This window comes from Paenibacillus germinis, assembly GCF_013141785.1.
Classification (GTDB): domain Bacteria; phylum Bacillota; class Bacilli; order Paenibacillales; family NBRC-103111; genus Paenibacillus_E; species Paenibacillus_E phytorum.
This window is the reverse complement of sequence record NZ_WHOC01000149.1, coordinates 57,672-115,342: the sequence shown is the minus strand read 5'-3', so window position 1 is coordinate 115,342 and position 57,671 is coordinate 57,672. Positions and strand designations below refer to the sequence as shown.

General features: G+C 44.0%; 64 protein-coding genes, 1 riboswitch and 1 other annotated feature (2 of these 66 cut by a window edge). Of the genes, 58 read left to right on the top strand and 6 right to left on the bottom strand.

Going from position 1 to position 57,671, the window contains the following annotated elements; all coding sequences use genetic code 11:
• From GC102_RS27905 to GC102_RS27885, 5 genes are all read left to right on the top strand, one after another.
• Nucleotides 1–327, top strand: partial view of a D-alanyl-D-alanine carboxypeptidase family protein gene (locus tag GC102_RS27905; RefSeq protein WP_171692410.1) — the 3' end only. Its footprint begins 849 nt before the window's first position; only the last 327 of its 1,176 coding nucleotides appear in the window; its start codon lies off the left edge, out of view; its stop codon occupies nucleotides 325–327.
• Nucleotides 328–488: 161 nt separating this feature from the next.
• A complete protein-coding gene (spoIIAA, locus tag GC102_RS27900; protein WP_047674049.1) occupies nucleotides 489–842 on the top strand; it encodes an anti-sigma F factor antagonist in 354 nt (117 codons plus the stop codon).
• The gene (spoIIAB, locus tag GC102_RS27895) at nucleotides 839–1,285 is read left to right on the top strand and encodes an anti-sigma F factor (protein ID WP_171643436.1); all 447 of its coding nucleotides are present in this window, start codon (nucleotides 839–841) and stop codon (nucleotides 1,283–1,285) included. The genes spoIIAA and spoIIAB overlap by 4 nt, the downstream gene beginning before the upstream one ends.
• Before the next feature lie 11 nt (nucleotides 1,286–1,296).
• Nucleotides 1,297–2,052 (top strand): RNA polymerase sporulation sigma factor SigF, encoded by a 756-nt coding sequence (sigF, locus tag GC102_RS27890; protein ID WP_171692409.1) that lies wholly within the window; start codon nucleotides 1,297–1,299, stop codon nucleotides 2,050–2,052.
• A 160-nt stretch (nucleotides 2,053–2,212) separates the two neighbouring features.
• On the top strand, nucleotides 2,213–3,643 hold the full coding sequence (locus GC102_RS27885) for a SulP family inorganic anion transporter (RefSeq protein WP_171692542.1): 1,431 nt from the start codon (nucleotides 2,213–2,215) through the stop codon (nucleotides 3,641–3,643).
• 80 nt (nucleotides 3,644–3,723) lie between these two features.
• Here the strand turns inward: GC102_RS27885 and GC102_RS27880 are convergent, their stop codons facing one another.
• Nucleotides 3,724–3,933, bottom strand: coding sequence for a DUF378 domain-containing protein (locus tag GC102_RS27880; RefSeq protein ID WP_171692408.1), 210 nt, complete (start codon nucleotides 3,931–3,933; stop codon nucleotides 3,724–3,726).
• Between the two features lie 178 nt (nucleotides 3,934–4,111).
• On the opposite strand from GC102_RS27880, the gene GC102_RS27875 reads away from it, so the two are divergent.
• The 4 genes from GC102_RS27875 (at nucleotide 4,112) to lysA (ending at nucleotide 8,359) form a co-directional block, all read left to right on the top strand.
• Complete coding sequence (locus GC102_RS27875) at nucleotides 4,112–4,744, top strand: stage V sporulation protein AA (RefSeq protein WP_171692407.1); 633 nt, start codon at nucleotides 4,112–4,114, stop codon at nucleotides 4,742–4,744.
• Complete coding sequence (locus tag GC102_RS27870; RefSeq protein ID WP_312883390.1) at nucleotides 4,741–5,163, top strand: stage V sporulation protein AB; 423 nt, start codon at nucleotides 4,741–4,743, stop codon at nucleotides 5,161–5,163. The genes GC102_RS27875 and GC102_RS27870 overlap by 4 nt, the downstream gene beginning before the upstream one ends.
• 23 nt (nucleotides 5,164–5,186) lie before the next feature.
• Nucleotides 5,187–6,866: a spore germination protein gene (locus tag GC102_RS27865; RefSeq protein WP_376769413.1), complete on the top strand. Its 1,680-nt coding sequence runs from the start codon at nucleotides 5,187–5,189 to the stop codon at nucleotides 6,864–6,866.
• Nucleotides 6,867–7,027: 161 nt separating this feature from the next.
• Nucleotides 7,028–8,359, top strand: coding sequence for a diaminopimelate decarboxylase (gene lysA, locus GC102_RS27860; protein ID WP_171692405.1), 1,332 nt, complete (start codon nucleotides 7,028–7,030; stop codon nucleotides 8,357–8,359).
• Between the two features lie 80 nt (nucleotides 8,360–8,439).
• Here the strand turns inward: lysA and GC102_RS27855 are convergent, their stop codons facing one another.
• Nucleotides 8,440–9,342, bottom strand: coding sequence for a LysR family transcriptional regulator (locus GC102_RS27855; RefSeq protein WP_171692540.1), 903 nt, complete (start codon nucleotides 9,340–9,342; stop codon nucleotides 8,440–8,442).
• 144 nt (nucleotides 9,343–9,486) lie between these two features.
• Here GC102_RS27855 and GC102_RS27850 point away from each other — a divergent pair, with 144 nt between their 5' ends.
• The 11 genes from GC102_RS27850 to ytfJ all read left to right on the top strand — a co-directional run bounded on the left by GC102_RS27850 (nucleotide 9,487) and on the right by ytfJ (nucleotide 18,638).
• Nucleotides 9,487–10,431: an NADP-dependent oxidoreductase gene (locus GC102_RS27850; RefSeq protein WP_171692404.1), complete on the top strand. Its 945-nt coding sequence runs from the start codon at nucleotides 9,487–9,489 to the stop codon at nucleotides 10,429–10,431.
• 55 nt (nucleotides 10,432–10,486) lie between these two features.
• Entirely contained in the window at nucleotides 10,487–10,918 is a 432-nt protein-coding gene (locus GC102_RS27845) for a peptidylprolyl isomerase (RefSeq protein ID WP_171643430.1), read from the top strand.
• Between the two features lie 203 nt (nucleotides 10,919–11,121).
• Nucleotides 11,122–11,304: riboswitch (FMN riboswitch) on the top strand.
• Nucleotides 11,305–11,539: 235 nt separating this feature from the next.
• Nucleotides 11,540–12,649 carry a bifunctional diaminohydroxyphosphoribosylaminopyrimidine deaminase/5-amino-6-(5-phosphoribosylamino)uracil reductase RibD gene (ribD, locus tag GC102_RS27840; protein ID WP_312883389.1) on the top strand — a complete coding sequence of 370 codons (1,110 nt, stop codon included), beginning with the start codon at nucleotides 11,540–11,542 and terminating at the stop codon, nucleotides 12,647–12,649.
• A gap of 16 nt (nucleotides 12,650–12,665) precedes the next feature.
• Complete coding sequence (gene ribE, locus GC102_RS27835) at nucleotides 12,666–13,337, top strand: riboflavin synthase (RefSeq protein WP_171692403.1); 672 nt, start codon at nucleotides 12,666–12,668, stop codon at nucleotides 13,335–13,337.
• 47 nt (nucleotides 13,338–13,384) lie between these two features.
• Nucleotides 13,385–14,611, top strand: coding sequence for a bifunctional 3,4-dihydroxy-2-butanone-4-phosphate synthase/GTP cyclohydrolase II (locus GC102_RS27830; RefSeq protein ID WP_216628184.1), 1,227 nt, complete (start codon nucleotides 13,385–13,387; stop codon nucleotides 14,609–14,611).
• Nucleotides 14,612–14,661: 50 nt separating this feature from the next.
• Complete coding sequence (gene ribH / locus GC102_RS27825; RefSeq protein ID WP_029192962.1) at nucleotides 14,662–15,132, top strand: 6,7-dimethyl-8-ribityllumazine synthase; 471 nt, start codon at nucleotides 14,662–14,664, stop codon at nucleotides 15,130–15,132.
• Nucleotides 15,132–15,773: a site-2 protease family protein gene (locus tag GC102_RS27820; RefSeq protein WP_171692402.1), complete on the top strand. Its 642-nt coding sequence runs from the start codon at nucleotides 15,132–15,134 to the stop codon at nucleotides 15,771–15,773. The genes ribH and GC102_RS27820 overlap by 1 nt, the downstream gene beginning before the upstream one ends.
• 16 nt (nucleotides 15,774–15,789) lie before the next feature.
• Complete coding sequence (locus GC102_RS27815) at nucleotides 15,790–16,581, top strand: segregation and condensation protein A (protein WP_171692401.1); 792 nt, start codon at nucleotides 15,790–15,792, stop codon at nucleotides 16,579–16,581.
• Nucleotides 16,565–17,167 (top strand): SMC-Scp complex subunit ScpB, encoded by a 603-nt coding sequence (scpB, locus tag GC102_RS27810; RefSeq protein WP_171692537.1) that lies wholly within the window; start codon nucleotides 16,565–16,567, stop codon nucleotides 17,165–17,167. The genes GC102_RS27815 and scpB overlap by 17 nt, the downstream gene beginning before the upstream one ends.
• A 145-nt stretch (nucleotides 17,168–17,312) precedes the next feature.
• Nucleotides 17,313–18,023 (top strand): DUF2953 domain-containing protein, encoded by a 711-nt coding sequence (locus tag GC102_RS27805; protein ID WP_171692400.1) that lies wholly within the window; start codon nucleotides 17,313–17,315, stop codon nucleotides 18,021–18,023.
• A 117-nt stretch (nucleotides 18,024–18,140) separates the two neighbouring features.
• The gene (gene ytfJ / locus GC102_RS27800; protein WP_171692399.1) at nucleotides 18,141–18,638 is read left to right on the top strand and encodes a GerW family sporulation protein; all 498 of its coding nucleotides are present in this window, start codon (nucleotides 18,141–18,143) and stop codon (nucleotides 18,636–18,638) included.
• Between the two features lie 318 nt (nucleotides 18,639–18,956).
• On the opposite strand, the gene GC102_RS27795 is transcribed toward ytfJ, so the two are convergent.
• Nucleotides 18,957–20,252, bottom strand: coding sequence for an ArsB/NhaD family transporter (locus GC102_RS27795; RefSeq protein ID WP_171692398.1), 1,296 nt, complete (start codon nucleotides 20,250–20,252; stop codon nucleotides 18,957–18,959).
• A gap of 271 nt (nucleotides 20,253–20,523) precedes the next feature.
• Between GC102_RS27795 and GC102_RS27790 the strand changes: the two genes are divergently transcribed.
• From GC102_RS27790 to GC102_RS27750, 9 genes are all read left to right on the top strand, one after another.
• Nucleotides 20,524–21,717 (top strand): D-alanyl-D-alanine carboxypeptidase family protein, encoded by a 1,194-nt coding sequence (locus tag GC102_RS27790; RefSeq protein ID WP_171692397.1) that lies wholly within the window; start codon nucleotides 20,524–20,526, stop codon nucleotides 21,715–21,717.
• A gap of 79 nt (nucleotides 21,718–21,796) precedes the next feature.
• Complete coding sequence (locus GC102_RS27785; protein ID WP_171643421.1) at nucleotides 21,797–22,396, top strand: nucleoside recognition domain-containing protein; 600 nt, start codon at nucleotides 21,797–21,799, stop codon at nucleotides 22,394–22,396.
• A 6-nt stretch (nucleotides 22,397–22,402) separates the two neighbouring features.
• Entirely contained in the window at nucleotides 22,403–22,936 is a 534-nt protein-coding gene (locus GC102_RS27780; RefSeq protein ID WP_171643420.1) for a spore maturation protein, read from the top strand.
• A gap of 106 nt (nucleotides 22,937–23,042) precedes the next feature.
• A complete protein-coding gene (locus tag GC102_RS27775; protein ID WP_171643419.1) occupies nucleotides 23,043–23,789 on the top strand; it encodes a pseudouridine synthase in 747 nt (248 codons plus the stop codon).
• Between the two features lie 84 nt (nucleotides 23,790–23,873).
• The gene (locus GC102_RS27770; RefSeq protein ID WP_171643418.1) at nucleotides 23,874–24,407 is read left to right on the top strand and encodes a redoxin domain-containing protein; all 534 of its coding nucleotides are present in this window, start codon (nucleotides 23,874–23,876) and stop codon (nucleotides 24,405–24,407) included.
• Nucleotides 24,408–24,442: 35 nt separating this feature from the next.
• Nucleotides 24,443–26,104 carry a cytochrome c biogenesis protein ResB gene (gene resB, locus GC102_RS27765; protein WP_171692396.1) on the top strand — a complete coding sequence of 554 codons (1,662 nt, stop codon included), beginning with the start codon at nucleotides 24,443–24,445 and terminating at the stop codon, nucleotides 26,102–26,104.
• Nucleotides 26,101–27,357 (top strand): cytochrome c biogenesis protein CcsA, encoded by a 1,257-nt coding sequence (gene ccsA / locus GC102_RS27760; RefSeq protein ID WP_312883388.1) that lies wholly within the window; start codon nucleotides 26,101–26,103, stop codon nucleotides 27,355–27,357. The genes resB and ccsA overlap by 4 nt, the downstream gene beginning before the upstream one ends.
• Nucleotides 27,358–27,394: 37 nt before the next feature.
• Nucleotides 27,395–28,108 carry a response regulator transcription factor gene (locus tag GC102_RS27755; RefSeq protein ID WP_171643416.1) on the top strand — a complete coding sequence of 238 codons (714 nt, stop codon included), beginning with the start codon at nucleotides 27,395–27,397 and terminating at the stop codon, nucleotides 28,106–28,108.
• Between the two features lies 1 nt (nucleotide 28,109).
• Entirely contained in the window at nucleotides 28,110–29,996 is a 1,887-nt protein-coding gene (locus GC102_RS27750; RefSeq protein WP_171692395.1) for an ATP-binding protein, read from the top strand.
• A 134-nt stretch (nucleotides 29,997–30,130) separates the two neighbouring features.
• Here the strand turns inward: GC102_RS27750 and serA are convergent, their stop codons facing one another.
• Nucleotides 30,131–31,711: a phosphoglycerate dehydrogenase gene (serA, locus tag GC102_RS27745; protein ID WP_171692394.1), complete on the bottom strand. Its 1,581-nt coding sequence runs from the start codon at nucleotides 31,709–31,711 to the stop codon at nucleotides 30,131–30,133.
• Nucleotides 31,712–31,785: 74 nt separating this feature from the next.
• Nucleotides 31,786–32,017 (bottom strand) — a binding site (T-box leader).
• A 283-nt stretch (nucleotides 32,018–32,300) separates the two neighbouring features.
• Between serA and GC102_RS27740 the strand changes: the two genes are divergently transcribed.
• Entirely contained in the window at nucleotides 32,301–32,582 is a 282-nt protein-coding gene (locus GC102_RS27740; RefSeq protein WP_216628183.1) for a rhodanese-like domain-containing protein, read from the top strand.
• Nucleotides 32,583–32,620: 38 nt separating this feature from the next.
• Here GC102_RS27740 and GC102_RS27735 read toward each other — a convergent pair whose 3' ends face one another.
• Nucleotides 32,621–33,541 carry a hypothetical protein gene (locus tag GC102_RS27735; RefSeq protein WP_171692393.1) on the bottom strand — a complete coding sequence of 307 codons (921 nt, stop codon included), beginning with the start codon at nucleotides 33,539–33,541 and terminating at the stop codon, nucleotides 32,621–32,623.
• A 91-nt stretch (nucleotides 33,542–33,632) separates the two neighbouring features.
• Here GC102_RS27735 and GC102_RS27730 point away from each other — a divergent pair, with 91 nt between their 5' ends.
• Both GC102_RS27730 and GC102_RS27725 read left to right on the top strand, forming a co-directional pair.
• Complete coding sequence (locus GC102_RS27730) at nucleotides 33,633–34,241, top strand: CPBP family intramembrane glutamic endopeptidase (protein WP_171692392.1); 609 nt, start codon at nucleotides 33,633–33,635, stop codon at nucleotides 34,239–34,241.
• Nucleotides 34,242–34,673: 432 nt separating this feature from the next.
• Nucleotides 34,674–36,329: a stalk domain-containing protein gene (locus GC102_RS27725; RefSeq protein WP_171692391.1), complete on the top strand. Its 1,656-nt coding sequence runs from the start codon at nucleotides 34,674–34,676 to the stop codon at nucleotides 36,327–36,329.
• A gap of 54 nt (nucleotides 36,330–36,383) precedes the next feature.
• Here GC102_RS27725 and GC102_RS27720 read toward each other — a convergent pair whose 3' ends face one another.
• Nucleotides 36,384–37,229, bottom strand: coding sequence for a polysaccharide deacetylase family protein (locus GC102_RS27720; RefSeq protein ID WP_171692390.1), 846 nt, complete (start codon nucleotides 37,227–37,229; stop codon nucleotides 36,384–36,386).
• A 166-nt stretch (nucleotides 37,230–37,395) separates the two neighbouring features.
• Between GC102_RS27720 and GC102_RS27715 the strand changes: the two genes are divergently transcribed.
• The 26 genes from GC102_RS27715 to hbs all read left to right on the top strand — a co-directional run.
• On the top strand, nucleotides 37,396–37,707 hold the full coding sequence (locus GC102_RS27715; protein ID WP_171692389.1) for a hypothetical protein: 312 nt from the start codon (nucleotides 37,396–37,398) through the stop codon (nucleotides 37,705–37,707).
• A 247-nt stretch (nucleotides 37,708–37,954) separates the two neighbouring features.
• Entirely contained in the window at nucleotides 37,955–38,560 is a 606-nt protein-coding gene (locus GC102_RS27710) for a genetic competence negative regulator (protein WP_029192986.1), read from the top strand.
• Between the two features lie 132 nt (nucleotides 38,561–38,692).
• The gene (locus tag GC102_RS27705; protein WP_171692388.1) at nucleotides 38,693–40,195 is read left to right on the top strand and encodes a DnaB-like helicase C-terminal domain-containing protein; all 1,503 of its coding nucleotides are present in this window, start codon (nucleotides 38,693–38,695) and stop codon (nucleotides 40,193–40,195) included.
• A gap of 97 nt (nucleotides 40,196–40,292) precedes the next feature.
• Nucleotides 40,293–40,988 (top strand): glutamic-type intramembrane protease PrsW, encoded by a 696-nt coding sequence (gene prsW / locus GC102_RS27700; RefSeq protein WP_171692387.1) that lies wholly within the window; start codon nucleotides 40,293–40,295, stop codon nucleotides 40,986–40,988.
• A gap of 69 nt (nucleotides 40,989–41,057) precedes the next feature.
• The gene (locus tag GC102_RS27695) at nucleotides 41,058–41,213 is read left to right on the top strand and encodes a hypothetical protein (RefSeq protein ID WP_162257309.1); all 156 of its coding nucleotides are present in this window, start codon (nucleotides 41,058–41,060) and stop codon (nucleotides 41,211–41,213) included.
• Between the two features lie 109 nt (nucleotides 41,214–41,322).
• The gene (gene ypeB, locus GC102_RS27690; RefSeq protein ID WP_171692386.1) at nucleotides 41,323–42,702 is read left to right on the top strand and encodes a germination protein YpeB; all 1,380 of its coding nucleotides are present in this window, start codon (nucleotides 41,323–41,325) and stop codon (nucleotides 42,700–42,702) included.
• 94 nt (nucleotides 42,703–42,796) lie between these two features.
• Entirely contained in the window at nucleotides 42,797–43,459 is a 663-nt protein-coding gene (locus tag GC102_RS27685) for a flagellar brake protein (protein WP_312883387.1), read from the top strand.
• Nucleotides 43,460–43,528: 69 nt separating this feature from the next.
• Entirely contained in the window at nucleotides 43,529–43,753 is a 225-nt protein-coding gene (locus GC102_RS27680; RefSeq protein WP_171692384.1) for a hypothetical protein, read from the top strand.
• Between the two features lie 139 nt (nucleotides 43,754–43,892).
• Nucleotides 43,893–44,576 (top strand): (d)CMP kinase, encoded by a 684-nt coding sequence (gene cmk / locus GC102_RS27675; RefSeq protein ID WP_171643404.1) that lies wholly within the window; start codon nucleotides 43,893–43,895, stop codon nucleotides 44,574–44,576.
• A 1-nt stretch (nucleotide 44,577) separates the two neighbouring features.
• Nucleotides 44,578–45,159, top strand: coding sequence for a lysophospholipid acyltransferase family protein (locus tag GC102_RS27670; RefSeq protein ID WP_171692383.1), 582 nt, complete (start codon nucleotides 44,578–44,580; stop codon nucleotides 45,157–45,159).
• A gap of 151 nt (nucleotides 45,160–45,310) precedes the next feature.
• The gene (gene rpsA, locus GC102_RS27665; RefSeq protein ID WP_171692382.1) at nucleotides 45,311–46,624 is read left to right on the top strand and encodes a 30S ribosomal protein S1; all 1,314 of its coding nucleotides are present in this window, start codon (nucleotides 45,311–45,313) and stop codon (nucleotides 46,622–46,624) included.
• Nucleotides 46,625–46,653: 29 nt separating this feature from the next.
• Nucleotides 46,654–47,712 carry a type 2 isopentenyl-diphosphate Delta-isomerase gene (gene fni / locus GC102_RS27660; RefSeq protein ID WP_171692381.1) on the top strand — a complete coding sequence of 353 codons (1,059 nt, stop codon included), beginning with the start codon at nucleotides 46,654–46,656 and terminating at the stop codon, nucleotides 47,710–47,712.
• Between the two features lie 129 nt (nucleotides 47,713–47,841).
• A complete protein-coding gene (locus GC102_RS27655) occupies nucleotides 47,842–48,468 on the top strand; it encodes a YphA family membrane protein (RefSeq protein WP_171692380.1) in 627 nt (208 codons plus the stop codon).
• A complete protein-coding gene (locus GC102_RS27650; protein ID WP_171692379.1) occupies nucleotides 48,468–49,373 on the top strand; it encodes a YIEGIA family protein in 906 nt (301 codons plus the stop codon). Before GC102_RS27655 ends, GC102_RS27650 begins: the two co-directional genes overlap by 1 nt.
• A gap of 6 nt (nucleotides 49,374–49,379) precedes the next feature.
• The gene (locus tag GC102_RS27645) at nucleotides 49,380–49,559 is read left to right on the top strand and encodes a capping complex subunit for YIEGIA (protein ID WP_171643398.1); all 180 of its coding nucleotides are present in this window, start codon (nucleotides 49,380–49,382) and stop codon (nucleotides 49,557–49,559) included.
• A 131-nt stretch (nucleotides 49,560–49,690) separates the two neighbouring features.
• Complete coding sequence (gene der, locus GC102_RS27640) at nucleotides 49,691–51,016, top strand: ribosome biogenesis GTPase Der (RefSeq protein ID WP_171692378.1); 1,326 nt, start codon at nucleotides 49,691–49,693, stop codon at nucleotides 51,014–51,016.
• 13 nt (nucleotides 51,017–51,029) lie between these two features.
• Complete coding sequence (gene plsY, locus GC102_RS27635) at nucleotides 51,030–51,632, top strand: glycerol-3-phosphate 1-O-acyltransferase PlsY (RefSeq protein WP_171643396.1); 603 nt, start codon at nucleotides 51,030–51,032, stop codon at nucleotides 51,630–51,632.
• An 86-nt stretch (nucleotides 51,633–51,718) separates the two neighbouring features.
• On the top strand, nucleotides 51,719–52,762 hold the full coding sequence (locus GC102_RS27630) for an NAD(P)H-dependent glycerol-3-phosphate dehydrogenase (RefSeq protein ID WP_171692377.1): 1,044 nt from the start codon (nucleotides 51,719–51,721) through the stop codon (nucleotides 52,760–52,762).
• Nucleotides 52,763–52,839: 77 nt separating this feature from the next.
• Entirely contained in the window at nucleotides 52,840–53,121 is a 282-nt protein-coding gene (locus GC102_RS27625; protein WP_171692376.1) for a stage VI sporulation protein F, read from the top strand.
• 103 nt (nucleotides 53,122–53,224) lie between these two features.
• Entirely contained in the window at nucleotides 53,225–53,404 is a 180-nt protein-coding gene (locus tag GC102_RS27620; RefSeq protein WP_171692375.1) for a DUF2768 family protein, read from the top strand.
• Between the two features lie 21 nt (nucleotides 53,405–53,425).
• Entirely contained in the window at nucleotides 53,426–53,719 is a 294-nt protein-coding gene (locus tag GC102_RS27615) for a 2Fe-2S iron-sulfur cluster-binding protein (RefSeq protein ID WP_171692374.1), read from the top strand.
• 27 nt (nucleotides 53,720–53,746) lie between these two features.
• Complete coding sequence (locus GC102_RS27610; protein WP_171692373.1) at nucleotides 53,747–54,334, top strand: nucleotidyltransferase family protein; 588 nt, start codon at nucleotides 53,747–53,749, stop codon at nucleotides 54,332–54,334.
• A gap of 31 nt (nucleotides 54,335–54,365) precedes the next feature.
• Nucleotides 54,366–54,716 (top strand): 2Fe-2S iron-sulfur cluster-binding protein, encoded by a 351-nt coding sequence (locus GC102_RS27605; RefSeq protein WP_171692372.1) that lies wholly within the window; start codon nucleotides 54,366–54,368, stop codon nucleotides 54,714–54,716.
• Nucleotides 54,717–54,739: 23 nt separating this feature from the next.
• Nucleotides 54,740–55,489, top strand: coding sequence for a YphF family lipoprotein (locus GC102_RS27600; protein ID WP_312883386.1), 750 nt, complete (start codon nucleotides 54,740–54,742; stop codon nucleotides 55,487–55,489).
• 305 nt (nucleotides 55,490–55,794) lie between these two features.
• Nucleotides 55,795–57,273, top strand: a complete 1,479-nt coding sequence (spoIVA, locus tag GC102_RS27595; protein WP_056614411.1) for a stage IV sporulation protein A — start codon at nucleotides 55,795–55,797, stop codon at nucleotides 57,271–57,273.
• A gap of 245 nt (nucleotides 57,274–57,518) precedes the next feature.
• A protein-coding gene (gene hbs / locus GC102_RS27590; RefSeq protein ID WP_029193008.1) for a non-specific DNA-binding protein Hbs crosses the window boundary here: on the top strand, nucleotides 57,519–57,671 show its 5' portion. 120 nt of this gene lie beyond the right edge of the window; 153 of the gene's 273 nt are visible here — the first part of the coding sequence; it begins with the start codon at nucleotides 57,519–57,521; its stop codon lies beyond the right edge, outside the window.

Sequence of the window (57,671 nt, the reverse complement as noted above, 5' to 3'; positions counted from 1 at the left end):
AACTATCCTTTGTTTAAGTCAGGCGACAGTCTTGGAAATTTTACGATTAATAAAGGCCAGGTTTCGACAGTGCCGTTAGTTGCGAAGCAAAATTATAGTATTTTAATGAAAAAGGGCACCGTGACTGGGGAGATTCGACATGAACTGAAACTCGATCCAAACATAAAAGCACCGATTTCAATGGGGCAACCTATCGGAAGAATTGTTGTTTACAATGGCGATAGTTTGCTTGCTGAATACCCACTTGAGTCTCCCGTTTCTGTAGATAAAGCGTCCTGGTGGAAGCTATTTAAGCGAACCACATCGAATCTATTCCATACGGATTAATGGTGAGAATTCGCGAATAAGCGCAGTTTTCTTCTAGTTTTAGCAGTTTTCTTCTAGTTTTGTCGGGGTGCAGGAGATTCCATCTCAGCTGTAGAAACTTAAGTTTCATGACGGGATCTTTGAGTAAGCTCAAAGTCTCTCAGCTGAGAGGAGTGAACATGTTGAGCCTGCAAATTGAATTCGAGCAAGGCCGAAGAGCGCTGATTGTTAGATTGAAAGGCGAGTTGGATCATCACACAGCCGATGTTGTGAAGGCGAGGATGGAGGAAGCGATTGCCAAAGAGCATACGCGCCATTTAATCCTTAGTTTGAAGGATCTTTCCTTCATGGACAGCTCAGGTCTTGGCGTCATTCTCGGCCGCTATAAGCAGATTACGAGTAAAGGCGGCAAAATGGTCGTTTGTGACGTTGCTCCTGCTGTCTACCGCTTGTTCGAGCTTTCTGGAATGTTCAAGATTGTATCGATACAGGACAACGAACGCAATGCAATGTCCAGTTTGGAGGTTGCATTATGAGTGAACATAACTTTATGACACTTGAGTTTGCCAGTCGCTCGGAGAATGAAGCTTTTGCTCGTGTAGCCGTTGCTGCTTTCGTCTCTCAATTGGATCCTACGCTGAATGAATTGACCGATATCAAGACGGTTGTTTCTGAAGCGGTAACGAATTCGATTATTCATGGTTATAACAATAGAACGGATGGCGTTATCACTATTTCGACGCAAATTGATGACGATGTGGTTCGGATTACGATCGAAGACAAGGGTTCAGGTATTGCTGATTTAGAACAGGCGAAACAGCCACTATATACATCCAAACCAGAGTTGGAACGTTCTGGCATGGGTTTCACGATTATGGAAAATTTCATGGACGAAGTAGAAGTTGTGACGGCCGTCGGAATCGGAACCAAAATAAACATGTTGAAGCGAATTGAATCTAAAAAAGCTTTATACAATTAGGGGTTTGATCTATGGATGTCGATCTGAAACATGCTTCTCATAGTTATTTAGACGATTCGGAAGTCAAACGGTTAATCGCCCTCAGCCAATCCGGAGATGGACTCGCTAGAGAAACACTTGTCAGCTGCAATATCCGATTGGTTTGGTCTGTGGTTCAACGTTTCTTGAACCGGGGATACGAAGCCGAAGACTTGTTCCAGATCGGTTGTATCGGACTGCTGAAGTCCGTAGACAAATTCGATCTATCTTATGATGTGAAGTTTTCAACCTATGCGGTACCGATGATTATCGGTGAAATTCAACGTTTTCTTCGCGATGACGGAACACTTAAAGTAAGCCGGTCGCTCAAAGAATTGGCGAATAAGATTCGCAAGACGAAGGACGAACTGTCGAAGCGGCTTGGCCGATTGCCTACAATCAAAGAGGTCGCAGAGGACCTTATGATAACGGCGGAGGAAGTGGTTTTCGCGCAAGAGGCGAATAAACCTCTCTCTTCCATCCACGAGACTGTCTTTGAGAACGACGGTGACCCTATTACGCTAATGGATCAAATCTCGGATGAGTCTGGCGAAAAATGGTTCGAGAAGCTTGCTCTTAATGAAGCCATTGGGACGCTTTCGGAGCGTGAACGACTCATTGTTTATCTCCGCTATTTCCGGGATCAAACGCAATCCGAGGTAGCAAGTAGGTTAGGTATTTCCCAAGTGCAAGTGTCACGATTGGAAAAGAAAATTTTGCAATCGATTAAAGATCAGATTGCTCAATAACAGGTTTTGAGATAGATAACCGTTTCTCCTAGGAGGAACGGTTATTTGTCTATGTAGAGACATAGGCTCGATTTGTGTATAATAAAAACTGCAAATAACGGTCCCGACTTTTCTGAGAGTGAAAAGTCAAAAAAATTAACATAGGAGTGTGTAGTTTTTGATTTATAGCAAATGGAAGGATTCATGGTTTTTTAATATTCGAAAGGATATTTTGTCCGGTATAACGGTTGCCTTAGCTTTAATTCCCGAAGCCATTGCGTTCTCCATTTTAGCAGGTGTAGATCCTATGGTCGGCTTGTATGCTTCTTTCATTATTGCCATAGTCATATCATTCACAGGTGGTCGGATGGGGATGATTTCAGCGGCTACAGGTGCAATGGCCTCTCTAATGGGTCCTTTAGTTGCGAAATATGGGATTGAATATTTGTTTGCGGCCAGCATTTTAACTGGTGTTATTCAATATGTGATGGGTATTTTGAAATTTGGCAAATTCATTACGTTTATTCCGAACTCTGTCATTGTTGGGTTTGTTAATGCACTCGCTATTATTATTTTCATGGCTCAACTGACTAATTTCAACGGGGCAAGCTGGCAGATGTATGCCATGGTAGCTTGTACTTTGGCTATTATTTATTTACTGCCTTTGATCACGAAAGCCATACCTTCTGCGTTGGTTGCCATTATCGTGATGACGATTCTGTCTATGAACTTACACTTAGATTTACGAACAGTTGGTGATATGGGTGAAATTACACAAACCTTGCCGTTCTTCCATATTCCTGACTTAACGCTATCTCTTCAAGCCATTGGATATATATTTCCTATTTCCTTGGCACTAGCCGTTGTTGGTATGACCGAATCCCTGATGACAGCTACGATTGTAGATGAGATGACCGAAACGAAAAGTGATAAAAATAAAGAGGTGAGAGGGCAAGGCATAGCAAATATTGTGTCTGGCTTTTTCGGTGGGATGGCAGGTTGTGCCATGATTGGTCAAACCGTTATAAACGTGAAATCGGGTGGTCGATCCCGACTATCTACCTTTGTTTCGGGGGTTTTCCTGCTGTTCTTAATCATGGTATTAGGCAATGTGGTCAAGCAAATTCCGATGGCCGCGCTAGTAGGTGTAATGTTTATGGTATCCATAGGGACATTTGATTGGCAGTCGCTTAGAACCTTAGTTAAAATTCCGCGAAGCGATGCACTAGTCATGATCCTTACAGTAGCCATCGTTGTAGCAACTTCCAATTTAGCGATTGGCGTTTTATCAGGCGTTACATTAAGTGCAGTGATATTTGGCTGGAGATCAGCCAAGATTAAGGCGCATATTTCCAATGATAAGAATGGCTCCAAAATATATCGCATTTCTGGTCAACTGTTTTTTGGAACCAGGGCACATTTTATTGATTTATTCGATTATCGGAACGACCCGGATACGATTACAATTGATTTTAGCTCATCACATGTTTGGGATCATTCCGCTGTGACAGCTATAACTAAAACCATTTCGAAATATGAGCAACTGAATAAAAAAGTCATTTGTATAGGTTTAAACGAGGAAAGTAAATTAATGGTTGAACAAGTCAGATAGTCTGCACTGCATAAAAAAGAGCCGCTGATTACCCTAATTCTTCACTGGGTAGTTTGCGGCTTTTTCGATCACGAACATGTTTATCGGGCAGAGTGTCTAACGTCTGAATAAAATCTCACGCAGTAAATTCCGCATAAGCCCACTACCGTATAAATAATGCGGCTTAGACCGGAAGATTCACGATGAGAATCTCCTCCCAATAAAGCAGAAACTAAATCCCACTCGAAAAGCCCAACCAAGAGCCAATTCAGCGCACCAATAATGACTAGTGTTAACGCGAATTTTGCCATGTTATCACCTTCTTTATATGGAATAAGTTATCGTTATTCATTCTTACTATGCCTTATCGAAGATCACTTTATTCCTGGAGAATTTACCATCTTATCAGGTGTTTATGGGAAGGAAAGATTTTGCATACTACTCCTATACATGGATGATTCACCGTAAAGCACTGAGGGGAGTGAAACCATGGTCCAGGATGGAAAACCATATCTATACATCCGGCTTCGTCGAAAAGCTAGCGTTCGCAAAGAGAATGTTGTGTGTTTACGTCATATCGCTCAGATTTTCGTGGAGCCTGAATATGAGCAAGCGCTGAACGAGTTGATCATTCATCATCCTCAACAAGAGGATGGCAATCGTGTACTCATTGACATGATGCTGATCGTTCGTAAAGTGAAAGATCTCTATCCACAGCTGCAAATTGAGCATTTCGGAGAACCTCATGTGCTTCTCGAAATTATTTCCGATCCAAGAAAGCCAAGTCCAATACTTATCGGTTTGGTTTGGTTGCTCTTGTTTATCGGTTCGGGACTGGCCATCATGAATTTTCATGCGGATGTATCCATGTTGGAAGTTCACCAACGCATTTATGAATTGATGACAGGGAAAAAGGTGGAGCATCCGCTCATTTTGCAAATTCCTTATTCCCTAGGGATTGGTGTTGGAATGGTCATTTTTTTCAACCATCTATTCAAGAAGAAATTCAATGAAGAACCAAGCCCGCTGGAAGTGGAAATGTTCATGTACCAGGAAAATATAAACCATTATGTGATAACAGAAGAATATATCAAAATTCATGAGGAAGGAGACCGGGCGTGATTACCCTATTTGGGGGAGCCATCTTGGCAGCTTTTATCGGGCTAGCTGGTGGAATCGCTGTTGGCAGCGGCATGGTCGCTTTTCTCGTGGTGCTAGATATTATTCCAAGACTTGCCCAGATCACACGTTCGTTTTCAAAAATACATGCTTATGAAGCGGCAGTTGTGATGGGGTCACTCTTATTTACATGGGTTGATTTCAGCGATGTTAAATTGCACCTCTTTCCGATGGGAACAGCAGTGGTAGGTATATTTGCCGGTTGTTTTGTTGGCATGCTAGCGGCTGCGCTAACGGAAATCATTAACGTGCTGCCCATCCTCGCCAAGCGTGTTGGAATGGGATCTTATATGATTTTGCTTCTAATGGCGATGATTTTCGGTAAAGTATTTGGATCCTTGTTTGAATGGTTGTTTTATTAACGTCTGTTGAAGGAGGCGCGCAAGTGAAGTTTATTGTGAAAAAGGGAAGCGGGAGCGATCAGAATGACTCGAACGAACCAAACGAACCAAACGAATCAAACGAATTAAACGAACCAAACGAATCAAACGAATCGAACAAATCACAGGAACAGAATGAGAAACTGGCCATAGATGAGGAAGGGAATCTATCTGCTTACAATCCAATAACGGACATGACGCCTGAGGAAAAGGCACTCAAAATTCAGGAAGATATTCCAAGGAGCATTCGAGAAGTTCGAAGGGTGCTGGAGGAACGAGTAGGACTCGATCGAAGCTTCGATCTCATCCTCAGAGAAATGGTATTCGGATCCAAGCGCGTAGGCATCTTCTATTGCAATGGATTTGCCAAAGATACGGTGTTAACCGATATCATTACACGTCTCACTTATGCGGACGAAGAATCCGTCTCACATCATACATTGGAAGCATTCATTGAGAAATTAATTCCGCACATTCAAGTGAAGACCTACAAGAAAATGTCTGAAATCGTAGGACAAGTATTGATGGGTGGAACGGCGTTTTTCATTGAAGGGGAGACAGCAGGCATTACGATCGATGCCAAAAGTTTTCCCATTCGCTCGATCGCTGAACCTGACTTGGAGCGGGTTGTCCGAGGTTCTCGAGATGGTTTCGTCGAAACCCTTTTATTGAATGTGACTCTGGTAAGACGAAGAATTCGTGATGAGAGATTTAAGCTGGAAATCATGCAAATCGGCAAACGAACCAAGACGGATATCTGTGTGGCTTATATCAATGACATAGCTGATGCCGACTTGGTTCAAGCTGTGAAAGATAAAATAATGAGTGTTGAAATCGATGGCCTGCCTCTCGCTGAAAAACAGCTGGAAGAAGCGATTGTTAATAAGGGGTGGAACCCTTATCCGATGGTTCGGTATTCGGAACGGCCAGATGTTGTCTCCGCTCACTTACTTGAAGGACATGTGTGTGTGTTCGTGGACACCTCACCGAGCGTCATGATTCTGCCGACAACGTTTTTCCACCATGTGCAGCATGCTGAGGAATATCGACAAACGCCATTCATCGGTACTTATTTAAGGTGGGTGCGCTTTGCAGGCATTATGGCTTCGATTTTCCTGCTTCCACTTTGGTTTATGATGGTTATGGATCCTTCTTTAAAGCCGCCTGGATTAGAATTCCTCGGTCCGCAGAAGGAAGGAACCTTGCCACTATTGGTTCAGTTCTTGTTAGCTGATATAGGGATTGATCTCATGCGAATGGCAGCCGTTCATACTCCTACACCTCTCGCTACCGCAATGGGTTTGGTGGCAGCAATTTTAGTTGGAGATATCGCGGTAAAGACAGGACTCTTTATCAATGAGGTTATCCTGTATTTGGCACTTGCTTCCATTGGGATGTTCGCGACACCAAGCTATGAGCTGGGTCTAGCGAATCGAATCGTAAGGCTTGCTCTCTTAATCATTGTGGCGATCTTCCATGTATCCGGTTTTGTCGTAGGTTCCACGTTATGGTTGATTCTGCTGGCCACAAGGAAATCTTTTAATGCACCCTATATGTGGCCGTTAATTCCATTTAATGCCAAAAGCTTCTTTGCCATCCTGGTTCGTCGTCCGGTGTTAGCTGGCAAAACACGGCTAAGTATTACAAAGCCGATCGACGGCACGCGTCAACCAAAATCCAAATAACAGAAAAAAGGGCAGGGAATCCTCCTGTCCTTTTTTGATTTTATGTCGTAGCGTGTATTGTCAAATGCGCTTGCCATATGGTACTTTTAATAGTAATGTACATTAACCTCTTTGGCGGCATATAGCAAGAAGATGGTTCAGGGAGAGGGGAAAATAAAGCTATGTATTTACATGGTACTAGTAAAATAAACGACCAAGGCCACCTCGAAATCGGCGGTGTCGATGCAACGAAATTGGTTGCAGAATACGGCACTCCTTTATATGTATTTGACGAAGCGTTGGTACGTGGACGCTGCCGTGAATTCGTAGAAGCTTTCAAGGCATCCGGTCTGAAATTCCAAGTGGCTTATGCAAGTAAAGCATTCTGCGTAATGGCCATGTGCCGAATTGTAGATGAAGAGGGAATGTCACTTGACGTTGTTTCCGATGGTGAGCTTTATACGGCGCTGCAAGCAGGCTTCCCAGCGGACCGAATTCATTTCCATGGCAACAACAAAACAATCTCTGAATTGGAAATGGCGATCGATGCCAAAATCGGCTGTTTCGTCGTAGATAACTTTATCGAACTTCAAATGTTGAATGCAATTGCCGGAGAGAAGCGCCAAAAGGTGAAAATCTTACTGCGTATTACGCCTGGCGTTGAGGCACATACGCATGAATATATTTCTACAGGCCAGACGGATTCCAAATTCGGTTTCGACATGGGCAATGGATCAGCATTCCGCGCTGTTCAAGAAGCTTCGCAATTAAGCAACGTGGAGCTATTGGGCGTTCATTCCCATATTGGTTCCCAAATTTTTGAAGTAGAAGGCTTCCGCATGGCAGCTGAGAAAGTGGCTGGCTTTGCCGTTCAAGTTCGTAAAGAAATAGGCGTTACGTTCAAGGTCATTAACCTTGGCGGCGGTTTCGGAATTCGTTACGTGAGCGAAGACAGCCCACTTCCGGTTGCCGTATACGTTAAAGCTATTACAGATGCGATTAAAGACAATTTCGGCAGCAATGATTTTCCAATGCCTGAAATCTGGGTTGAACCAGGCCGCAGCATCGTTGGTGACGCGGGAACTACGCTGTACACAGTAGGTACAACAAAGGAAATTCCAGGGGTACGTAAATACGTAGCCGTAGATGGCGGCATGACTGACAACCCACGCCCAGCTTTATATGAGGCTGTGTATGAGGCGATGTTGGCTAACCGCGCTACAGAACAACCGACAGAGGTTGTATCTATTGCAGGGAAATGCTGTGAGAGCGGCGATATGCTGATTTGGGATCTGAACCTGCCAAAAGTAAGTTCAGGAGACGTTCTCGCTGTATCTTGTACAGGTGCCTACAATTATGCAATGGCAAGCAATTATAACCGTATCCGCCGTCCTGGCGTTGTCTTCGTGAAAGATGGTCAAAGTGATCTCGTCGTGAAACGAGAAACGTTCGATAACATCGTTGGTAATGACATCATTCCTGCAAGAATGAAACAAATGAGTGAGACCGTTTAAATTGGTTTAAATAAAAAATAGGAAACCTCAGCTTTCACGGGGTTTCCTTCTTTGCGTTTTTTTCCTCTTGAAATGGAATGTCAGTTCGAGTTTCGAGGCTTTTTGTCTGGAAAATAAGTGGTGACATAGTCGCGGAACAATTGAGCCGCTTTGGAGAGGTACCGATGCTGCAGCCAAGCAAGCTGAAAAGTACGTTCACAAATAGGCTCATGAATACGAAGCAAATGGGGTGAGTTTTCTTTCCCCTTTGAAGAGGAGGTCACCAAAGAAACTCCCATTCCTGCCTGCACGAGGCTGCTAATCGCGGAATAGTCATTCACATCACAGATGATTTTAGGTGAAAATCCCGCCTGATGGCACAACGAATCTGTTTTCTGCCTAAAGCGATGTTCTTCCTTTAAGACGATGAATGCATCATTAGCTGCTTCTTGTAAGTGAATACTTTCACGCCCAATAAGTCGGTGGCCTGGTGGAACAGCTAACCACAATTGTTCCGTCAAAAAAGGAATACTTGTAATCCCCTTGCTTTCGGAGTCGGAAGGTAAGCAGAACGTGATGGCGAGATCGACTTCACCGTTTAGCAGCAGATGCATCTTGGACTCTTCAGAGGCAGCTTGAGTAAGTTTAAAATTGATGGACGGGTGTGAAGAAGCAAAGGAGCCGAAGAGATCCGAAAATCGGCTTATCGTCGTCGTCGCGATGTAAACCTGCCCATGCTCAAGTCCAGCCATATCGGCAACTTCGCGCTTACCTTCCTCCAGCTCACGAAGAGACGAATTTACTTTGACTAAAAAGGCTTTGCCATATTGGTTAAGCTTGATTTGCCGACCTTGCCGATCAAACAAAGGCACCCCAACATCGGCCTCCAAACGAGCTATGGTTTTACTAAGCGCTGGCTGAGCAATTTGGAGGATCTCCGCTGCTTTCGTCATGTGCTCTAACTTTGCAACCATTTGAAAATAATGAAGCTGCAGCATCTCCATCACATATCGCCCCCCTAATCCATATACTTAAAGATATGAATAGATAACTAAAGATATATTATTTTTTATATAATTTTCATTTTACAATGAGGAGAAGAAGGAAGTAAATAAGAGCGTTCATGACCAGAGAGGGGATAAATAAGGATGAAAACGTCAAAGATGCAAGCCATACGCGTACATCAATACGGAGGAGTCGAAGAATTGCAATTGGAGTCAATCGAATGTCCAAGACCGGGTGACAACGAGGTACTGATTAAGGTGCATGCAGCAGGCGTATTACCCATTGATTGGAAGCAGCGGCAGGGGATTTTCAAACATCTGCGACCCATGCAGTTCCCGTATATACCGGGGTCGGCGATAGCCGGAATTATTGAGGATGTGGGGAAGTATGTTACGAAGTTTCAAATAGGGCAAGAAGTGTTTGGGCGCAGCTCGACTGGTGCGTATGCAGAATACATCACGACAGACATCGAACGGTTAGCTATCAAACCACCAGAGCTTAGCTTTGCGGAAGCAGCTTCCATTTCTGGAGGGGCAACGACAGCTTGGCAAGCTTTATTTGTCAATGGTAATATCCAGAAGGGTCAACGAGTGTTGATTCATGGTGCTGCAGGGGGCGTTGGTTCATTCGCTGTACAACTGGCTGTTTGGCAAGGGGCTCAGGTTATAGGGACTTGCAGCGCAGCGAATGTGGAAATGGTTAAGGCATTAGGAGCTTCAGAAGTTATTGACTATACGTCGTGTAGGTTCGAAGACATTGTGAAGGAAGTGGATATGGTATTGGATACGGTTGGCGGTGACACGCTAGAACGTTCTTATGCCGTTGTAAAAAGAGGCGGCGTACTTTTGTCATTCGCAGGACAAATATCACCCGAAAAAGCTCGTGAGCTAGGCATTCGAGCTGAATTCTCCAATACCTTGCTATCTGCAGATGCGATGCAGGAAATCGCACAGGTTATGGCCGATGGCCATGTGAAAGCAATCATTAGCCATTCTTATCCACTTCACGCAGCGCGGGATGCGCATATTCAGAGTCAAACAGGACATGGTCGGGGTAGAATTGTGTTAGAAATACAGCGCAGTTTGTGAAATGGAAGTTTTCATAGTAGAATAAGATATTATTTCCTAAAGGAGTGGACCACAAATGGCCAAACAAGCAAAAATTAAACTAGCAGGTGGCGGCGAAGTTGTTATCGATCTTTTCGAAAACGATGCACCGAATACCGTTGCTAACTTTGAAAAATTAGCAAACTCCGGTTTCTACAACGGACTTGTTTTTCATCGTGTTATTCCAGGATTCGTAGCACAAGGTGGTTGTCCTACAGGAACAGGAACTGGTGGCCCTGGTTACCAAATCAACTGTGAAATCAACCCGAACAAACATGAGCGCGGCTCCTTGGCTATGGCTCATGCAGGCAGAAATACGGGTGGAAGCCAATTTTATATTGCTTACCAACCGCAACCTCACTTGGATGGTGGGCACACTGTTTTCGGTAAAGTGTCCAAAGGTATGGAGTTAGTTGATGCTTTCAAAGGAAAAGATTTGATGGAGAAAGTTGAAGTTGTAGAAGTATAATTTGGCATAATCGAAAAGAAGCCTGTTGATTAATTTCAATAGGTTTCTTTTTCAATCTAATTCCGAGTGAATTCATAGAAAAAGTAAGGAATTAATGTGAAAAGGAAAAAAGCACTTGCTTTTTGTAAGTGTGAGTGATAAATTTTTCATTACCAAAGTAATTTTTAGCTAGTTCTTAGTTGTAAGTTACTTTTATATGTATGCAAAACCTTCGGGGCGTGGTGAAATTCCACACCGGCGGTGATTCGATAGCATGTACCCGTTATATGATTTCGATAAGTCCGTGACCCGTTTTGAAGCTAGCGGTACCTGACACACAGCTTCGCTACGGCTGATCCGGTGCAATTCCGGAACCGACAGTATAGTCTGGATGGGAGAAGGAAAACGCGAACATTTGATTTCGCTATGCATGCTTGTACATTTTTTCACGTAAACAAAAATTCGGCAGGTCTGTTTTTTGAAGCAGATACGTCGTTGTTGTTTGATTTGATCAAAAATGCGGCAAGTATGAATAGATGAAGCTTCTTCGTGTTATCTAGACAATCTCTGGCCCCTATCCGATACACGGAGGGGCCTTTTTGCATTCAAATTTTGGAATGGACCTGAAAGGCGGTGAACTTCGTGCATGTACTGAATGACGAAGCCTACATGAGACTTGCTCTGCAAATGGCAGAAAGTGCTCTTGGTCAGACGGGAATTAATCCCGTAGTAGGGTGTGTCCTTGTTAAAAATGGACGCATCGTTGGCATGGGAGCGCACCTAAAGCGCGGACATGGCCATGCCGAGGTTCTCGCCTTGCAAATGGCAGGCGAGGAAACTAAGGGCAGCACAGCTTATGTGACATTAGAGCCGTGCAGTCACTTTGGCAAGACGCCACCGTGCAGCGACCGACTCATTGAGGCCGGCGTGTCACGGGTTGTCGTCGCTGGAACTGATCCGAACCCGCAGGTTGCTGGGACAGGTATCGCAAAGCTGCGAGAGCATGGTCTCGACGTGACGGTTGGGCTGCTTGCAGAGGAGGCCGCGGCAATGAACGAGGCCTTCAACAAATACATCGTTACCCGCATGCCTTATGTGACGATGAAGACAGCGAGCACGCTTGACGGCCGCATTGCCTCGAAGACCGGCGACAGCAAGTGGATCACGTCGCCAGCGTCGCGTGCCTTTGTTCATACCCTGCGCCATCGGCACCAGGGTATCATGGTCGGCGTAAGCACCGTTATCGCCGACGACCCGCTGCTGAGCGCGCGCGGCGACGTACCGGCTGTGCAGCCGGTACGGATCGTCGCGGACTCGCTCTTGCGAGTCCCGCTGGGCGCCCGGGTGCTCACGGAGCAGGATCGTCAGCCGACGATCCTGCTCGCGAGCGCACAGGCGCCCCATTCACGGCGTGCCGCGCTGGAAGCGCGCGGCATCACGGTCCTCACCTGCGGGGACGGCCTGCAGGTGGACCTGACGCTCGCCATGCGGCAGCTGGGCGAGCGCGAGATCGGCTCCATCCTCCTAGAGGGTGGAGGGAAGCTCAACGGCGCTATGCTGGAGCATCGCCTGATCGACAAGCTGGTGCTGATGTTTGCGCCGAAAATCGTCGGCGGCGGCTCTGCAGCACCTGTAAACATCAACTTCGATGGCTTCGCGAAGATGGATGATGCGATAACGCTCGACCGAATCAAGGTCGAGCAGTTCGGACCGGATATTTGCATAACCGGCTATCCGAATTATAAGAGCTAACGAATGGAGGACTTGCATGTTTACCGGAATTATTGAAGAAATCGGCCACATGCGCCGCATTCATAGTCAAGGGCAAGCGATGGTGTTGACCATCGCTGCCAAGAAAGTGCTTGAAGATGTCCATTTGGGTGACAGTATTTCTGTAAATGGCGTTTGTTTGACGGTCATAGCCTTTGATAACGACTCATTTTCCGTGGATGTTATGCCAGAAACATACCGTAAGACGAATCTTCGCAAACTACAAACAGGCACACGCGTGAATTTAGAGCGAGCGATGGCAGCGAATGGCCGGTTCGGCGGGCACATTGTTCAAGGGCATGTGGATGCAACCGCAACGATCCTTTCACGAATACCCGAAGAAAATGCGGTCGTTTACCGGTTCGAACCGGAGAATAAGCACATTTTCCGATATATCATTTCCGGGGGTTCCATCACAATTGACGGCATAAGCCTTACCGTTGTTGATGTCAATGATCGTGAAGTGGCGGTTTCCATCATCCCGCATACCCTTGCTCAAACAGTCCTACATGATAAAAAGGCCGGGGATACGGTCAACATAGAATGTGACGTGCTAGGCAAATATATGGAGCGCCTGCTAAAGTTCGGTCCATTTGAATCTTCGGATGGAAACGGGAAAAGGAAAAGTACGCTAACTGCGAGCTTCCTTGCCGATAACGGCTTTATGTAGGAGCTTGAAGAAGCTTTGCTAAAGCAAAGCTCTAAGGAGAGGTGAATATGACACAAATAATCTTCAACACCATAGAAGAAGCGCTGAATGATCTTAAACTTGGTAAAGTCATTATTGTTGTAGATGATGAGGATCGTGAAAACGAAGGCGATTTTATCGCACTTGCTGATAAAACTACGCCAGAGGTCATTAATTTCATGATCAGAGAGGGACGCGGACTCGTTTGTGCCCCTATAACCGAAGAACGTGCACAAGAACTTGAGCTGCCTCCCATGGTCGCTCGAAATACGGATTATCACGGAACAGCGTTTACCGTTTCAGTTGACCATATGGATACAAGCACAGGGATCTCTGCGCATGAGCGTTCAAGAACGATTATGGGCTTGATTGATCCCGCAACAAAACCGCAGGATTTCCGCAGACCTGGCCATATTTTTCCTCTGATTGCCAAGAAGGGCGGTGTCCTTCGCAGAGCTGGACATACGGAAGCGACGATAGATCTAGCTATCTTGTGTGGCTCTTACCCAGCAGGAGTCATTTGTGAAGTCATCAAGGAAGACGGGACGATGGCACGTGTACCGGACCTGATGGAAATTGCAGCGAAACACGACTTGTGTATTATCACGATTCAGGACTTAATCCATTATCGGAATCAGCAGGAGAAATTAGTTGAACGTGAGGTTGAAATTAAACTTCCTACCGACTTCGGCGTTTTCAAGGCTATTGCTTATACGAACCTGCTTGATAACAAAGAACACGTGGCCCTTGTCAAAGGGACAATTGACCCTTCTAAACCAACGTTGGTACGCGTGCATTCCGAGTGCTTGACTGGGGATGTTTTCCATTCTCATCGCTGCGACTGCGGTCCACAACTGGATGCCGCATTAAAACAGATTGATGAAGAGGGCAATGGTGTATTATTATATATGCGACAGGAAGGTCGCGGAATCGGTTTAATCAATAAATTGAAGGCCTATGCCTTGCAAGAGCAGGGATTAGACACCGTAGAAGCGAATATTAAGCTAGGCTTTGCTCCAGATCTTCGGGATTATGGGATTGGGGCGCAAATTTTGAAAGATCTTGGCATCACGCAGCTTCGTCTTTTAACGAATAATCCACGCAAAATTAAAGGTCTTGAAGGCTACGGCCTTGAAGTGGTTGAGCGGGTACCAATTCAAATGGACAGTAAAGCTGATAACCTTAATTATTTACAAACGAAGAAAAACAAGCTTGGCCATATGCTGAGTTTTCAAGACTCGGGCAGTGGTATTTAAATTTAATTAAATCAAATAACTTGTTCAAATAGGAAAGGGAGAATCTCACCATGGCTAACATTTTTGAAGGACATTTAATTTCGCAAAACTTGAAATATGGTATCGTTGTAGGTCGTTTCAATGAATTTATTACATCCAAATTGTTGGGTGGCGCTCAAGACGCTCTGAAACGTCATGGTGTAAATGAAGATGAAGTAGATATTGCTTGGGTACCAGGAGCATTTGAACTTCCGCTAATCGCTCAAAAAATGGCTGAAAGCGGAAAGTACGATGCTGTTATCACACTAGGTGCGGTAATTCGAGGATCAACTCCGCATTTTGATTATGTGTGCAGCGAAGTAGCGAAAGGTGTATCTGCTATTAACCTGAAAACAGGCGTTCCTACAATTTTCGGTGTTTTAACAACAGATTCCATTGAGCAAGCGGTAGAACGTGCGGGTACCAAAGCTGGAAATAAAGGCTGGGAAGCTGCCGTAACAGCGATTGAAATGGCGAATTTGACGAAGCAATTCACTTCGTAATGCTTTCTTATTATCATCTGGAAACACTGCTGCCCAGGTTGTTCGCTTTTCTGATCGCAATGACGCTGCACGACGCAGCTCATGCGGGGGTAGCTTGGCTGCTCGGAGATCGGACGGCTCGAGAAAGCAAACGGTTATCGCTAAACCCCTTGGCACATTTAGATGCCTTGGGGCTAGCTATGATCATCTTCGGGCCCTATGGTTGGTCGAAGAAATTACCGGTAGATGAATCACGATTTAAGAAAAGACCGAGGCTATCCCACACACTTGTTTATTTAGCGGGTCCTTTTACGAATTTGCTGCTCGTTTTGTTCTTCTGGTGGCTCTATTTCTTTCTTCCGGATTTGGTAGGAGGAGCGACTGAGTCCATAACCGTTGAACAGTGGCGAGTCTATTTGCAATACTGCGTCATCGTCAATTTAATGATTTGTCTGATACATATGCTGCCCCTTTATCCGCTCGACGGATGGCATATTATAAAAGGGCTTGTTCCTTACAAAAAGCAGGGATGGTTTACTCGTAATCAACGTTATGCACTTATTCTCGTTATTGTTTTACTGATTACACCGGTTGGCCAATGGGCGCTAGGCCATATTTATCCGTTTGCCGCGCAGTTTGTAATGAATCTATTTTCAATATGACAAGGGGGAGAACAAAATGAAAGTAACCTATAAGTTAGAAGCATTTGAAGGCCCCCTTGATCTATTGCTTCATCTTATCGATAAAAATGAACTTGACATTTATAATATTCCGATCAAAGAAATTACAGACCAGTACTTGGGTTATGTGCAAGCAATGCATGAACTGGAGCTGGATATTACGAGTGAATTTCTTGTGATGGCAGCAACACTTCTTTCTATCAAGAGCAAAATGCTATTGCCTAAGCCGCCTGTTATTGAATTTGATGAATATTTTGATGATATGGACGACTCTCTAGATCCTCGCGCAGAGCTTGTTGCGAAGCTGATTGAATACCGGAAGTACAAATCGATTGCCGATATGCTTAGGGATAAAGAAGTAGAACGTAGTCTCGTGTATACACGTGAACCTGAGGATTTAACGTCTTACCTGCCTGATATTCACGAGAATCCTGTTGAGGGGCTTGATGTCGCAGACCTCTTATTTGCCTTTCAACGGACTTTACGGAAGCTGGCTAACCGCAATGTCGTTACAAGAATTCGAAGAGATGAAATTTCCGTCAAAGACCGCATTAGAGAGGTAGTTGACTTACTTAAAGTTAAAGGCGGCAAGCTGCTTTTCTCGAAGCTATTCGATTACGAAATGACACGTGAAGAAATAGTCGTGACTTTCTTAGCCATACTCGAATTAATGAAAATGAAAAAAGTTATTTGTTATCAGTACAAGCTATTTGAAGACATCGTCATCCAGGCGAAAGAGGAGGTTTCTGACATTGACACTCAATTTCCAACAGATGAAATCAATTATTGAAGGACTGCTCTTTGCCTCTGGCGACGAAGGCTTGGATGCCAAGCAATTGGCTGAAGTCACGGAGCTTGATCTTTATTTGATTCGAGATCTGCTCAAAGATATGAGAACAGAGTTCAAACGAAAGGGGCGTGGCATTCAGATTGTGGAAGTAGCTGGAGCCTATCAGTTAACAACCTTAGCTGAGCATGCTCCTTATTTTGAACGTCTAGCTTACTCACCTTCACGATCATCCCTATCGCAAGCCGCGTTAGAGACTTTATCCATTGTTGCTTATAAACAACCAATTACAAGAGTCGAGATTGAGGAGATCCGCGGCGTGAAATGCGATCGAGCCCTAGCGACCTTAACCGGCAAAGACTTGATAACAGAAGTCGGACGCGCCGATGCGGTAGGTAGACCGATATTGTACGGAACCTCCAAGCAATTTCTAGAATATTTCGGGCTTAGCTCGATTACAGAACTGCCGGATTCGGCAAGCTTCCAAGGGAATTTCGATCTGGAAGAAGAGACACGTCTATTATTTGACCGATTAGGCGGAGATCAGAAGCAGATTACACTTGAAGATGTAAGTGATGAAACTGAATGAGTACCCGCACATGCATTTCATTTCCTTTTTAGGGTCATACTAACTCCACCTACGAGAAGACTTTTTCTTGCAGGTGGAGTTTTTTTGTTAAGCGGAGAGACTTTGAGCTATGCTCAAAGATCCCTATATTAGGAGGGATTCTAAGTTGTTGTGGCTGGGGATTGTATGTCTTTTAATCATTTTTGTGATCATTGTTTTCCTATTCAGTTTCATTCGTGGCGAATTCAACTTCTCCAGAGTGAAAGACAACGATATGTTATCAGTAGAAATGCGGGCGTTATTCGGGCTTATACGTTATCGTTACGTCATTCCAATCATACAATTCAAAGGCTTTATGAAGGGGGTTATGATTAAATCGGAAATCGTAACCAAATCCAGTTCCAAACTAAAAGATGAAAGCAAGGATCATATCACGAAAGATAAAATACTCAACGTTTACAAACAGGCAAAGGAAGCACTTGTACATACATTAAACTTTTATGATTGGATGAAGCAGACATTAGCGAAAGTAGAGTGTACCGATTTGAAATGGATAACTCGCATAGGCGTAGGTGATGCACCTGAAACAGCGATTACAACAGGTGCTATATGGGGAATCAAGTCTTCGCTGCTTGGCTTTTCCATTCGCTATGTGAACTTAACGGCGAAACCGCACATCGATGTTATTCCGCAATATAATGAAAAGCAATTTTCAACCGATTTTCGTTTTGCTGGACGTATCCGCGTATGGTTTGTAGTCGTTGCAGGAGTACGTTTGATTAGCAGAGCGGCCAAAGTAAAAGGTGGTATTCGTACATGGATTCAAATCGTTTTGAAGACACTGAAGATAAAGTCGCGAGTTAAAACGGCTTCTTGAATTGTACATAACGATATTCCACTAAGGGCATTCTACAAATGAACCATTATTGCTTTTTGATGCTTGTACTTTTGATGCCAGTTTATCTGGCTAAAAACTCTAAGGAGGAATACGATCATGTCCGAACACCCGATTCAAGGCCTCATGAAAGTCGCCATGGAAAATATTAAAGAAATGGTCGACGTAAACACGATTGTCGGTGATCCTGTTGAAACGCCGGACGGAAGTGTTATTATGCCGATATCCAAAGTAGGTTTCGGTTTTGCCGCAGGCGGCAGCGAATTCGTGACAGATTCCGAAATTGAAATCGAAGGCGGCTCTGCAGGTAGAAGCGATGCGCTGAATGCAAAGGTTGCACTTCCTTTCGGAGGCGGTAGCGGCGGCGGGGTATCAATTACACCTATTGCTTTCCTCGTCGTAGGGAAAAATGGTGTGAAGGTTGTTCCACTGGACAACCAAACACATATTCTTGAACGCCTCATTGACTCAGCACCGCAAGTGGTTGACAGAATTCAAAGCATGATCAAAGGCTTAGGAGCCAAGACACCTGCCAGCACTGTAGGTACGACCGGAACAAATGTAACCAATATCGAGAATCAAAATTTCATTGTGTAGCTGATTGGCCTTCGTTTGAGCTGTCCTTTGTGGACAGCTTTTTTTCGTAGATAAGAAAGTATAAGTTTTATACTTTTACTTCGCATCTCCCTTGACAAACGCGCTCGTCCCAGAAGGACGACGGAGTCGTTTATCCTTGGTGCATAAAGAAGCATAAACTTCGTGGTCAAGCTTGTATTACTTATCGTGTTATGTTTGTAAGCCGGTGGAAGGGGCGGACCCTTGGAAAAAAGCCAGCTTGCGTTAGCCCGAGAAGTCAAAAAAGAACGTCTCGACGGCATATGCAGTTAAAAAGCAGTGTAATTGTTGCCCTTTCCCCTACAGAAGATAACGGAAATAGATATAAACATGGGCTATTGCCAAAGACACAAGGGTTATTGGAGCCCCCACCTTCAGAAATTCTATATAACTAAAACCTTTGCCCTCTTTGGCGGCGAGTCCGGCAACGATAACATTGGCGGAAGCGCCAATAATTGTACCATTTCCTCCTAAACAAGCCCCTAGAGCAAGCGACCACCAAAGGATATTGATAGGCTCTGAATCAACGGCAAGTCCAAGCCCCACGGCCATGTCTTTAATTAAGGGGATCATCGTAGCAACGAATGGAATGTTGTCAATGGTCGCTGATGCAAGACCAGAACCCCAGAGAATCAATAATGAAGCGGTGGTGATGTCTCCTTCCGTTACATCTAGAGCTTTCATGGCTAGAGATTTAATTAATCCAACCTCTTGTAAACCTCCGACTAAGCTAAAAAGGCCAGCAAAGAAGAAAATCGTTACCCACTCAATAGAATCAAAGGCTTTTTCGACATCGTGTTCCTTGAGACCGAAAAGCATGAGTAAAATTGCGCCAGTTATCGCGATAACTGCGGCATCAACATGAATAATGGCATGAAGCATAAATCCGATTATAGTCAGTGATAAAATTAGTAAAGATTTTTTCATGAGCAGCTTATCCTTGATATAATCGCGTTCATTCAGCTCTAAGAGTTTAGTTTGCAGAGCAGGATTAGGTCGCAGCTGCTTTCTATACATCATATACAACATGAAAAGAGCTACACCGAATATAAGGATCGTAATAGGTGCTAAATTGAGCAGAAAGGCATTAAAGGTTAAATGCGGGTTGGCAGATCCAATCATGATGTTGGGAGGATCTCCAATGAGTGTAGCTGTACCTCCTATATTGGAAGCAATGATTTCAGACATCAAGAAAGGGACGGGATTAATTTCCAGGATCCGAGTAATTGCAATGGTGACCGGGACGACCAATAAAACGGTTGTTACGTTATCCAAGAGGGCTGAGCCAATAGCAGTTAAAACAGACAGTACGAGTAATATTCGCAGGGGATCCCCCTTCACAGCTTTCGCGGCACGGATGGCGACGAACTGGAATACACCAGTTTGATTCGTAATTCCAACGAGAATCATCATGCCAATAAGAAGTGTGATGGTCTCCCATTCAATATACTGTTGAAACACTTTGTGAACATCTAGAATACCGGCAAATACCATGATTACAGCACCGAGTAAGGCGATGACCGCTCGATTAACTTTCTCAGAAATAATAAGCGCATAAGTCACTACAAAAATAAGTAAGGCAACCCAAGTTAGCATGTTTTCCTCCTCGCAGTAAGCTTTTGCTTGACTGACTTTGTAAGTAAAATTATTATGTCCAAATTCAAGGAGAACCCCAAAAAACGCAAAAAGAAGCCTGCAGTGGCAGGCTCCTCCGGTGATCTCCGTATTAAATTAGTTCTCATTATACCGACTGATTTCTGTTTTGTAAATAAGAAGACTTGGACATATCCCCATTCCATAAGCATATACTTGTACAAAGTTTTGTCTAATCAAAAAGGTACAAGTTCTTTTGTGTAGGGGGAAAACGATGAAGATAAGAGTCAGGTCTATCCTATTTTGGAGTGCGATCATTAGTTTACTGTGGGCACCATTTGGACAAGTGGAGGCAGCACCGCCTGGCATCCATACGAATGCTGTGGGTGCTTCCCTTATTGATGTGGAGTCAGGCCGTATCCTCTATAGTGAAAAAGGGGACACGCCTATGCGAATAGCCAGCTTGACCAAAATTATGACCGCTATCATCGCGATAGAAGAAGGTAAATTGACGGATAAAGTCAAGGTTAGTAAAAATGCGTTTGGCAAAGAGGGTTCTTCCATTTATCTAAAGCTTGGGGAAGAAATGCGTCTTCACGACATGTTGTATGGACTGATGATGCGCTCCGGAAATGATGCAGCAACTGCTATCGCTGAGCATATAGGAGGAAGTGTGGAAGGTTTCGTCTATTTGATGAATGAGAAGGCGAAGATGCTCGGTATGGATCATTCGCATTTCACGAATCCCTCGGGCCTCGATGAGGGAGAAGGTCATCGCTCCAGTCCGAACGATATGGCTAAGCTGACGGCTTATGCCTTAAAAAATTCCGTATTTCAAGACATTGTTTCAACGAAAATCAAGAAAGTACCGAACCCGAATGAAGCTTGGGATTATTCATGGCTCAACAAGAATAAGATGCTGTCTCTCTTTGAAGGTGCCGACGGTGTGAAAACGGGTTATACGAAACTTGCCAAGCGCTGCTTGGTCTCATCGGCCACCAGAGACGGCCAGCATCTCGCCGTTGTTACGCTGAATGATCCGGATGATTGGGGGGATCATGCTCGGTTACTTCAATATGGTTTTAAATATTATCCGTTACAAACGATTGTCAAAAAAGGTGATTTCGTGGAGGGAACTCCGTGGGTCGTGGGGAGGACGTTCTCCTATCCATTAGCTGAAGGTGAAGCTGCGCAACTGACTCGGAAAGTAACACTAGTCGATCCTGCATCTATGGAATACCGGTTAGCAGAACGAGGGACGCTGCAATTTTCACTCAACCAGAAGTCAATTCAGACAGTACCCATCTATGATGCTACAAGTCCGTTACTGCAAACCACCAGTCAATCTACATTCTCCTTTAAAGAAGGTAATGCGTATCAAGAAACATGGCTTTCACACTACGGATACATATGCAGATTGTTAGTACAGAGCTTGTTTACAGTCTCGGAATCACAATGGGCGGATTAAACTAAGCTTATGCTTGCGATGCTAGTTTTGCTTACGATGCCAGTTTTGCTGAGGCAAAACTCTTAGGAGGCCATTTGATATGGTGAATTGGATTTGGCTATTTTTTATTGTCGTTGGGTTCGGCGTAGCTGCATTTAATGGGAATATAGAAACTGTCACGCAAGCAGCTTTCGATGGTGCTAAGAGCGGAGTAACGGTCTGCTTTGGATTAATTAGTGTGCTGGTCTTTTGGATGGGAATGATGCGGATAGCCGAAGATGCTGGTCTTCTTAGCAAACTTGCGAGATTATTGCAGCCGGCGGTTCGTTTTTTATTCCCTAGTGTTCCTAAGAATCACCCAGCCATCGGCTACATCATGTCCAACATGAGTGCCAATATCCTTGGTCTTGGGAACGCGGCTACACCTATGGGAATTAAGGCGATGCAGGAGCTGCAAAAGTTGAATCCCGATAAAGACACGGCTAGCACCGCTATGTGTACCCTTTTAGCGCTTAACACATCAAGTATTACACTTATTCCGACAACGTTAATCGCCATTCGTATGAATTACAATTCTTTAAATCCTGCGGAAATCGTCGGCACAACGCTCATTGCCACTATCATTTCGACGGCCGCGGCTATTTTTGTGGATCGATGGTATCGAAGGTCACGCTCCCCCATCCCTCCTTTGAAAGGATGATTACGAATGTATGCCTTCGTTTCGCTCATCTCTGCATGGGCTATCCCTATCATGATCGTCTTCATTCCTTTATTCGCGGCCTACCGAAAAGTGCCTGTTTACGAATCGTTTGTTGACGGAGCAAAAGAGGGCTTTGATACAGCTATCAAAATCATCCCCCATCTAGTCGGGATGATGGTAGCCATATCAGTCTTCCGTGCCTCCGGTGCGATGGATTTATTAATCGGCTGGATGCGACCATTCTTTGAAAGCATCGGCGTTCCAACCGAAGTGCTGCCATTGGCCATTCTGCGTCCGATTACTGGAGCGGGCTCGCTTGCTTTTACAACGGATCTTATCGAGCAGTTTGGTCCAGATTCCATGATTGGCCGCATTGCTTCGACGGTTCAAGGGAGTACGGATACGACTTTATATGTGATTACGGTATATTTCGGTGCTATCGGCATTCGGAAAGCTGGGTATGCGCTAAAAGTAGGACTTATTTCTGACTTTGTCGGCTTTGTAGCTTCTATCATCATCTGCTTTTTGGTATTCACATAGAATGATTATTTTATCGAGCTTTGCAACCCGTGACAATCACAATATGTCTTCGCTCTTGAGATTTACATGGAACTCCGTTATCATTAGCTTGAGGTGAAAGCGGATCATGGAAAGACTGCAAAAAGTATTAGCCGAAGCGGGGATCGCATCCCGTCGGAAATGTGAGGAAATTATCACAGCGGGGCGTGTTCAAGTGAATGGTGAAGTCGTCACCACGCTTGGCGTGAAAGTAAACACGGAAGAAGACGAAATTAGAGTTGATGGACGTGCTATTGGTCAACAAAAGAAGATCTATGTGATTTTGAACAAGCCCAAAGGTGTTATTACAAGTGCTACGGACCCAGAGGGACGTAAAGTAGTAACAGACTTCTTACCTGGGATTAGAGAACGCGTTTATCCGGTCGGACGACTGGATTATGATACGGAAGGATTACTCCTTCTGACGAATGATGGTGAATTTGCACATTTACTCACGCATCCTAAACATCACGTGCCTAAAACTTATCAAGCCACTGTAAAAGGGGTACCGCACGGAACGTTATTAGACAAGCTAAAAATGGGTATACAGTTAGAGGATGGCATGACAGCTCCAGCTGAGGTTGAATATGCGGATGTGAATATGGAAAAGAATGAGTCCATCATTCAAATTACGATCTACGAGGGCAGGAATCGACAAGTCAGACGTATGTTCGAGGCAATCTCTTTTCCTGTGATCAAATTAAAACGAATTAAATTCGGTCCAATCTTTTTAACTGGCCTGCCAAGAGCCAAGTATCGTCACTTGACGCCCAAAGAGGTTGAGGAGCTAAGGAACGAAGCTCTCAAGACACATAACGTTCAAAAAGGCCAATAAGAATTGGCCTTCTTTTCGTTATAATAAAAGAATAAACCTATGTGAAAAAACTAACATTGTTAAAAAAAGCGAAGGTGATTATACGTGGGTCCAAATAAGAAATGGGTACAGATTGGGATTTTTGCGGTCGTGCTTATTATTGGCGTGTTTACCATTATTACGAATTTGTCAGCTTCTGACAGCAAGAAGTATCCCCAAACAGGCGACAAAGCGACGAATTTCTCCTTGGTCGGATTAGATGGTAAAACACATGAATTATCGGATTATAAAGGGAAACCGGTTTTGATTAATTTCTGGGGAACTTTTTGTCCACCGTGCAAAGAAGAAATGCCTGCTCTCCAAAAGCAATATGATAAATGGAGCAAAGAAGGCGTGGTTTTCTTAGAGGTCAACGTTGATAAGAATAAAGTAACGGTTCAAAGCTTCATGGATCAGTATAAGTTGAATATGCCAGTGCTTCTGGATGCCAAAGAAGTCGTACGTAAGCAGTATGGCGTCATGGATTATCCGACAACCTTCTTTATTGGAGCAGACGGCAAAGTGAGCGTCAAAAAAATCGGCCAGATGACTGAAACTTTTATCGATGAATCGATCGCGAAGTTAGTTAACAAATCTTAAAATGAACAAATGCTTAAAGTTTTCAGGAGGTCATCATGTTCTACAACACCAAATGCGATTGCGGGCATCAGAATCCCACAGGTACTACGCTTTGTGAATCTTGTGGTAATCCGTTGATTGACACGGAGGGCAGAGATATACTGGAAATGCGATACGACGGTATGGCCCGTCGCTCTCAGAAATCCAACCCTTCTTTGCTGGATAAAGTCTGGAATTTCTTTTCCTCGGTTAAAATAGCGGTATGGATCATTATTTGGACGGTCGTCGCCTCTGCCGTAGGCACTATTTTTCCTCAAGAAAATACTTTCTTAGATATGGATCCTGCCGAGTATTATTCTCAAAACTATGGTACACTGGGGACCATTTATCACTTTCTGGGTTTCTCCCACACGTTTAGTTCATGGTGGTTCATCACGCTGCTATTCATGATAGGAACATCTCTAGTTATTTGTAGTTTGGATCGGGTGTTGCCACTATATCGCGCGCTATCTAAGCAGCAAATTCGCAAGCACTTGAATTTTCTCACGAGGCAGAAAGTGACGCTCGTTGCCGAACTGCCGCCGGGTACGGATGAGGAAGCATGGACAAATAAGCTTGGTGCGCTTCTGCGTAAAAAAAATTACCGCGTACATACAGATGGAACAGCGCTTCTAGCTGAGAAATACCGTTTTAGTCGCTGGGGCCCCTATATCAATCATATTGGTCTCATTATTTTTCTGATCGGTGTGTTAATGAGAAGCATTCCAGGCTGGCATATGGATGAGTACATGGGTATTCTGGAAGGGGAAACCAAGCAAATCCCACACACTTCCTATTTCATCAAAAATGAAAAGTTCACGTTGGAGCTGTACGACGAGAAAGATTTGCCAGAAAGTATTAAGGCTAAGGGACAAATTGTCCCGAAAACCTATGAAACTCAGGCAGTTTTGTATCATTGTTCCGCGAATTGTGATGATTCATCCAAAGAACCGGTACTTACCGAAGTGCACAAACAAAACATTATCGTGAATCATCCACTTGACTACAAAGGCCTTCAAGCTTATCAATTCGATTATAAATCTACACCAATGCTCATCTCCGTGAAGCCCACACTTAGCAATCCTGCAACTGGTGAGTCTTATGGAAGCTTTGATTTGCCGATGAATAATCCTAAGGATGAATATCAAGTAGGTCCTTACAAGCTGACACTGAAAGGGTATTTCCCCGAGTTTGGTCTTGAAAAGGGACAGCCCATCAGCAAGTCGAATGAGCCCAAAGCACCTGCATTTATATTTAGCATTACAGGTCCCGATCTAGCAGCAAACGGTGTACCTTACCTGTACTTCCCAAGACAAATAGATAAAGAAACGTTCTCACAAGATACAATTAACGGCCCAATAAGCCAAAAGCTGAAGCTTTCTGTCGGCTCCATGGAAGGTGTTCAATTTGCCAATTATACAACCTATCTGAATATTCGCGTAGACAAGGCTATGCCGTATATTTGGGTAGGATCTGCGATATTCATGATTGGTGTGATTATGGGCTTCTATTGGCAGCATCGCCGCATCTGGATTCGAATTGATAGCGGGAAGCTAACTTTGGGCGGTCATACGAATAAGAACTGGTTTGGACTTCGGAATGAAGTAGCAGCAGCACTCAAGAAGAACAATATGGAAGTTTCACCGAAATCATTAGATATAGGAGGGGACCAGGGGTGAATGTTAACTCACTGAGCAGCACCTTTTTACTTATAGCTTTTTTCGTTTACCTCGCTGCATTTTTATTGTTTGTCCTCTCGATAACCGGTAGGAAATGGAGTAACCGGGACCCAGAACAACATACGAAGCGATGGGGCTTTGTTGCTTTCATTGCTTCACTGGTTGGATTTGCGTGTCACGTGACTTTCTTTTTTACCAGATGGGCGGAAGGTAATCATATCCCGACATCGAATATGTACGAATTCATGACCTTTCTTGGTATGATGATCATGTTTGCCTTCTTGATCGTGTATCTCATTTATCGCACACCTGTCCTTGGTGTATTCGCATTACCCATAGGCTTTATCATCATTGCTTATGCTTCTGTTTTCCCGAGTGAGGTACAACCCTTAATTCCGGCGTTGCAAAGTTACTGGCTCAAGATCCATGTAACAACCGCAGCTACAGGAGAAGCTTTCTTCGGAGTTGGCTTTGCCGGTGGACTGATGTATCTGCTACGTGCTGTCGATTACAAAGGCACATCCAAAGTGGATAAGCGTGAACAAAGAGGCGTGGAACTTACGATCTTTTTCATTCTAATGTTAATCGCCTTCATTGCTTCCATCTTTACATTTAATGGTTCTGGCTATAAAGCCGTTTTCTCCAAAGAAGTCATCACGATTGCACAAGGCCAACAAGAAACGAGCATTCATAACGAAACTTATGTATTGCCTCCAATTGTTAAGCCTTATGATACGAAGCTTGTAGAAATGAAGCCATTCTTGGGTATGACAGAGCCTTTATTCACTGCTCCTTCTTGGATGGAGGGTGCGAGTGCAGGGCGTAAGTTGAATACGGTCATTTGGTCGATACTTGGAGGTCTTCTGCTCTATGGACTCGCACGTGTTGTTGCACGTAAGCCTTTAGGAGCAGCGATTGGACCCATCGTCAAAGGGATGGACCCGGAAGATCTGGATGAAATCAGCTATCGTGCTATTGCGATCGGCTATCCGATTTTCACATTAGGTGCATTGATTTTTGCGATGATCTGGGCTCAAGAAGCATGGGGCCGTTTCTGGGGTTGGGATCCCAAAGAAGTTTGGGCCTTAATTACTTGGTTGTTCTATGCAGTGTTTTTACATCTTCGTCTCTCGAAGGGCTGGCAAGGTAAGAAATCAGCTTGGTTGACTGTTATTGGATTTATAGTTGTTATGTTTACGTTAGTTGGTGTGAACCTTGTCATAGCAGGTCTTCACTCCTATGCAGGTGTATAGATCATTCGAACTTAATTAGATAAGGATGTGAAGCTCCATGGAAATGAAAGCTAGCATACTCGTTGTTGATGATGAGGAACGTATTCGTCGACTACTTAGAATGTATTTGGAAAAAGAGGGCTATATCATTGAAGAAGCAGAAGACGGTGAGACAGCACTGCGAATGGCCACAGAAATGGACTATGACTTAGTGCTGCTCGATGTGATGCTGCCTGGTATTGATGGGATTGAAGTTTGTGCACGACTACGTCAAGTGAAGTCAACGCCTGTCATTATGCTGACAGCCAAAGGAGAAGAGACGAACCGTGTTAGCGGATTTGAAGTAGGCGCTGATGACTATGTCGTCAAACCGTTCTCTCCGCGTGAAGTCATCTACCGGGTTAAAGCGATTCTGCGTCGTTCCTCTGCGACTGCATACTTGTCTAAGGATGCGAGTTCGAGTAACAATATTGTATTTCCTAACCTAATCATCGAACATGATGCGCATCGGGTGACTGCTGGTGGACAGGAAGTAGCTTTGACTCCGAAGGAATATGAGCTTCTGCACTATTTGGCTGTATCACCGGATAAAGTGTTCTCTCGTGAAGAACTACTTAAGGACGTTTGGAATTATGAATTTTTTGGAGATCTACGTACTGTAGATACCCATGTAAAAAGACTCCGTGAAAAATTAAACAAAGTATCCCCGGATGCAGCGGCAATGATCACGACTGTATGGGGAGTAGGCTATAAGCTAGAGGTGCCCAAATAACGTGTTTATTTTCAGAAGTGTCGTAGGTAAGCTCTGGTTAACAATTATTGGCCTAGTTGGGGTTGTTCTGCTCATACTAGGTCTTTTTCTTGTCAATTACATGGAAAATTATTTCGCTCAAGCGAATGATCAGACGAAAAATATGAAGAATATGGCCGTTAAATTCTCGGAAGAAGCTTCGCATCACATGTATGATGAGCAGTTTTATCAATTGAGTAATGAACTGCTAAGCTTCCAAGATGCTAAAATGCTGGTGATCTCCACCGATATGAAGGAAATTGTTATTCCTTCGACACAGGGGAGTGAGTTAGCCAGTTTCCATGCAACCGATTTTTTCACGGAAGCGGAGCTCCGGCAAGTATTCGCAGGTCAGACGAAAGACAAACAAGTCAATAAGTCAGCTACAGGGCGAATTAAAACAGGGGCTGAGTACCTCGTTGTTGCCGTACCGTTAAGAAATCTTCAAGGCACTATCGTTGGTGCAACGCTGCTGTATCAATCGCTACAATCATTAGAAGCAACACAGTCCTACATGTTGAGATTGTTTATCTATGTATCCATAGTCGGCTTCCTTATGACGACTTTCTTCGCATTTTTCTTGTTCTCTCGAATTACAAGACCTCTTCAACAGTTGAAGAAAGCAGCTGATTTCATCACCATGGGGGAATATGGTACCCGTGTTCCTATTCAATCCAAAGATGAAATTGGCGAGCTGGCCAAAACGTTTAACCATATGGGCGAGAAGATGCAGGAAAGCATCCGTGCCCTTAGTCAGGAAAAAGAGCATTTATCCAGCATTTTACGAAGCATGACCGATGCGGTCATCACGCTCGATGTGAATGGATCTGTTATGCTGACCAATCCGCAAGGTGAGAAGATTGTGCAAGAGTGGAGCACGATTGAGTGGTCAGAGGATGATGAGGAGACGAGACGCTTCCGCAAGCCGGATACGGCGCTCGGAGATTGGGGATTAATGAGCTACAGCAATCCCTACTCGAGTCCGATCCCTGTGCCGCTGATTCCGCTATTTGAAGCGGTCGTGGACGAATCGTCGGAAGCCGCTACGAAGCTTCACGTGCAAAACGGCGTGTGGTCCGTCGCAATGACTCCGTTATACACGAGCGATCAAGTGCGCGGCGCCGTGGCCGTCCTCCGTGATGTCACGGAGGAGGAGCGCCTCGATAAGCTGCGTAAGGATTTCGTGGCGAACGTGTCCCACGAGCTGCGCACGCCGATCTCGATGCTGCAGGGCTACAGCGAAGCCCTGCTGGATGATATCCCTTCCACGCCTGAAGAGCGCTTGGAGCTGGTGCAGGTCATCCACGACGAGTCGCTCCGCATGGGGCGCCTTGTCCGAGACCTGCTCGATCTGGCGCGGATGGAAGCCGGCCATCTCGAGCTGATCTTCGGGGAGGTCGAATTCGACTCCCTGGTGAGACGCATGCACCGCAAATTCGCGGTGATGGCCAAAGAGCGCGGCATCACACTAACTGCTGCGCTGCCTGAGGAGCCCCTCATCCTTGGACGGGGGGATGAGGACCGGCTTGAGCAGGTGTTAACGAACCTGCTCGACAATGCTTTTCGGCATACAGCCTCTGGGGCACGTATTGCCATTAAGGCAGAGACCGCCGTCTACAAGGATCAGCCGGCGATCCGCATTGAGGTCTCCGACGAGGGGCAGGGGATTCCTGCCGACGACCTGCCGTTCATATTTGAACGCTTCTACAAGGCGGATAAGGCCCGAACGCGCGGTTCTTCGGGTGGTACAGGGCTTGGACTTGCCATCGTGAAAAATATCGTAGATGCGCACCACGGCAGTGTAACTGTACAAAGTGCTTTGGGACAGGGAACAACCTTTACTTTACTATTGCCGTGTGAGCTTAAATAAGCTATAAATAACGAAATTCGACATAAGAAGAGGCGTTTGCTGAGAAAACTCACAGCAAACGCCTTTAATTTTGTAGAATATTCAGACAAAATCTTGTTGTTCGTGAAACACTTTGTTACCTAATCGTTATTAGGTTATACCGTAAGTGCACGAACATTCACGATTTCGGCTTGTGTTGTAAGGTCAGCCAATACTTCAGCAGGAGCGGATTTATCAATGGTTAGGACCATGATAGCCGAGCCACCAATGACTTTACGGCCTACTTGCATCGTTGCAATGTTCACATTATTGCTTCCTAGAAGCGTACCAACGCGGCCGATAATACCTGGTTTGTCGTTATGAGAAATCAACAACAGGTTACCTTCAGCAGCGAAATCAACTGGATATTGATCGATACGAACGATACGTTCTCCATAACCAGCCAATAAAGTACCAGCAAGTGTTTTCTCTTCTTGCTTCGTTTTTACGGTAACGGTAACTAGATTTGTAAAGCTGCTGGATGTGTTTGACGTTTGAACAACGATATTCACATCACGTGATTTAGCCAAATGCATGGCATTCACGATATTAATGGATTCTAGTTGGTTCTCGAACACACCTTTTACAATGTAACGTGTTAATGGACTCGTATCTACATCAATCAAATCACCTGCATAGTTTACAACGATTTCATAAACAGCGCCTTGTGCGATTTGACCAAGAATGGAGCCGATTTTTTCACCGAGTCCAAAGTACGGTTGAAGTTTGTTCAATACATTGGCTGGTACAGGCGGCAAGTTAACTGCATTTTTGAACGGTTCATTACGCAGGATATGAAGAACTTCTTCAGAAACGTCAATCGCTACGTTTTCTTGAGCTTCAATAGTAGATGCACCAAGATGAGGGGTCACAATGATTTTAGGGTTGTTCAAGAAAGGGTGATCCTTTTGAGGAGGCTCTACTTCGAACACGTCGAAAGCTGCTCCGGCTACAATTCCTTGTTCAATCGCTTCAACCATTGCCATTTCATCAATAATACCGCCGCGTGCACAGTTGATAAGGCGCATACCTTTTTTCATAATATCGAATTGCGGTTTGGAGATCAGGTGGCGCGTTTCTGGCGTGAGTGGTGTATGAACCGTGATAAAATCTGCTTTTGCAACAATTTCATTGACAGTACCAAGCTTAACGCCAATTTTCTCAGCGCGTTCTTCCGTCAAGAAAGGGTCATACCCGATAACTTCCATGCCGAACACCTTAGCCCGTTTGGCCACTTCGCTGCCGATACGTCCCATACCGAGAATACCGAGCGTTTTGTTTCGAAGCTCAACACCGATAAATTTCCGATCCCATTCGCCGCCAACTGTTTTCTTGTATGCTTGCGGGATCATACGTGCTGTTGACATCATCATGGCAAATGTAAGCTCACAAGTAGCAATCGTATTTCCGTCCGGTGCGTTGATGACGATAATTCCGCGTTTAGTAGCTGCTTCCAAATCAATATTGTCAACACCGACACCTGCGCGGCCAATAACTTTTAACTTCGTGCCTGCATTCATAATTTTCTCAGTTACTTTGGTTTGGCTGCGAACTAGAAGCGCGTCATAGTCGCCAATGATGGAAATGAGCTCATCTTCGGATAAACCAGATTGCTTAACCACTTCAACATCGGCTGCATCGTAAAGCATTTGAATTCCCATGTCACTGATTGGATCGGATACTAGAACTTTGTACATAATTCGAACCCTCCTTAGAATATGAACATAAAAAAAACTCCCAACCCTCAGGTACAGACACGTATGTCTGTAGCCAAAGGGACGAGAGATTGCTTTCGTGGTACCACCCTAGTTCGCTGCCCATTCGCACGGGAAGCCTCAATTGGTCTTGCGACCTGGAACTGTAACGTGTTCCTATCCCGATTGCATCTACTTCATTCAATGCAATAACTCTGGAGTGCTCCGCAAAATGTTCGCTACCGATTCGCACCTAACATCGGTTCTCTGAAAGCTACTTTACTTGCTTGGCTCCGTCAACGCTGTACTGTGATATAGAATTTTCATTAGATTACCATGCGTTTGAAATCGTGTCAATACATGTCGAATCAATTTCACATGAAAGTCATAATTGATATTTGAACGACTGATTTTCCAAAGCTTTTCGTTTATTTTAAAGCAAGGACGCTAAGAAAGCAATGCTATTTCACTTGTATTTTAGCCTGTTTTTCGCTATTGTACTCGTTAAATAGTTATTGCTCTTGCAGCAAGTAAGAAAGGAAGTGCCGACATCGACATAACGAGTATTCATCCCAATAAATTCCTAGAAGCATTGGATCAACAGGAACTGAAAGATAGCATCATAATCGACGTAAGGGAACTTCATGAGTGGGAGTATTATCATCTGAAAGAAGCACAGCTTATACCGATGCAGCAAATCCCTCATCGGTTAGGTGAGCTGCCAGAGGATCGGGATATTTATCTCGTATGTGCACATGGTGTGCGCAGCTATCGCGTTGCTGAGTATTTGCTTGAGAACGGATTTGACCGAGTCATTAATGTAGATGGAGGGATGGCAGCGGTCGCCATGCTTCGCGGTTTCCAATATGATTAAATGAAAAGCCGAGCGCAATCTGCGTCCGGCTTTTTCATTTAATTTACATCTGAGAAAAAAGGAAGCTGTGGAAGCAGTTCGTTGGCATACCACTTTGATTTCCCTTTGACAAAGTCTCCTGGACGAACGGCATTTGTACTTAGCAGCAAATCCATCGTTTGATTAACATCATTCACGTTCATTTTCTTAGCTTGACCTGAGGCAATGAATTCATCAATACGTATCGTCAAATCCTGTGGGTAAAAAGGGGCAAATGCTTTATTTTTAAGTAATTTTGCTGTTATGTAATGATTTTTGACGTTAATGTTCATCGCACGCCATTGATCCAAATTGGCATTATTGTTTGGATCAAAATTTTCAATATCGTTATCGATCGTTCCGTTCCAAGCAACGATGGAATCAAAATAATTTTTCTGAGCTGTCAACGCTTGTGTTTTCGCTTCTAGGAAGTAGGCATCCTTTTGAATGACATCGAGCAGTTGTGGGCTAGTAAGACCGTTGGCCTTGCTCTGATAACTTTTTAACGTGTCAGCAAAAAGCTTTAGGCTTTTGAGATAACCCTGGTGAGACTGCACAAGCAGCGGTGATGAAGCCGGCATGCTCTTTTTTTGCAATTCAATATATTTCTCATCAGCAAGCTTGTACAGCTCTTTTAGAACGGCAGAGGCATCTACTGTAGAGTTGCCAAGTTCGATTTGACTCATCAACTCAAACCATTTATTCTGAAATTCCCTAAAGGGCAAAAAGATGGTATGGTAATAAGATACGAGTACTTGTTGGTCGTAGGCTCCAATTTCCTGAATGACAGCCTTGTCAGCGTGTAAGATTTTATCGTATTTTTGATCTGATTTCTCCTGGCCGACTCTTAAACCGTAGAAAAAGGCGCCAAGTATACAAACAAGCATAAAGATAAACATGAGGGCGAATAAATAATCAGTGCGGGTTAGACGTTTATCCATAATTAAAGCTCCTTATTCTCTCTTTTTCTTTTAACTTAGTATAGGGGAAATAGCTATAAAAGGGAATATGTGAGGAAATGAGGCTGCTTCCTTGAAAAAATTCGATTTTAAGAACATTCGCTTCGGGAAAGTTGATATCAATGAATTAAATGACCGGACATTATTGCTTAATCTTTACATAACTCAACTTCTTACCCTTATTATCGGTATTATCATCTTGTTTTTTCAGAGCAATCATAAGATTCTTTCCATGTTCACCATTCATGGGGGCGGGAAGATTCTCATATGGGGAAGTTTGTTTGCTCTACTTGTCCTTGGGGTCGATGTTTTGATTTCTAGGTGGGTACCCAAAGAAGTGTCTGACGACGGTGGAATTAATCAAATGTTATTCGGAAATCGACCTGTATGGCATATCGCTTTGATTTCACTCATAGTCGCGATTTGTGAAGAAGTGCTGTTTCGAGGGGCGATTCAGCATGCATGGGGCCCTTACTGGACTAGTATCTTGTTTGCAGCAATCCATATTCGGTATTTGCAGCATTGGTTAATGACAGGAATGGTTTTCAGTATAAGCTATGGCCTGGGATGGATTTACATTCAAACCGGTAGTCTTTGGACTCCGATAATCGCTCATTTTATCATTGATTTTGTAATGGGATGCATACTTCGATACAGCAAGGAGGAAGAACAGGGCACATGAGTGTAGGGGAAAGATCACCTTTACGGTCTGATCGGAGGCCAATAGAGGTAAAGGAGGACGATACGTATTTACCGCCGCGTAATGCTGTACATCCCTCTGAGCGAGGAAAGTGGACGCGTATATTCTATTTAACTTTACTGTGGTTATTTATTATTCTTGTGGTAAGTTTAACGGTTTGGGGCATTAAATATTACTCGTAGACGACTATAATGTACCAATCAACCTAAGTTGTGTAAAAGAAGTTGAGAAGCTATGATAGATTCATAGTTTCTTTCATTTTTTACCACATAAGAAAGTATAAGTTTTCGGTTCCCGAAAACTGCTTTCTTATTGGCGATAAAACCTACATCTAAACGCGGTCGCTCATCTTTGAATGGCCTCGATAGAGGTTTTCTCATCACAGTTTCTTTTAAACAGGAGGATGCAGCGATTATGTTGGTGAACCACGCAACAAGATGGATGTTTAAAGTAAAATTAATTGCTATTATATTTGTATTATTTTCAAGTATCTTTTGGTCAGCGAAACCGTCATATGCTTTGTCTTATGGAACCTTATCTTATCCGCAAGGCGATGTTGGGCTGTTGCGTCCAGACATCGGAGTAACGCTTGAGCTTAGTGAAGGAAAAACGCCGGAAAGCTATCATTTTTATTTAAACGATAAGGAATTAAATGTTAGCTACGATCCCGTTTCCGTTAAATTTGTATATCGTCCTACGGCTGATTTACTGCCTGGGAACTATAATGCTCGTTTAGTGCTGTCTTTCAGTGGCTATCAACCTATTACAATTAGTTGGAAATTTACTATTATTAAAGGTGCGGTTTCGTTAACGTCTGAAACGAGCAAAGAGCAGGAGGATGGGCTTCGGGCGATCAATGATTATCGGGCTAAATTGGGACTGTCGAAGGTCAAATTCAGTAATGCTTTGAATACAGCGGCCCAGAAGCATGCGCAGTATTTATCCCAAAATAAAATCGATCCTATTCGGACGTCGGTTTCTTTGCATGATGAGGACCCAACGCTGCCTGGTTACATCGGTAAGTCATTAAGAGAGCGGGTACAATTTATCGGTTACTCGCGCTCAAGCAGTGAGGATGTAGCTTATAATCGGGTTACCCTAGTTGAGGCTATAGATAGTCTGTTTGATGCTCCTTACCATCGTTCACCATTCATGGTGCCAGGACTCGTGGAAATCGGTGTATTTAGAGATGGTGATTATCATGTTATTGAATTTGGTTTCTCAGACGGGATTGCACCAGAACTTGTCGTTTCTCCAGGAAGCAATGATGTGTACGTACCAACCGTTTTTGATGGTCATGAGACCCCGGATCCGATTCGCCTTCATTCAGAGGCTGAATATCCGGTTGGTTATCCGATCATGGCTTCCTTAAACGGGCCCGGAGTTAAAAAGGTTAGCTTGGTTGAGGCGGAGTTAAAAGATGAGAGCGGTAATTCAGTGACACTACTGAAGAATGAGCCGGGTAAAGATGATCATCTGGATACCGAAGTGATCGTTATGCCTTCGAAACCATTGGAATTGGATACAACCTATAAAGCCAAAATCAAATTGACAGCTATGATGGAAGATGGAAGTACAAGACCTTATTCGAAAGAATGGACATTCCGCACGGAACCTCGGGTTGGTATTGGTGTACTTAAACTTCATAAGGATGCTGTTGCTTACACGCTGCAAATGGCTAATTTCGGACTAAACCGCACTCACATGGTTTCATTTGGATTAAATGAGGACAAGTATCTACTTGATCTAATCCCATATCCAATGAAGCAAAAGCCATATATTCAAGAGGGGACTTCGTATCTTTACATTAGAGACCTGGCCGCGGCATTAGGTGCAACTGTTGAATGGGACGATAACCAGAAAGCTGCTGTTTACAAAAAGAAAGACAAGACGATTATCTTTTATACGAACCGAAATGCGTATAGTTTGAATGGTGTAGAGCATACGACAGAATCTGCTGCTAAGCTCATCCATGAAACAACAATGATTCCGGTGCGGCTGCTATCTGAAACTCTTGGAGCGAAAGTGACCTATGAGGAAAGTACAAGAACAGTGAATATTAGTTATTAATAAAAAAGAGCCCTGCAGCACCGACTAACGTGTAGGAAATGCAAGGCTCTTTATTCATTTCATTTCTAGTTCAATGGCATTCGGATCTACGAAAGAATATCCTTGTTCCTCAAGTTTGGTAAGCAATGTGTCTAAGGCTTTCACTGTCCAAGGCAGCTCGTGCATCAAAATATTGCTACCGCCATGCAATTGTTTCATCACATTTTCGATCACTTTACCGGAATCGTTATTTTTATTAGTCATATCCCAGTCTAACGAGCCGTTGGACCATGTCATATAAAGCATCTTATTGTCTTTCACTTTAGCTTTCAAATAATCATTGCCCGAACCAAAAGGAGGTCGGAAAAATACAGGCGATTGGCCTGTTAATTCTTTTACTATTTTCTGGACATCATCCACTTGTTGGTCAATCTTTTCATTTGTCATGCTTTTCATGTTATCGTGGTCCCAGGCATGATTGCCAATCGGATTACCGCTGTCATGAATGAGTTTGACAAGTTCGGGCTTTTGTTTGATACGGTATCCATTCAAGAAGAAAATTGCCTTGGCATTATGTTTTTTTAGAATGTCGATTAAAGCTTGATTCATGGCTTGTTCCTTAGGACCGTCATCAAAAGTTAAAAGGACGATCTTTTTGTTTCCATTGGGATCGTTTGGTACAATATCATAGTTTTTGTTCATATGATATTCTTTTTTGACGACCTCTGGAGCTGGCGTTGTCGCTGTTGGGACGGGAGTTGAAATGGGTGTTGCCGAAGGTACAGGACTAGGTGTAATTGTGGCGACAGCTACTGGTGTAGAGCTCGTTGTTGCGATAGGACTTACTTTTGTTTGGTTCGCACTGCAGGCAGCTAATAAGATCATAACACTCATCATTAGTACACTGGCTTTTTTGTTCATTATCCTTCGTTCTCCTCAGGTCTTTATACTTGTAGGTCATTTCCTATAGTACCACATTTCGCAGATAACATATCTCCTTTGTTTTCCTCTCGTCTTAACGTATGCTCTCTTAGAAACTCGCATAACCTATGAAGGATTCATACTACTTGACATGGAGGGAGACCCAATGAAAATAGGTACATTTATGCTCGGCGGTATTGCCGGTGCGGCGGCGGTTATATATCTCAATCGTAAAAGTAAATCAATGTTGTTCTCAGCATTCAGCTCGTCCAGTGAATCGATGGGTAAAGTGGTTGATAAAGCAAAGGACTCGTTTGTGAACAAATCATTTCAAGATTCATCAGCCAAAAATTTCTCGACTTCAAACTCGAATGGTCTGAATCAAGTTGAAAAAATTGTAAAAGAAGATCCTCATTTGAAAGCAACTGTCAATGAAATCATGCGTGAAAATAGAGAAGGCTCATCGACTATCCAATGAACATAAGTATTAAGCACAGTCTGGCCTATCTAAGGTACAGGCTGTGCTTTTCTTTTTATACATAACTTGCGCGTGCAATTGCACGCAATTAATGTTAACATGATAGGTGAAAACGAAAGCAAGATGCATGTCCATTTTCGTTCTCTAAGGTTCACCTTTTTGTTTTTTTATCATATTCTGTTTTAATAAGATGACCATGCTTTCGATGCAAGCTTTCCAGTCGGAAAGCTCAAAGGAGGATCCTATCATGAAAATAGAACGCTTAAGTCAGGATAAGATACGGATTTTCCTAACATTCGATGACTTAACTGAACGCGGTATTCAAAAGGACGACATGTGGAGAGAAATTCCCAAAGTACACGAATTATTTAGTGAAATGATGGATCAAGCCTATTCAGAGCTCGGATTTGACCCGTCCGGCCCGCTTGCTGTTGAGGTGTTTGCACTTCCAGCACAAGGAATGGTTGTTATTGTGACCAGAGGTAAGCTTGATTTGTATGCAAACTCAGATGCATATGACGATCACGAAGCTGAAGAAGTGTATGAAATGGAAGTAACGCTTGAACAAAGCGATTTAGTCTCCTATGCTTTCCGTGATTTTGAAGACCTAGTGCGTGTATCCAAAGTAATTAATCCCCTTCTCATGGAAGGCGGTACCCTTTATTCATACAAAGGGAAATATATTTTACAACTCGAGCCAGTTGACCTCGAGGAAACGAAATACCAGGCGTTAATTGCTGTCTTATCTGAATTCGGCGAAGCCGCTTCCGTTACTCAAGCTGTGCTTGAAGAGTATGGGAAGACAATCATTGCAGACGATGCAGTTAAGGTGCTCTGCCGTCATTTCAAATAAGGTCATCTTCCTTACTTTTTGATGTAGAATGAAACAAGCATTTTCAAAAACGATTGTTTTTGTGGATGCTTGTTTTGTTGGTTAATCGTGATCATTTATCAACCTAGCGAAGAGATAATGGGGGACACCTAGATGACTAGCATAGATCGCAAACGACTGGCGCCTGCTCTGGCTGCTGTTGATTTGGACGGGTTATTGGCCTATTACCAAAAACAGCTCCGCGAGGAGGCTTATTTTTATTTACAAAAAAGAGGGATAACGGAAGAAACGGTTATACAGTACCGCATCGGTTTTGAAATTGGCAAGATAGGATTCTATGTAAATCAGAATCAGCTAGGTGATTACTTCGAGCATAGAGTTATTGTGCCTATTCGGAACTACGACGGTGAAATTGTCGACTTAATCGGACGCTCGATAGACAATAGAGAACCCAAATATAAACCCTTGTACGGTTTAGATCAGTATCTATTTAATTATTCCGCACTTGAAGATTCAGATGAAGTTGTTCTTTGCAACGGGATTTTCGATGTCCTAACGTTAACTCAAGCCAAGATGCCAGCTGTTTGTGTACCAGATAACGGTATGTTTAAAGAACAACATATGTCATTATTTGCTGGTAAAAGGGTTTATATTTGCATGGGGAATGATGAGGCCGGAAGAAGGGATTCTACACGTATAGAAGCCTTACTAAGGGAACAGGGCAATGAGACGTATATTATTAATTTGCCCGAAACCATTCGGGATATTAACGATTTGTTCATTAGAGCTCAGAATCCGGTTGAGACTTTTCTTGCACTAGTAAATCAAACCGTTGAGGAAACAAGGATAGCCCCTGTAGCTCCAGATATCAAAAATAGCACCGTATATTTAGAAGAATATATGAAACGGTTCCGCGGTCAAGTCGCTAGTATCCGCACTGGCTTTGCTAAGCTGGACCATTTACTTTTCGGCGGCTTTGGAAATGGTTTGTATTTACTAGCAGGTTCAGGCTCCATTGGCAAGAGCATGCTGCTTAAGCAAATAGCTGATGAACTTGCTTTTCAGCAGAATCCGGTTATTTTTGTGTCATGGGATATGACGAATTTCGAACTATGGGCACGCAGCATTGCAAGGATTATTGGGATAGCTCCTCAGAAAGTACTTGGGGGAAAAGTTGAGCCAGAGCAGGTAGCAGAAGCTAACAAGCAGTACGTAAAAATAAGTAAAATGCTTTGGATGCTTGAGTGTACGATCGATACAACGCTTGATCAAGTAGCCGCTTCCATTGAACGGATTGCGGTTGTTGTTGGAAAAGAGCCCGTGATTTTCATTGATCATTTGCAGCGTATTCCTACAGCTAAAGGGGTAACATCGCTAACTTGGGAGCAGCAGCAAGCTGCTATCGCCTATACGCTTAAACAATGGTCCAGAGAATGGAATTGCCCGATTATCGCTGCTACTGCTTTAGAGCTTGGCCAAGATAACGTGCCTGACAATGTGCAAGCTTCAGCAGATGTGGTCATGATTATGCAGCCTAATGAAACAGAAGAGGATCAACTGCAGTCCATATCGCTTGTTTTGAAGAAGAATCGAAATGGCACAACAGGGAATATCCCACTCATTTTCCACAATGATCGTGCGTTGTTCACCGAATAAGACATAGAAAAGTCATTTGAAAATGCTATAATGTTAATATTACGCATGGAATCGTTTTGTAGTTCACATGGTATTGAACGAAAAGGGGGAGCTGCATTTGCAAATTCTGCCGATTATTATGGCAGCCATAGCACCAGGTCTCTCATTGCTAACGTACTTTTATTTGAAGGACCGATATGAAACGGAACCGATTCATTTAGTTATCCGAATGTTCTTGTTCGGTGTTCTGCTTGTATACCCTACGATGGTACTGCAGAATGCGTTGATTGAAGAGTTTGGAAAGGGCACATTTCTCTCAGCCTTTTTCCTATCTGGTGGCGTTGAAGAGTTTCTGAAATGGTTCATCCTCTATCATTTAATCTTTAGGCATGAAGCCTTTGATGAACCCTATGATGGAATTGTGTATGCAGTGGCCGTAAGCTTAGGATATGCGACTTTGGAAAATATCATCTATGCTTTCCTTAATGCGTCGTCTTTCTCTGCTCTAATGATTCGCGCTCTGCTGCCTGTTTCAGCGCATGCTTTGTTCGGTGTTATGATGGGTTATTATTTGGGTAAGGCTAAATTCATTCCACACAAAGCGCAAAGGTATCTATGGATATCCTTGCTGCTGCCTATTTTGTGGCATGGATTGTTTGATTATATATTACTTATTTTCAAAACGAACTGGGTTTGGATCATGATTCCAGTCATGTCTTTTCTCTGGATCCGTACGATTTGGCGGGTTGACCGTGCCAATGCTCATTCCCCACTACGCATCGTGAGAGCAGATGAGAAGATTAAAGTGAGCTAAAATAGGTCATAATGGACAGTATAGATGGCGATTCCTGGCTGTAAGCCCGGAACTACCGGGAGGGTGTACATGTCCACGACAAGAGTCAAAGTAAAGATCCGCTGCCGGTTATGCGGCGAAAAGTTTGTGCTGAAGGGCAAGAAAGAAAAAGGGAAAATTGAAACGGGATTCCGTCAGTGTATTTGTAGCAATGAGCAAGACTTTGAAGTAGAGACCGAAGATTAGCGTGAGGCCATTCTTTTTAGAATCGGCCTCTTTTTGTTGTCAATCTTGTATAAACCTGTCTCCGCACGTAAAAACTAAGCGCAAGTTTGGGTACGAAAGGAGCAGTCGCGTGTATAAAAGATTAAGTATAATCATGTTTCCATTCCTCTTGATTGCCTTGATTGGTGCTTCAGTGTGGGGATACTTGGAACACCAGGAGAAGAATACGATTTTGATCAAAGCAGAGAATCAATATCAACGTGCGTTCCATGATCTTTCTTTCCATGTGGATAAGCTTCATACAGAGCTTGGTAATACATTGGCTGTTAACGCAACCTCAGAGCCTTCTTACCGGAAGGGACTGGTGAATGTATGGCGACTAACGAGTCAAGCGCAAAGCGATATTACACAGCTCCCGCTAACGCTGCTTCCATTCAATAAAACGGAAGATTTCTTAGCTAATATGGCTAATTTCTCATACCGAATGTCCGTACGTGACATGACGAAACAGCCTCTTAATGAGCAAGAAATAAAAACGTTGAACGCTCTTTACGATCATTCGTCCGAGATAACGAAGGAAATACGCGGTGTTCAGGAGAAGGTGTTGTCCAAAAACTTGCGATGGATGGACGTCGAGGTCGCCCTAGCTTCTAAAAATGAACCCCATGATAATGCGATTATTGATGGCTTTTCCACTGTTGACAAAAAAGTTGGAGCCTATGAGGAACTAAATTGGGGGCCTGGAAATTTAAGTATATTTTCAAAAAATGATGTTAGTGCCTTGTCAGGGAATGATATGACGGCTGATCAAATTAAACAAAAAGCAGAGCAGTTTCTGGGAGTAAATGATGCAACCAATATGAAAGTAGTTGAGAATGGTGGCAGTGCGCCAGAATTTCAAAGCTTTAGTGTTGTAGTTCCAGGCGGTGATGGTAGTGAAAATGATATTCAGATGGATTTTACAAAAAAAGGCGGCCATCTCATTTATTTTATGAAACCGCGAACCGTAAAAGAATCCAAGTTTGATCTTAGACATGCGCGAGATATTGCTAATGAGTTCTTAGATCAACATGAATATAAAGATATGAGCGCTGTTAGCTATGATCAATATCAAAATATCGCTAACATTATTTTCGCTAAGCGAGAAAAGGATGTTACGATTTATCCGCAGCAGGTTAGTGTTAAAGTAGCTTTGGACACGCTTGAAGTCATTGGCGTGCAGGCAACGGACTATATATATGGTCAAAAACAGCGAACGGTTGGTCAGCCCAAAATGACTGCAGCCGAAGCACGTAAGCAGCTTAGCCCGAAAATGGAAGTGACTGGCGAGTCTTTGGCGATTATCAAAAATGAATTAGACGAAGAAGTGCTTTGCCATGAATTTATCGGGAAGATGAATAACAATCTTTATCGTGTTTATATGAATAGTGAGAATGGGATGGAAGAGAAAATTGAAACCATTCGCCCCGAACAGGCAGAAGCAGCAGCTGAAGCTGAAGCAAAGAAATAATCATAGAGAAGAAGCAGGTTCAATCCTAGCTTCTTTTTTTTGCTATCATAATTAATAGGTCATTGGTATAATTAAGATATATTACGTCTCGGAGGTGCAGAAATTGCTTCCTAAAGTCAACCAGATATTACATATGCAAGTGAATAGCATCGACGATGAAGAGTCCAAAATTGAGTACAAGTCGCGAATAGCTGACGTTACGGATAGTGTGATTGCCATTGAGATCCCGCTGAATGAAAAAACAGGCCGACTCAAGAAGCTTTATCAAGGTGATGAATTAAGCACATTTTATTTAGGTCAAGGCGGCGTAAAGCACTATTTCACAACTTCGGTTACAGGTTTCAGAGATGATGTGATTCGCTTAGTAGAACTGCGTAAACCAGAGCCAGAAGCCATTACGCAGGTTCAACGCAGAAGTTTTCTAAGGGTTCTGGCCGAACTTGAAATTGCCGTTAAATTGTCAGATCAAATTCAATTCATTGGCGTGACAGAAGATGTCGGCGGTGGCGGGATTTCGTTTATCTGTGAGGGACATATCCCAATCGGAATGAATGCCATTATTTCATGTTGGGTACTTGCACCCTACAAGAATGGTAATATTGAGCATATTCCGTTTACTGGCGAGGTTGTCCGCGTTAAACAGCTCGAGACTGGCAAGCAATTGGCAATGATTAGATTTATTGATATAGCCGATCGTGAACGTCAGAAATTAATTCGCTTTTGCTTCGAGCGACAAATGGATTTCCGTAAGCGATAAACGCATGAGATTTCACCTGCATGGGCATACTACCAAGCAATATGTCAATGTGAGCAGGTGGGGCATCTCATGTCAAGGGATCAGGAGCAAAAGTCATACGAGCAGCTGTTTATCCTCTTTTCTGCGAAGGTAGAGAAGGTGATCATTCGGACAACGCTCGTATTTTTCGTTTTACTTATATGTGTTCAAGCGATGCTTCAAATTCCTTACATACGTAAGCATTTTACCCGTGTTGAACCACTAGAGGGAAAGCCCTATGTATGGCCTCAAAATGGGAAGGGAGAGCGCTCTTAGGCACATCTAAACGCAATCCAATATACGTCCATGTTTTGCATATGCCTATTTAATGTGCTATAATTTCAATTAATTAGCAGGCAGTGCCTGCTTTTTTGTTCGTAAGGTACTGTGAGGTATTGTTAGGAGGAACAGCAGCTTGGAAAAGTTCAATATTGCCATAGATGGTCCTGCTGGAGCCGGTAAAAGTACCATTGCGCGGCTAGTTGCTGGTGCACTTGGTTTCGTTTACGTGGATACAGGAGCCATGTATCGAGCAGTAACCTGGAAAGTACAGCAAGAAGGGCTGCTACCTGATCAAGAACAAGAAGTGGCTGCCTTGGCGAATCGCATGCAGATTGAGCTCATTCCTCGCGAAGAAGGACAACAGGTTATCGTAGATGGCGTCGATGTGACCAAAGAAATCCGTACGACTGCCATAACGGATCATGTCTCCCAAATCGCTAGCTACGGAGCTATACGCCAGCTCCTGGTTACACTTCAGAAGCAAATGGCTATATCCAAAGGCGTAGTCATGGATGGCCGCGACATCGGTACTCATGTTATGCCAGATGCTGAAATCAAAGTTTTTCTGACAGCTAGCGTAAAGGAAAGAGCAGAGCGTCGATTCAAAGAGATGCAAAACAGCGGGACTTGCACCCTAACGCTCTCCGAACTCGAACAGGACATCGCTCGTCGCGATCAACTGGATCAGGATAGAGAGATTTCACCGCTTAGACGAGCTCATGATGCTGTTTTAATGGACAGTACTTCAATGACCATCGAGGAAGTTGTGGACGAAATCCTTGGGCTTTGCAAAGACAAAGTCGGAGGTGGCAAATAAGATGCTTTATCGCATCGGCAGGGCCTTATTTCGTTTTATGTTTACCGTGTTCTTCCGCTTGCGAGCCCTAGGTATGGAGAATGTCCCTACACATGGAGCAGTCGTACTTTGCGGAAATCATACCAGCTTATTGGATCCGCCATTGTTAGGAACTCCGCTTAAGCGTATGGTTCATTTCATGGCGAAGGCCGAGCTGTTTGATATCCCTGTGTTGGGTTCCATCATTTCTAGAGTTGGTGCTTTCCCTGTGAAACGCGGTGGTGTTAGCAGAGAATCGATCCGACTCGCGGTACAATTGCTTCGCGATGGTAACATGTTGGGTGTTTTCCCAGAAGGATCACGGAACAACGCCGGGGGGATGGGCAAGAAGGGCGCAGCCAGTCTTGCACTTAAATCTGGAGCTGCCGTAGTTCCTGTGGCTATTATAGGCAATTATTCCTTATTCCGCCGCATGACGATTGTGTATGGAAAGCCGCTTGACCTTAGTCCATTTGCAGCTGCAAGCTCCGAGGATTTGGAGCAGGCAACGGAAGCTATTATGAAAGAAATTCGCCGATTACATACTGCTTATAGCAAAGGTTAACAAGAATGTATGGAATCGAAAGCTTGGAATTATACTATCTTTAAAGCGAATGGAAGTTATTGTTTTGTTTGAAACAGAGTAGAAGCTTACAATACTGCTTTGTGACTTATAAATTATTTATTGTTGGTTGTAATTAGAGGAGGGTAATCCCATGTCAGATGAAGTAAAAGTTGAAGATCAAACGCAAGAAGTACAAGAAACACAAGAAACACAAGAAACAGCCGTATCGCAAGCAGAAGCTGAGCACGCTCTTAACAACGTTGCTGTGCTGAAGAAAGGCGCTACCGTTAAAGGTAAAATCGTTAAGGTAGACGCAGATCAAGCCTTCGTGGATATCGGTTACAAATACGATGGTGTTATCCCAGTTCGTGAGCTTTCTTCCGATGCAGAAGCAACACTACTTGGACAAGAAGTTGAATTGAAAGTTGTTTCAATCAACGATGCGAAAGAAACATTGGTTCTTTCCAAACGTGTTGTTGACAACAGCAAAGTATGGGAGTCGCTACAAGGTCAGCTGGATAGCAAAGAAATCATTGAAGCTACTGTAGCTGAAGTTGTAAAAGGCGGACTTGTTGTGGATATCGGCGTACGTGGTTTCGTACCTGCTTCCATGGTTGAGCGTCAATTCGTTGAAGATTTCTCCTCTTACAAAGGCCGCACATTGCGTCTTCGTGTGAAAGAAATCGATCGCGAGAAAAACAAAGTGATCCTGTCTCAAAAAGATGTTCTAGATGAAGAATTCGAAGCTAACAAAAAGAAAATCATCGAAGGTCTTCAAGTGGGTCAAGTACTAGATGGTACTGTTCAACGTTTGACACAATTCGGTGCGTTTATTGATATCGGCGGTATCGACGGTCTTGTACACATCTCCGAGTTAGCTTGGCACCATGTAGAACAAGCTTCTGATGTAGTCAAAGAAGGCGATAAAGTGAAGGTGCAAATCCTTAAGCTTGATCCTTCCAATGATAAAATCAGCTTGAGCATCAAAGCAACGCAAGAAGGTCCTTGGTCCAATGTGGATCGTGAATTCAAAGCAGGCGATATCGTAACAGGTACAGTGAAACGTCTTGCAGCTTTCGGCGCATTCGTTGAAGTGGCTCCTGGTGTTGAAGGTCTAGTGCATATTTCGCAAATTGCTCACCGTCACATCGGTACTCCGCATGAAGTATTGAAAGAAGGCCAAGAAGTTCAAGTGAAAATCTTGGAAATCAATACGGCTGAGAAACGCGTTAGCTTAAGCATTAAAGATACAGAGGAAGCTCCAGAAGCTCCGGCTGGCGCAGCGGCTCAGTCTGCTTCTAAACCAGACAGAGAAAGACAACCAAGAGGCGATCGTGACCGCGGAAACAGCGCAAGTCACCAAAAAGAGATTGCTGGTAATGAGAACGTGTCCTTGAGCAATCAAGGTCTGTCCATGACACTTGGCGAGCGTTTTGGCGATAAACTTTCCAAATTCAAAAAGTAAATGATACGACGCTTAGGGGGATCATAAGAATGCGCATTTCACGCAAAATGGAGCATGTCCATTACGCGCTGGAGCTTGGCCAATCACGGCAGCAAGGGCTGTCGGATATCAAGCTTGTGCATAACTGTCTTCCTGAGACTTCGACGGATCATATAGCATTAACTACAGAAATCGGCGATCTCATTATGAGTTCGCCGATTTTAATTAATGCAATGACGGGCGGCGCTCAGGAGACGGAAAGTATTAATCGCGATTTGGCCATCTTGGCAAGGGAAAAGGGCATGGCTATGGCCGTTGGTTCCCAGATGTCAGCAATTAAAAACAGTGAGGTTGCTTCGAGTTATCAAGTTGTTCGCCGGGAAAATCCCAAAGGGATCGTGTTCGCGAATTTGGGCAGCGAGGCGACCACCGAGCAAGCGGTCCGTGCTGTCGATATGATTGAAGCGAATGCGCTTCAAATTCATTTGAATGTCATGCAGGAGCTCATTATGCCGGAAGGGGATCGCAGCTTTGTGGGCATGCTCAGCCGCATTGAAGCTATTGTTCGGCATGTACAGGTACCTGTCATCGTGAAGGAAGTTGGCTTTGGTATCCTAAAGGATAACGCCAAACAATTGCAGAACATCGGCGTCCGCTTTTTGGATGTCGGCGGTTCGGGTGGCACGAATTTCGCCGCCATTGAGAATGCCAGACGTCCAGCGGCTTTGGAATGGTTGAACGATTGGGGCACTCCAACGAGCATCGCTTTGTTAGAGGCTCTCTCGGTTTATCCCCGAGGCGGAGTTATTGCCTCTGGCGGTATTACGAACGCTTTGGAAGCGGCCAAAGCGCTGACCCTTGGTGCTTCAGCGGTAGGCATGGCTGGCGCATTCTTGAAGGTTTTGCGCAGCGAGGGAGTCGATGCGCTCCACCATTTTGCTGATGAGCTCCATCAAGGACTTATTCTTATTATGACAGCGCTAGGCGCTAATACAATTCAGGCATTGGGAAATTGTCCAGTTGTTATTATGGGCGAAACGGCAGAATGGGGCCGGGCAAGAGGTATTAACTTAACTTCATATGCAGAAAGAGCCAGTCGGAGTAAATAATTGAAATATTGCCATACTAAAGATCAGGCGGTGCTTCCCTCGTCAAGTTGGAGTGGAAGCCTGAAGATCCGCAGGCAGGTCGGTGGCGTGTGTCACCTGATCGCCTATGCATGGTAGGGTGGTCCAATTATGAACTCCGGTTATTTGTCTCTAATTCTCCTTTGTATCACGTTGATCTTATTTGCCAGCGGATGGAAAGAACTGTACATCAGAAGTATATCGCACAAGGGCATGCTTCTTTTTTTTGTCTCATGGATTGTTTTTTCAAGATTTACCGTAACAATCCAGCATGTTCAAGTTGGGCTCGTTTATGTCTGTGTTCTGCTCATCAGTCTGGGTATTCTCTATAAGACAAAAGGATTCATACATAAGCTTCATTTACTTTCCATCGGCCTATTATTAGGTTCCCTTCATTTCTTGTTGCAGCAGCTGCTTGAGATGGACCCCATACTTATCGTTCGTAACTCGGAATGGGATACGGCCTTATTGCTTGCTGTTGTAGCTCTCGTTTTACAGCGCAGCGCATGGGAGCAGATCGCAGCACTATCGATTGGCTACTTACTAGGAGATATGTATCAGGCGGGAATTCATCCAGTAGATGGCTACCATCATGTCGGTAAGGCGACTTTTCAAGACCAATGGTGGCTATCTGTTTTTGCGGCAAGAACGATGACCATCATCCTTCAATCCGCTTATAACGGCTGCCGAAGTATCATTCGCAGCTGGATGGACCGAAGAGGAGGCTGGAAGAAGTAATGGATTGGTTCTATTCGCATCGTTATACGATAGGTATCGTCGTGGGAGTTATTTTTGGTATACTGGCACGTCTGAATATGCTAAGAACGGACTACAGGCAATATCCGACCTATCCTCATGGTAAGATTATTCATATTTCCCTTGGTGTTATCGCAGCAGGACTAGGAGCCGTGGCTGTCCCTGCTTTGCTGGACAAAAATTATACGGCAGTCACCTTCTTATCGTTAGCCGCTCAACAGTTTCGCGATGTGCGCAATATGGAAAGACAGAGTCTATCCAAGGTCGATGAATTAGAGTTAGTTCCAAGAGGAGCGGCATATATTGAAGGGATAGCGATGGTGTTTGAGGGAAGAAATTATCTGGTTATTTTCTCAGCATTTCTTGCTTCTTTATTCAGTATTTTGTTTGCTTGGTATTGGGGGATCGTTGCCGGGATTGTATCCATTTGGATAGCTAACTACTTTAAATCAGGTAACAATCTAGCGAAAATTGCAGTCATCGAACCTGCCGATATTCGGATGGATGGCCCGGATCTTTACGTCGGCTCGGTATATATCATGAACGTTGGACTCACAGACAATCGTGACCTAATACTTGAACACGGGCTTGGCTTTTTAATTAAACCCAAAAATCGCAATGCCCGCGTGACGTTAGCTCATTTAGGCCAAAGACAAGCTATTCTTCATGATATTTCAACGCTGTTTGGTGCTTACCGAGATGAAGGAGAGCCTTCGTTGCGCCCGATGGCTAAGCTGGATATGAATACAGGCACATTAGCTATACTGCTTCTCCTGCAGGAGAAAGATGTAGAGAAAACGTATATTGCTCTTCATCGGGTGCCCGTGTTGGAAAGTGCAGTTCGTATGCCGTCTGAAGCGGGTGTAAACAAAAAGAAGGAGGCCTAAATCAGGATGTCGCAAATCCTTGCTATTGTAACCTTGACGAAGGAACGAATAGGCGGAGGTGCTCCAATCTTCGTTGTGGATAAGGAAGATGAGCTTCAAAAGGTCTCTTTCTCTCTAGAAAAGATATTGGATGCTAATGCTCACGATTTGAAAAATGGCACGATGATTTTGGTCAAGCATACCTGAAATAGCTGGTGTGCCCGCATGATATCTTGCGGAGTCTCAAAAGAGATTAGCCAAGTCGTGTCTTTTTTGTTATGATGTAAGTTGCGTATTTTTCCATGGCTGATCATGGAATTCGAAGGAGTGAATGAGTAGTGGCTAGACCTGTACTTGCAATTGTTGGCCGACCAAATGTCGGCAAATCCACCATTTTCAATCGGATCGTAGGCGATCGTCTTGCGATTGTAGAAGATAAACCGGGGGTTACACGTGATCGATTATATGGCGTAGGAGAATGGCTCAATACGTCATTCAGCGTCATTGATACAGGCGGTATTGAAATTGATGGGGAGGATGCAATCCTCAAATCTGTTCGAATTCAAGCGGAGCTTGCTATTGAAGAGGCGGATGTCATTGTTTTTATGGTGGATGCCAAAGCGGGCGTAACACCTTCGGATGAAGAAGTTGCCCAATTGTTATTCCGCTCCAAAAAACCGATCGTACTTGCTGTTAACAAAGTAGATAACCTTGCGCGTCAAGATGATATTTATGAGTTCTATTCTTTAGGCTTCGGCGATCCAGTCGGCATTTCAGGTTCCCATGGTATCGGGATCGGTGATTTACTTGAAGTTGTTTGCAACTTGTTCCCTGACAAAAAAGATGATGAATACGGCGAAGAAGTTGTGAAATTCGCGTTGATCGGTCGCCCAAATGTCGGGAAATCTTCGATGACGAATGCTATTCTTGGAGAAGAAAGGGTAATCGTAAGCGATGTGGCAGGAACGACGCGCGATGCGATCGATACCCCATTTGAACGGGATGGACAAAAGTTTGTTATTATTGATACGGCGGGAATGCGTAAGCGAGGTAAAGTCTACGAGAACACGGAGAAATATAGTGTCATGCGTGCTATGAAAGCGATTGAGCGTGCTGATGTTGTGCTCGTCGTTATCGACGGTCAAGAAGGCATTATCGATCAGGACAAGCATATTGCCGGTTATGCGCATGAAGCAGGAAAAGCGATAGTGATTGTCGTAAATAAATGGGATATCGTTGATAAAGATGATAAAACGATGCAGCATTTTACGCAAACCATTCGCGATCATTTCTTGTTCCTAAGCTACGCTCCAATTGTGTTTGTTTCAGCCAAAACGACGCAGCGCTTGCATAAGCTGTTGCCTGTCATTGTTCAAGTTGCTGAGAACCATGCTCTTCGTGTACAAACACATCTTCTTAATGATGTTGTTTCGGATGCTGTAGCCTACAATCCGCCTCCTACGGATAAAGGTAAACGCCTGCGTATTAACTATGTGACACAAGTAGCAGTTAAGCCTCCTGTCTTTGTGCTCTTCGTGAATGAGCCTGAGCTCATGCACTTTTCATATGAACGGTACTTGGATAACAAGATTCGTGCTGCCTTCGGATTTGAAGGAACCCCGATTCGTATCTTAAGCCGTAGGAAATCATCGGACAAAGAATAGGAGATGTTGTGCATTGCTTTCGATAATAACAATTGTAGCGGGTTATTTATTAGGCTCCATAAGCTTTAGTTATTTATTCGGAAAATGGTTCAAAGGCATTGATATCCGCAAACATGGGAGTGGCAATGCGGGAGCGACAAATACGCTCCGTGTTCTGGGTAAGGGACCTGCCATCTTAGTTCTTTTGCTCGATGCCTTGAAGGGAGTTGCTGCTGTGTGGATTGGAACATGGGCAGCTCCCGGACCCGATGACATCTGGATTCGTGTATTATGTGGGCTAGCAGCCATCGTCGGGCATAATTGGCCCGTTTACTTCGGCTTCCGAGGTGGTAAAGGTATCGCAACCACCATCGGTGTTATGGCCACGCTTTGCTTCATTCCAACGTTAATTGCTGGGTTAACAGCAATCGTCATCATTGCGGTCACTAGATTCGTATCGCTCGGTTCCCTTATTCTAACTGCACTTTTACCTTTTTTAATTTGGGGGATGGACCGACCTTTGCCAATTTTGTGGATTAGCATTTTGCTGTGTGCATTTGCTTTTATGCGTCATCGCACGAATATTGTGAAGCTTATTCAAGGTAAAGAGAACAAGCTGGGTCAGAAAAGGGCTTAGCAAATCTCACGATGCAAGTTTTCTACGAAAACTCAGCAACGCTTACGAAGCCAGTTTTCTTATGAAAACTTTTAGGAGGGGTAACCTTGTCAAACAAAGTTTCGGTCCTAGTCGCTGGAAGTTGGGGGACGGCACTTGCCTCGGTACTGGCGGATAATGGGAAACAAGTGCTTTTATGGTCTCGTAATGAGGATCAGGTTAAGGAAATAAATGAGAAGCATCGGAACAGCCGTTTTCTTCAAGATGTGGAGCTATCACCGCTAATCGTAGCGACAAACTCGCTGCAAGAAGCAGTAGAGGATGCAGATGCGATCATTATGGTCGTACCTTCATCTGGCATGCGCGAAGTAGCGTCACGTATGCGCCCTTTTTTGAAGAAGGATACTTTAGTGGTTCATGCGACCAAAGGCTTTGAAACAGGAACACTAAAGCGTATGACTGAGGTTCTTACTGATGAGCTTCCAGAAATAGATCCCAAGCGTCTCGTCGTACTTTCTGGGCCAAGTCATGCCGAGGAAGTTATTCGTAAATGTCCGACGACTGTCGTAGTCGCTGCCCAGGACCTGGAAGCGGCTGAATCCGCACAGGATTTGCTCATTAATTCCTACTTCCGCGTCTATACGAATCCGGATGTTGCCGGTGTTGAGGTTGGAGGGGCGCTTAAGAATATTATTGCGCTAGGTGCAGGTCTGACAGATGGTCTAGGCTTTGGTGATAATGCAAAGGCTGCTCTAATGACGAGAGGTTTGGCCGAGATTGCTCGTCTAGGCACGGCAATGGGAGCTAATCCGCTTACATTTTCCGGCTTAGCAGGGATTGGCGATCTGATCGTGACTTGTACGAGTCAGCATAGCAGGAATTGGCGTGCTGGCAATAAATTAGCAAATGGTATCCCCCTGGGCGAGGTTCTTGAAGAGATGGGGATGGTCGTAGAAGGCGTGAAGACTACGAAAGCTGCCTATGAGTTGTCCCGGAGATTTGACGTAACCATGCCGATTACAGATGAGCTATACAACGTTCTCTTCGATGGGAAGTCGCCTCAGCTAGCTGCACAAGATCTGATGGGGCGCGTCAGAACCCATGAGATTGAAGAGGTTGCCAGCGGCTCAGTAACAAATGTATTGAAGTAGCCTACACCACATCCTATCCGCATTCATACTATACCTTAGAAGATCCAGTCATCCAAAGGTATAGGGAGGCGGCACATTTGTCGAATAAGGATATCTCGAAAGACGTATTAAATGTGGTGAAAAAGAAAACGGGTAAATCCGTTACATCTAAAGATATTGAGAAACTGGCCAGCGGTGTGAAACCTTCTACCCTGCAAAGTGAAGCTCAACTTCGCCAACTCATCAAACAAGTTTCTGGTTTAGTGAACGTGAAGGTATCAGAAGAAACCATCAATGATATCGTTCAAGCGGTCAAAAGCAGTAAACTGGATTCCAACAATATGCAGCAATTAATGAACATGATGATGGGTAAGAAATAAAAAGCATGAAGGGGAGATCGTTCCCCTTTATGCTTTTTTTCTCATCCTATGATATACTTACTGGTGATCAATTTGAATGTTTCATACATAAGGAGTTAAGATTATGTCAAGTTTAGACAAAATGTGGGCATCATTCGTGGCGATCGGACTCATGGTAGTCGCGTCATTATTAATTTCTTACGCAAGGACTCGAACCACAGGAGTTCTTCGTATTGTGTTATCCGTGATTGCTTTTTTCCTATTTATTCCGATTTTACTTTACATGCTGCTATCTTTGTTTTAGCAACCTGGAGGCGAGATATTGATGTTAGAATTAAAAACACGCAAAACGCAGAAAACGATAGAGCCGGTTACCGGATTAACGATTCTGGACCACGCGCTCAAAGAAGATTTGGATTGGGGATTTTCGTGTACACGAGGTACTTGCGCCAGATGCCGTTGTTATGTAGCATCAGGCCGGGAACTGCTGTCATTGCCTTCGGATGAAGAAGAGAGCCGTTTGGAGCCTGAGGAGATCGAGCAGGGTTATCGGTTAGCTTGCCAGTGTGTAGTGAAGCAATCCGGAAATATTTCCGTTACACATAAGCCTTATTTCTAAAATTTCTGCCTGAAAGGTGTGGGCATCTTGGTCCTGCTGGAGCCGTTACTACCAACGATTACAACCATCCATACTCAATTATTGCAAGTTCCAGATGTACGATGGCTCATCGGTGGAAGCTGCGGACTGCTTTTACAAAACGTAGATATTGGAAGAAGTCCAAGAGATCTGGACATCTATGTAGATGACAACGATGTAACTGCTATACATTCTTCCTTAGTAGATTATTCGGTGGATGCACCGATTTATAGTGAAACCCCTATTTATGCATCAATCCTAAGTCATTATATGATCGATGGAAATGCGGTGGAAGTCGTTGGTGATTTCAGAGTTAATGCTCTGCACTCTACTTACCACGTGGAAGCTACGTATCTTTGGGAAAATCATAGCCAATCGGTCACGATCGACGAACAGGAAGTTAGAATGATGCCGTTAGCCCATGAACTCCTCTTTAATTTGCTTCGCAATCGTCCTGATCGTTATGAAGCTATTGCGAAAACCATGATAGCTTTTCCAGAGCTGCATATGCAGGCGTTAAGCGATTTAATGCAAAGAAATCGCTGGGGAAGCGAGTTTGAGCGGAAACTGGAGCGGTTGATAGATTCAAGCAAATAGCAGGAAGATTGCTTATCAGAAGGTGGACTCGATGAATGGATCAGAAGTACATTTTTGGCCCGATGACAAAAAAATAAGTGTTCGACCAGGAACGACCTTGCTCGATGCAGGGCGTAAAGCTAAGGTTCACATACGTACACGTTGCGATGGCAAGTCGGCTTGCCTTATGTGTAAAGTGAAGGTTAGTGATCCAAGTGGTCTTGCACCTATGAATGTGAATGAACGGTTAAAGCTTGGCACCCAGGCTGACGAGGGCTATCGACTTGCTTGTCAGGCCCGTGTAATGATTGGCTGCGTACAGGTAACGGTGCCAGAAGATCCTCTTAAGGCCGCCATACGTGCTCAACTTGCGAGGCAAGCAGAGGAAGACGATTTATTTTAGAAAAAAGATAGGATGATTGTGTCGTGAAATTAGCTCGAAACCTTTTACATGGTAGATGGGTAGGTATCACTCTTTGTATAGTCCTGCTGCTCAGTGGTTGTGCTTACCCGAAGGAAATGCGTAAAGAGAATCAAATTAACCCGGCTGAGTTCATTACTGTTGTTCAGCAGGCCATTGATCTCTACCACGAAAAGAACGGCGTTCTTCCGATCAAGAATAGTGATATGACTACGCCCCTCTATGAGAAATACGTGATTGATTTTGGTAAATTGAAAAAAACCAATCTGTTGAGTACAGTTCCGGCAAACGCGTTCGAAAGCGGCGGCATTTTTATCTACGTGTTGGTCGATGTGGAAACAAAGCCAATGGTTAAGTTGATGGATTTATCTGCTTATCAAAGTGTGGAGGATGTCCAGAAAAAGATCAATGATTATAAGGTGAAGCATGATGGTAACCTGCCTCCGGGGATTGCTATTAATGAAGCTTTTAATTATGTTGATTTTGATAAGCTTGGCATGAAATCTCCCGAGATCAAGTCCGTTTACAATCGCAAAAATTTCATAACCTATTTGGTGAACAAGCGAACGGGTGATGTAGCGATTGATTATGCAATTGACATTATGCAGCTAATCCAAAGCAATTCGTTAGAAAGCACATTGAAGTCCGATCAGGATTTGCGAGAGATTCTCGTGAATAAATCTTATTTCGTACCTATACGCAGCTACCCGTATTTATGGCAAAATAATCAGCCAATGCCTCAGAATAAACAATAGACGCAACCTCTTACAGAAATCTGTAAGAGGTTTTTTTAGATTTTCAGAATAACCCATACAAGTCAATCATATATTTTTTCAATGTGGTGAGACTTTGATCTAGCGTCAAAGGTCCACTAAATATGGTTCTATAAGGAAAGCCGTATGTGCTTCATAAAATATGAGCGGCAAAAAAAAGATTATACGCATCTATCATATTTCTATCGAAAGTACATATATTTCTTACTAGTCCAAATGAATGTACGAGTAGTCAATTGTTACCGTCACAAGAGTCAGTTGACGACCAAACTGTAGGAGGGATTCTCTTGGAGAAAGTGGATATCTTTAAGGACATTGCAGAACGAACGGGAGGGGACATTTACCTGGGGGTTGTTGGAGCAGTCCGGACAGGAAAATCAACCTTTATTAAGCGTTTTGTGGAATCTGTAGTGCTTCCAAACATTCAAAGTGAAGCGGATAGGATCCGGGCTACCGATGAACTCCCGCAGAGCGCTGCTGGCCGCACGATTATGACAACGGAGCCGAAATTCGTACCGAATACGGCGGTCCAAATTTCGGTGGCCGAAGGGCTGAATGTGAATGTTCGCCTTGTTGATTGTGTAGGTTACGCAGTCGATGGCGCCAAAGGCTATGAAGACGAGAACGGACCGCGGATGATCAATACACCTTGGTTCGATGAACCGATTCCATTCCAGGAAGCAGCTGAAATTGGAACACGTAAGGTCATTCAGGAACATTCGACACTCGGTGTTGTTGTAACTACCGATGGTACGATTTCTGATATTCCGAGGTCTTCGTACGTGTTGGCAGAGGAAAGAGTCATTAATGAGCTAAAAGAAGTAGGCAAACCTTTCATTGTCATCATTAATTCACAGAAACCGAATAGTGAACCTGCGCTTGAGCTGCGAAGCGAGCTGCAAAGCCGCTACGACGTCCCTGTTGTGACGATGAGTGTAGCGAGCGCAGGCGAAGAAGAAATGGTCTCTGTGCTGCGTGAAGTGCTCTACGAGTTCCCTGTTCATGAAGTGAACGTGAACTTACCAAGCTGGGTGATGGTTCTGGATGAGAATCATTGGCTGCGGACTCAATTCGAAGCTTCCGTACGTGATACGGTTCAAGATATTAGACGTTTGCGCGACGTTGATCGTGTCGTCAGTCAATTCGCCGAATATGAGTTCATTGATAAAGCCGCTTTGGCTGGACTTAATATGGGGCAAGGTGTAGCGGAGATCGACCTGTTTGCGCCTGATGAGTTATACGACCGCATTCTGGTCGAAGTTGTCGGGGTAGAAATTCGCGGCAAAGATCATCTGCTTCAGTTAATGCAGGACTTCACACATGCGAAACGAGAATATGATCAATTCGCCGAGGCGCTCGAAATGGTGAAAACGACAGGCTACGGCATAGCGCCTCCGACGCTCGCTGAGATGGCTTTGGATGAGCCGGAGTTAATCCGTCAAGGATCTAGGTTCGGTGTCCGTTTACGGGCTACAGCGCCGTCTATTCATATGATTCGTGTGGATGTAGAGTCGGAATTCTCACCGATTATCGGTACGGAGAAGCAAAGTGAAGAACTTGTCCGCTATCTCATGCAGGATTTCGAAGATAATCCGCTTAAAATTTGGGAGTCTGATATATTCGGAAGATCGCTTCATTCTATCGTTCGTGAGGGGATTCAAGGGAAACTTGCCCAGATGCCGGACAATGCTCGTTATAAACTGCAAGAGACGCTTGGCCGAATTATTAACGAAGGATCTGGCGGTTTAATTGCAATAATCTTGTAAATATGTAGACAAAAAACACTCAAAAGAGTGTTTTTTGTCGTTTAATAGCCGAAATACCCACATAAATTGGAAAGCGATACTTGAAATTGCTGTCGGAGTGTATTACTATAAATTTATTCGTCTGCTTTCGAAGTTCATTTTTACTAAGAAAATCAACGATTTTTATTGGATAATGTATATTTTCTGAAGAAACGGTGAAAACAGGAAGTAACGGAAGTGAGAAATCTTGGGGGGAGGTGAATGGCATGAATAAATCTGAATTGATTAACAAGGTTGCTGAAACCTCTGAGCTTTCCAAGAAAGATGCAACTAAAGCAGTTGATGCTGTTTTTGATGCAATTTCCGAAGCGCTGCAAGGCGGAGATAAAGTACAACTAGTTGGATTCGGTAACTTTGAA

Coding starts and splice junctions, on each gene's coding strand:
- spoIIAB (WP_171643436.1), top strand. CDS start 839: ATGAGTGAACATAACTTTATGACACTTGAGTTTGCCAGTCGCTCGGAG.
- sigF (WP_171692409.1), top strand. CDS start 1,297: ATGGATGTCGATCTGAAACATGCTTCTCATAGTTATTTAGACGATTCG.
- GC102_RS27880 (WP_171692408.1), bottom strand. CDS start 3,933: ATGGCAAAATTCGCGTTAACACTAGTCATTATTGGTGCGCTGAATTGG.
- GC102_RS27875 (WP_171692407.1), top strand. CDS start 4,112: ATGGTCCAGGATGGAAAACCATATCTATACATCCGGCTTCGTCGAAAA.
- lysA (WP_171692405.1), top strand. CDS start 7,028: ATGTATTTACATGGTACTAGTAAAATAAACGACCAAGGCCACCTCGAA.
- GC102_RS27855 (WP_171692540.1), bottom strand. CDS start 9,342: ATGGAGATGCTGCAGCTTCATTATTTTCAAATGGTTGCAAAGTTAGAG.
- GC102_RS27850 (WP_171692404.1), top strand. CDS start 9,487: ATGAAAACGTCAAAGATGCAAGCCATACGCGTACATCAATACGGAGGA.
- GC102_RS27845 (WP_171643430.1), top strand. CDS start 10,487: ATGGCCAAACAAGCAAAAATTAAACTAGCAGGTGGCGGCGAAGTTGTT.
- ribE (WP_171692403.1), top strand. CDS start 12,666: ATGTTTACCGGAATTATTGAAGAAATCGGCCACATGCGCCGCATTCAT.
- GC102_RS27830 (WP_216628184.1), top strand. CDS start 13,385: ATGACACAAATAATCTTCAACACCATAGAAGAAGCGCTGAATGATCTT.
- ribH (WP_029192962.1), top strand. CDS start 14,662: ATGGCTAACATTTTTGAAGGACATTTAATTTCGCAAAACTTGAAATAT.
- GC102_RS27820 (WP_171692402.1), top strand. CDS start 15,132: ATGCTTTCTTATTATCATCTGGAAACACTGCTGCCCAGGTTGTTCGCT.
- GC102_RS27815 (WP_171692401.1), top strand. CDS start 15,790: ATGAAAGTAACCTATAAGTTAGAAGCATTTGAAGGCCCCCTTGATCTA.
- scpB (WP_171692537.1), top strand. CDS start 16,565: ATGAAATCAATTATTGAAGGACTGCTCTTTGCCTCTGGCGACGAAGGC.
- ytfJ (WP_171692399.1), top strand. CDS start 18,141: ATGTCCGAACACCCGATTCAAGGCCTCATGAAAGTCGCCATGGAAAAT.
- GC102_RS27795 (WP_171692398.1), bottom strand. CDS start 20,252: ATGCTAACTTGGGTTGCCTTACTTATTTTTGTAGTGACTTATGCGCTT.
- GC102_RS27790 (WP_171692397.1), top strand. CDS start 20,524: ATGAAGATAAGAGTCAGGTCTATCCTATTTTGGAGTGCGATCATTAGT.
- GC102_RS27785 (WP_171643421.1), top strand. CDS start 21,797: ATGGTGAATTGGATTTGGCTATTTTTTATTGTCGTTGGGTTCGGCGTA.
- GC102_RS27780 (WP_171643420.1), top strand. CDS start 22,403: ATGTATGCCTTCGTTTCGCTCATCTCTGCATGGGCTATCCCTATCATG.
- GC102_RS27775 (WP_171643419.1), top strand. CDS start 23,043: ATGGAAAGACTGCAAAAAGTATTAGCCGAAGCGGGGATCGCATCCCGT.
- resB (WP_171692396.1), top strand. CDS start 24,443: ATGTTCTACAACACCAAATGCGATTGCGGGCATCAGAATCCCACAGGT.
- GC102_RS27755 (WP_171643416.1), top strand. CDS start 27,395: ATGGAAATGAAAGCTAGCATACTCGTTGTTGATGATGAGGAACGTATT.
- serA (WP_171692394.1), bottom strand. CDS start 31,711: ATGTACAAAGTTCTAGTATCCGATCCAATCAGTGACATGGGAATTCAA.
- GC102_RS27735 (WP_171692393.1), bottom strand. CDS start 33,541: ATGGATAAACGTCTAACCCGCACTGATTATTTATTCGCCCTCATGTTT.
- GC102_RS27725 (WP_171692391.1), top strand. CDS start 34,674: ATGTTGGTGAACCACGCAACAAGATGGATGTTTAAAGTAAAATTAATT.
- GC102_RS27720 (WP_171692390.1), bottom strand. CDS start 37,229: ATGAACAAAAAAGCCAGTGTACTAATGATGAGTGTTATGATCTTATTA.
- GC102_RS27715 (WP_171692389.1), top strand. CDS start 37,396: ATGAAAATAGGTACATTTATGCTCGGCGGTATTGCCGGTGCGGCGGCG.
- GC102_RS27710 (WP_029192986.1), top strand. CDS start 37,955: ATGAAAATAGAACGCTTAAGTCAGGATAAGATACGGATTTTCCTAACA.
- GC102_RS27705 (WP_171692388.1), top strand. CDS start 38,693: ATGACTAGCATAGATCGCAAACGACTGGCGCCTGCTCTGGCTGCTGTT.
- GC102_RS27695 (WP_162257309.1), top strand. CDS start 41,058: ATGTCCACGACAAGAGTCAAAGTAAAGATCCGCTGCCGGTTATGCGGC.
- GC102_RS27680 (WP_171692384.1), top strand. CDS start 43,529: ATGTCAAGGGATCAGGAGCAAAAGTCATACGAGCAGCTGTTTATCCTC.
- GC102_RS27670 (WP_171692383.1), top strand. CDS start 44,578: ATGCTTTATCGCATCGGCAGGGCCTTATTTCGTTTTATGTTTACCGTG.
- rpsA (WP_171692382.1), top strand. CDS start 45,311: ATGTCAGATGAAGTAAAAGTTGAAGATCAAACGCAAGAAGTACAAGAA.
- fni (WP_171692381.1), top strand. CDS start 46,654: ATGCGCATTTCACGCAAAATGGAGCATGTCCATTACGCGCTGGAGCTT.
- GC102_RS27655 (WP_171692380.1), top strand. CDS start 47,842: ATGAACTCCGGTTATTTGTCTCTAATTCTCCTTTGTATCACGTTGATC.
- GC102_RS27650 (WP_171692379.1), top strand. CDS start 48,468: ATGGATTGGTTCTATTCGCATCGTTATACGATAGGTATCGTCGTGGGA.
- GC102_RS27645 (WP_171643398.1), top strand. CDS start 49,380: ATGTCGCAAATCCTTGCTATTGTAACCTTGACGAAGGAACGAATAGGC.
- GC102_RS27620 (WP_171692375.1), top strand. CDS start 53,225: ATGTCAAGTTTAGACAAAATGTGGGCATCATTCGTGGCGATCGGACTC.
- GC102_RS27615 (WP_171692374.1), top strand. CDS start 53,426: ATGTTAGAATTAAAAACACGCAAAACGCAGAAAACGATAGAGCCGGTT.
- GC102_RS27605 (WP_171692372.1), top strand. CDS start 54,366: ATGAATGGATCAGAAGTACATTTTTGGCCCGATGACAAAAAAATAAGT.